Here is a 57,671-nt window from a genome sequence, read left to right as displayed (position 1 = left end):
AAAAAAGGTCGTTTTAGCCTATTCAGGTGGTTTAGATACATCCGCTATTATTCCTTGGTTAAAAGAAAATTATGGTGGATGTGAAGTTTATGCGTTAGTGGCTAATGTCGGTCAAGATCCAAAAGAATTGAAAGATGTAGAAAAGAAAGCCAAAGCTTCTGGCGCTGTAGCATGTAAAGTGGTCGATTTACGAGAAGAATTTGTTAAAGATTATGTTTACCCAGTCTTAAAAACCGGTGCTTTATACGAAGGAACTTATTATCTTGGTACATCAATGGCACGTCCAATTATTGCTAAAGCACAAGTCGAATATGCGTTAGAAGTTGGCGCCGATACGCTTTGCCATGGTGCGACAGGTAAAGGTAATGACCAAGTTCGTTTTGAAACAACTTATACCGCGCTTGCTCCCCAATTAAAAGTGATAGCACCTTGGCGTGAGTGGGATTTACGCTCACGTGAAGCCTTAATTGACTATTTAAAAGTAAGAAAAATACCAACAACCGCAACGGTCGAAAAAATTTACAGTCGTGATGAAAATGCTTGGCATATCTCAACCGAAGGTGGCGTTCTTGAAAGCACTTGGAATCAAGCAAACGCAGATTGTTGGGCTTGGACGGTTTCTCCTGAAGATGCACCAAATAAACCTGAACTTGTGACTATTGGTATTGAAAAAGGTGAGGTAGTTTCAGTTAATGGTAAAAAACTTTCGCCTTACAACTGTGTTGCCACATTGAATAAAATTGGTGCTAAACATGGAGTAGGTCGGGTCGATATTATTGAAAATCGTTTAGTAGGAATCAAATCACGTGGTTGTTATGAAACGCCTGGTGGTACCATTATGATGACCGCTTTGCGAGGGCTTGAGCAGTTGATTTTAGATCGTGATAGTTTCAAATGGCGTGAGCAGTTAGGTCTTGAAATGGCTTATGTTGTTTATGATGGTCGTTGGTTTGCCCCTTATCGTCGCTCTATTCAAGCAGCAGCCGATGTATTAGCTGAAGATATGACAGGTGAAGTTGTGGTGAAGCTTTATAAAGGCAGTGCTACCGCAGTGCAGAAAAAATCACCGAATAGCTTATATAGCGAAGAGTTTGCTACATTCGGAGAAGATGAGGTTTATGATCACAGCCATGCTGGTGGTTTTATTCGATTATTTTCTTTATCTTCACGCATTCGAGCATTGAATGAAGAGAAGAAAAAACAGCCAGCTAAAAAAGCTAAAGCTGCTACAAAAACATCTGATTCACCAAAAAAGGTAAAAACGGAGAGTAAAGCTAAAGCAGCAACCAAAGAAGTAACTAAATCTAAAACAACAAAAAAATCGGAAAAGTAATTTTTTGATATTGATCTAGATAAGTGAGATAAAAGATATATATAGGCTATGTCCTGTATATATCTCTTTTATAGTCTGTTAGCTATTTTATACAAAATAAGAACAATAAATTCAGATTGTTTAGCAATTAAAATTGATTAATAAATATTTGAGGTAGGTATGGCATTATGGGGTGGGCGTTTTAGCCAAGCAGCAGATCAACGTTTTAAACATTTTAATGATTCTTTGCGCTTTGATTATCGTCTTGCTGAGCAAGATATTATTGGATCTATAGCTTGGTCTAAAGCATTGGTCACGGTTAGTGTCTTATCCTATGATGAGCAAAAAAAACTCGAAAAAGCCTTAAATGAATTATTAGTCAGTGTTCAACACAATCCTCATCAAATTTTAGAAAGTGATGCTGAAGATATTCACAGTTGGGTCGAACAAAAATTAATTGAAAAAGTGGGTGATCTTGGTAAAAAATTACACACAGGACGAAGTCGTAATGACCAATCCACTACTGATTTAAAATTATGGTGCAAATCTGAAATTCAACAGTTGATTTCAGCCATTAATCACTTAAGACAATCTTTAGTTAATACGGCTGACAAGCATCAAGATACTGTGATGCCAGGTTACACCCATTTACAACGAGCACAACCCATTACATTTGCGCATTGGTGCCTTGCTTATTATGAGATGTTAACGCGTGATGTAAGCCGTTTACAAGATACGTTAACACGTTTGGATGTGAGTCCATTAGGTAGTGGGGCACTAGCCGGTACCGCTTATCCAATGGATCGGGAGGAGCTTGCAAGCTGGTTAGGGTTTGCTCAAGCAACAAATAACAGTTTAGACGCTGTTTCTGACCGTGACCATATTCTGGAATTATTAAATAACGCTTCAATTGGTATGGTACATCTATCACGTTTTGCAGAAGATTTGATTATTTTTAATAGCGGTGAAGCTAATTTTGTTGAATTGTCTGATCGTGTTACATCGGGTTCTTCATTGATGCCTCAAAAGAAAAATCCGGATGCTTTAGAGTTAATTCGAGGAAAAGTCGGGCGAGTTGTGGGGGCTTTAACTGGTGCAATGGTCACTTTTAAAGGATTACCGCTTGCTTATAATAAAGATCTACAAGAAGATAAAGAACATCTGTTTGATGCTCTAGATACATGGCTTGAATGCTTAGATATGGCCGCTTTAGTATTGGAAGATATCAAAATTAATAACGATAGATGTCGAGAAGCCGCCAAACAAGGCTATTCAAATGCGACTGAACTGGCAGATTATTTAGTTGCTAAAGGTATACCATTTCGTGAAGCCCATCATATTGTGGGTGAGGCCGTGGTCGGTGCTATCGCTAAACAAAAAGCTTTAGAAGAACTCTCATTAGAAGAACTAAAAGCGTTTAGTTCGGTAATCGACAATGATGTTTACCCAATTTTGTCTTTAGCATCTTGTCTTGCCAAACGTTGTGCAAAAGGGGGCGTATCACCAGACCAAGTAAAAATGGCGATTGAAAATGCTAAACGACAATTAGCAATTTAATTGGTCATCCCACCTGTTGAGCCAGTATTTTGCTGGCTTTTTATATTATCACTGTTTTTATTACTCAATAATCTTATCAAATATACAAAACAAATTTGACGGCGATTATTCAAAAGATCTTGATAAAAATCTGATTGTATATCTTGCCAGACAGTGTAAAAATGTATGTCTATTTTTTGAAGGATTAAAGTGAATTGCAATGAATAAGAGTTATAACTTTAGTGCAGGTCCGGCTAAAATACCTGCTGATGTTTTACAACAAGCACAGGCTGAATTATTAAATTGGCAAAATACGGGCGCTTCGGTGATGGAATTAAGTCATCGAGGCAAAGAGTTTGATCAATGTGCGATTGAAGCAACTAATGATTTGCGTGATATTTTAAAAGTACCCAATAATTATAAAATATTATTTTGTCAGGGTGGGGCTCGCGCACAATTTGCAGCTGTTCCTTTAAACATTTTAGGGAATAAAACCAGTGCTGATTACATCAATAGTGGATATTGGAGTGAATGTGCAGCTAAAGAAGCAAAAAAATATTGCAATGTTATCGAACAAAATATTGTTATTAAACAGGCAGGAATTACATCTGTTAAACCTATGTCTGATTGGCATTTAAATAGTGATTCGGCATATGTCCATTATTGCCCAAATGAAACCATTGATGGTGTCGAAATATTTGAAGAACCTAATTTTGACGATAAAATTGTAGTGGCTGATTTTTCTTCTTGTATTCTATCTCAACCTATTGATGTTAGCCGTTATGGTATCATTTATGCAGGTGCCCAAAAAAATATAGGTCCTTCAGGTATTACCATTGTTATTGTCCGAGAAGATCTTCTTGGTCATGCTAAATCTATTCTGCCTTCCGTTTTAGACTATAAAGTGTTGAACGATTACGATTCTATGTTTAATACTCCGCCAACCTTTGCTTGGTATATGTCAGGTCTAGTTTTTAAATGGATTAAAAAACTTGGCGGATTAGAAGCGATGGCAAAACGCAATCATGCTAAAGCGCAACAACTTTATCAATTTATTGATCAGTCAGACTTTTATCGAAACACTGTGGCAAAAAATAATCGATCCATCATGAATGTAACGTTTTTATCACCCAATGAAGAGTTAGATAAAAAGTTTGTTAGTGAAGCAACGCAAGCCAATATTATTGGTATAAAAGGGCATCGTATTGCCGGTGGAATGCGAGCATCAATTTATAATGCGATGGATATTGAAGGTGTGAATTACTTAATTGAGTTTATGAAACAATTTGAAGCTCAAAATGGATAATTAAAATTTATTTTGTGAATAAAAAAGGGGAGTACTTCCCCTTTTAATCAATCTTAATTACAACGATAAACATCACCAACCATAACCGCATCAGTTGGTGCAACATCTGAGATATATTGTAATGATGCATCTTGAGCATCATATATCACATTTCCCCCCATAGCGGCAGCTTTGTTCATCAAATCAGATGCAGCATCACGTATCAGTTCGCTATGTGTTTTTGTACCAGAAAAAAATGTTCCACGACGTCCTTCAGCTTTACCTAACAGTTGGCAATTAGCCGTTGGTTTAGTATCAACAAACTGAACTTGTCGTCCAGCTTGGGTAAGCTCATATTGAGAATTACTACATGCATTTAAAAATAACGCTGTAGACACTGTTAAACTAACTAATAATAATTTTTTGCAAGACATAATATTTCCTCAGCCATTAGAACAACAGAACATTAATTATAACCTAAAACATTGTAACAGGTTAATGGGTTTAAAAATATCAGTTATTAAAATCCAAAGTATCCAATAGATTAAAGATTAAGAAATAAGCAAACCGACTTAATTTATGCATTTAACTATAGCAAAATCGATTTAACTCTATTATAATCGCAACCCTACTAACTTAGTAGCACATCACTAAAGGCCCCTTAGCTCAGTTGGTCAGAGCAGTCGACTCATAATCGATTGGTCACTGGTTCAAGTCCAGTAGGGGCCACCATCATAAGAATCAAGCAAATTTATAAACGTTCAAAAAACCATTATTTATTAAGTCATCCATATCTAACTGTAAAAGCATTCATCTTTTTTATCAATTCTGATTCGAAAGTTAGAACTTTAAGTTGAATCATTTAAAATTAGTAATGTGAGCTTTATCGGCAATTTATTTTTAGCATAAACGAAAATTGAACTTATGTTTAAAAAATTATTTTATTAATTTAATATATTTATAATCATATAGTTATCTATTTTATTTTAATAAGGTATATGTATTTTTAATTAAATAAAACCGATAATTTAGCCTGATTAATTGACACCGTACATTTTTGGTGTATAATTAACCTAAACTAAGATAATTTTATTTAAAGCCCCGCTATAAATAGTGGGGCTTTTTTATTTCTCGAAAACATTAATGGGTTACTAAAATAATAATTTCCCGTTTTTTAGTTGATAGAAATGAAATTGATAGTTTATAAAATATTTCAGATTTATTTTTTATATGATCAATGCCAAATTATTTAAAAAGGAGGTTTTCAAAAAACGTAAACAAATAATTAATTTTATCTTACTAACAGTGTCATCAGTATAAAAAAGATGTTATATCTTTTCTTACAACTTTTTAAGTTAACATAAGTAACGTTTTCAATTTTTAGATTTAAACCTTAAACATCATCTCCATCGTGAGTTTATTCAAACTCTCAACAACTTTCTAATAATACAATCTCAAAAAATTAAATCAGAAATCTCATCAGTATATTAGATGAATTGATAGCCTCAATTCTAACGATTTATTTAGAAATTCTGATAATCAACCACCGCAAAATAGCAATATTTTCAATTGTTATTTTGCAAATACAACTAAAACATTTAATTAATTAGGAAATAATATGAATACAACAAAAACAATTGACAGTAATGTTACAAGTTTATACATCGCAGAAGAAGATGATTTAAAAATACTTCCTAGCAATCCTGTTTGGCATGGTATCGAAGTAAATAGCTATAGTGATTTCGGCGGTTCTACAACCTTACTACAGCGAGAAACGATCAATCCTTCACGACAAAATCAAAAGGGTAAAATTGTTGATATTGATGCTTCAGCAGGTTTTAGCCTTGATATGACTAAAAATATTTTTCCATGGCTAATGCGAGGCTTCATGTTTGCAGAAGCAAGAGAAAAATTTACAACTCAATCACTTAGCGGTAAAACATTACCTATTAAGAGTGTATCAAAAGGTTATAATTTTCCAGATAGTCATAAATTACCGCAAAAATTACTGACAGGCACGATTATTCATGCTTCAGGGTTTAGCAATTTTGCAAACAATGGTTTAAAAATTGTATCTTCTTGCTCTGATAACAATATTTCAACTAACTCAAGTACACCACAAATAGAAGAATTGAATCCGCCAGCTAGCGCAAAAATTTCTGCTGTAGGTTTTAAATTTAGCTCAGGTAGTTGTTCAATGGAAGTTAAAAAAGGAACATTACCTAAATTGGTTTCCACTTCGACTGATTTAACTAAACTCGGATTAATTGAAGGTGAATGGATTTGGGTTGGTGGTGATGCATCGGACTCTTATTTTCCAAAAAATAGAGGTTGGGCAAGAATAACCGAAATTACTGCGAAAACAATAACTTTTGATGATACCGACTTTGTGCCTGAAAATGATACCGGTGCTAATATTAAATTAGAAATCTATTTTGGAACGGTAATTAAAAATGAAAAAGAACAAAATAAAATTGTTAAAAAAACCTATTGTTTTGAACGAACACTCGGTTCAGTTAATAACGAAATTCAAGCCCAATACGTTAATGGGGCAGTTGCAAATGAATTAACCATTAATATGGGGTCAGCGCAATATGTTACTGCAGATTTGAATTATGTTGGATGTAATTCTTTCACGAAAAAAGGGAAGGATCGAATTATAGGTGAACGTTTAGAATGTGATAAATCATCACCTTTTAACGCAACTTCTAATATTTATCGACAAAAATTAAGTATCAATGATACGAAAAGTTCAACACCAAGTGCTTTATTTGCTTATGTTACTGATTCCAGTTTAGCTATTTCTAATGGTGTTACAGGAGTTAAAGGACTTGGAATTTTAGGGAGTTTTGACGTATCTGTTGGTAATTTTAGTGTAACTGGATCAATTACCGCATACTTTTCTTCGGTTGATGCGATAGAAGCGATTCGAAACAACGCAGATGTTGGCTTTTCGACAATTTTAGCTGCGGAAAATTCAGGGGTCATTTTTGACATTCCTTTATTAGCGTTAAGTGGTGGTATGCCTAATATAGAAAAAGATCAGAAAATTACGATACCACTTGAGAAAACAGGGGCGGAAAACAAACATGGTTACACAATGATGTATCAAACATTTGAATACCTTCCTGATTCTGCAATGCCATATGTTAACGCTTAATCATATTAATCATAATTGTGCTTTTTAGGAGAAAAAAATGAGTTTATTTGAACAATTTGAAACAGATAGAAATAAAGAAAAAGATGGGGTTCCAGTGACTTATGGAGCCAATAAAGATGGAACAATTCCAACGTTCTATTTAGCCCGAATGGGAGGCGTAAATTCTAAATACTCGATGTTAATCAAAAAACTAACTAAACAATACAAAAGACAAATACAGTTAGATTCTTTGCCAGAAGATAAAGTCATTGAAATTTCGATGCAAGCTTTTGTTGGTGGTGTACTAAGAGGCTGGGAAAACATACAAGGACGTGACAATAAAATTATACCTTTCACTTCTGAAAATGCCATCAAACTTTTAACTCAATTGCCTGATTTATTTAATGATTTAATTGCACAAGCAAGTGATATTGATTTATTTAAAACGGTTGAGCTGGAAAAAGATATAAAAAACTAATTGAAGTCCTTGAATATCAACTTGATATGAATGGAAAGGACGAAGATATCATCAGAATGTCTCAACAAATGGGACAAGCACTTCCAGATAAAATCAAAAATAAACCCGAACTTGACGAACATCTTGAATTTTACTATCAAGCTTTTCTCGATTTAGATACGACACGTTCACATTCAATGGGCCCAACACCTATTTCATGGTTAGCAATCATTGAATACGCTCGGTTTTATCAATTAGATAATGAAGATACGAATGATTTTGTTTATCTAATACGTGAAATGGATAAGGTAAATTTAAAACATGTTAATCGGGCTTTTAAATCAAAAAACTAAGTAACATTTTTTAAAAGTAGATGATTATTCATCTTTATTAAGCTTAGTTCATTAAATTTTTTATTGAAAATAGAGTGGTTATATAAGGCTAAAATGAACTTGTATAACTACTACTATTTTGTAAAAAAGTTTACCTATAAATAATTTAAATCAGCGCTTTAAAAATATATCAACATGAGAGACAGACTTCTTAGTTAATAAAGATTGTACCTCAATTTGATTATATTCAGGCAAAAAAGGGGTTTATATGCCAATTGAAACATTACAGTTTTCAGAGAATATTCCTTCCTCAATCAAAACAAAGCTAAAAGGTATCGATAGTGCTTCAGTTTCAGCAAGAATAAATTTAAACAAATTAAAAACATTGTTAAAAAATAGTTGGAATACAGATCCGTTTAAGAAAGCTGAAGATAGTATTAAAAACTTAAGTAACGAAATATTAAAAAGCTTTGAGGTTGTAATAAATCGTACAAAAATATTGAAGAATCCAAATGAAAATTTCAATACATTGACGACAAAAACAAAAAATACAGGGATAGCACAACATCAATCAACAGCTAAAAATACAGATAACACATTAATAACTCCAGATGAACAACTTTTACTAAGTTCGTTAAATCCAATAAATGATAAACTAACAGAATTCAACAAAAAACAATCAGAATTGGCAGGCATCTATCAAAAAGCAGCAATTAGTCAAAATGAGTACAATGACTATATGACATTATTGAATCAGCAATATGATGAATCAATAGATCCACTTGGTAATTATAATAAAGAGTTAGAGCGAACATGGGAACTGATGAAACTCTCTTCTCAAGAAAGAGCTATAGAAAATGAATTTAATCGTATCACTCTAGATCTGATGAATAAAGGTTTAATATTAAATCAACAGCAAAATGCTGAATTAAGAAAAACAATCGAATTGAATCAGGAATATTTGAGAATACTTGCGATTAAAGACGGCTTAGAGAACAATTCAAAAAAACAAAAGCAACAAGATTTTAGTGATTTGGTTAATGCTTTAAGTCTGTCCGAATTAGATGATAATGAAATAATCAACGTGTTGAACACAGATAGTCGAAGTCCATTTACAGGAATGTTCGAAAACTCTTGGAGCTTATTAAGTTTGCAGATTGAACAATATCAATCGATGTATGATCAAATAAATGTTCTTACAGAAAAATTCAATCTTGATCAGTCGGTTGCCGCATCATTAAGAGCACAAGTTTGGGCCAAACAAAATGATGTTATTTTAAGTCAGGCAGATAAATTTTTTGGCAATGTGGCAAAATTACAAAGTTCAAATAATGCTACGATGGCTAAAGTTGGTAAAGCAGCAGCGATTGCACAGGCCATTGTAAATACTTATCAATCTGCTAATGCTGCCTATGCATCTATGGCAGGTATTCCTTATATAGGCCCGGCTCTGGGTGCAGCAGCTGCGGCGGCGGCTATTACTTCCGGTATGGCGAATGTCGCAGCCATTCGATCTCAATCAACAGGCTTTATGAAAGGTGGTTATACGGGGAACCTGGCACGAACTCAGGTAGCAGGACTAGTGCATGGACAAGAATTTGTGATGAATGCGTCAGCAACGCAACGAATAGGGGTTAATAACCTTGAAGCCTTACAACGTGGAGATATGAGTAGCATACAAGTTCCTCAAATTACAAATCAAAGTTCAACATCTGAAAAAGCTGAAAGTAGCTTACAAACTATTGCCCCAATCATTAATATTGCATTAGTCAATGACAATGACAGTGCACAGCAATGGTTATCTACTCAAGAAGGTGTCAAGCGAATAATGCAAATAAATCGAGAAAATGGTGATGAACTAGCAACAATAGTGAAAGCTTGTTAATTAAAATGTCTAAGTAAGACCAAATTGCATCAAAATTGAAAATCCCAAATGATATAGTTATAAGATCAAAGTGGATTTAAAACTTGAGTAACTAATAAAATTAAGCGCCTCAATTGGCGCTTTTTCTTTATAAACATTCAAGAACAAATTAACAAAAGCGCATTTAGCTAGCCTTTCACCATTGTCAACATATCAAAAATTGCTTAATTCTTATTTTAAAGAAGGCCAACATGTCAAATATCATTACAGAACAACCCATAAAAGGGGCTAAAGAAACATTTTCCTGGCTAACTGATATCATCGAAACAAAAAACGGTAGAGAGCACAGAATAGGTTTACGTGCTTTACCACGAGTTTCTTATGAATACTCATTTTTAACTCATATTCATAATCGTAACTATTATTTAAATTCACTCAGAAATAATTTTACTGAGATATGGTTGATACCAGATTGGTTGTCAGGAATATATCTTGGGGAACTAGAATTAGGTCAGAAAACTATACCTAATATCTTAAATCAAAAAGTGGGTGATAAGTTTTTGATTTACCAGAATGCTGAACATAGTGAAGTAAATGAATGGCTACAATTACCAAAACAAAATCCATTAGAATTTGTTTTCATAGAACCCAAAAAAACCAAATTAGTGTTTGAACTAAAAAAAAGAGTTCCTGTTGAAAAGCAGGTCAATATAAAACCGATAAATTATCATTATAAAGCAGCGTATATTCTTCCATTAATGCCATGTTATCTTACTAATACTAAATACACGACTTCAGGGTATGAAAGTCAAATAGATATTAGTGTTGAGCTAAGTCATGAATTGAATTTTAGCAGCGGCGCTAATTATGGTATCAAGTATCTTGGATTAGAAGTATTGCATAATTGTTATGGAGTGAATGAATCAACAATTCAAAAAGATATTGAAATTGTTGATTATGATCTAGGTAAAATTACCCGAATTGAGAATTGGCAATATTCAAAGCTGTCTCGATCTTTGACTTTTTACCTTGATGGACTGAAAGAAATCCAGGCTTTTAAAAAATTTATTTATCGAATCGAAGGAAAACTTAACGCATTTTGGTTATGTGATAACGATGAAAATCTTGTTAAAACACATATATTAGGCGATAAGATTTATATAGAAAATCAATCATTTAACCCATCATTTAAATATTTAGCATTATTTCATCCAGATAGTGTTTCGTATGTAAAAATTATCAATATTAAAAATACGGGTAAAAGTATTCAATTAACGATTGATCAAGTTATCACTAAGCCTATAACAAAAATTAGTCACTTAATGTTATGTCGTTTTGACACCGATGATATACAAATTGAATACGATACCTATTTACAAGCTCAATCTAACATTCCAATAATCGAGGTTTTCGATGATCAATATTTTTAAACAAGCTGAATTATATGTTTTTAATGATGGAATCAATACATATCGTTATACCAATGGTATGCGTGAACTAAATATTGATAATCAGACATATAAAAAAGAGTCCATCAATCGCACAGCGATAAAACGGGATGCCGCTATTTCCAAAAATAAAATTGATATAACCATGCCAATTACTAATGAAGTCGTGAAATCATGGATAAACCCGGATATCACGAAGCATTTACTTGTTGATATCTATATTCTCGATAAAAAAAATATGACTACGATGTCATGGAGTGGGCGTTTAACTCAGACATCAACATCAGAAAAAGAGATGGTGATGACATTTGAATTATTGATTACACGCTCAGGGCAAACTGGTGTAAATGAAAAAATTCAGCGTAATTGTCGTTATTCTCTTTATGGCGAACATTGTGGTCTAAATAGAGAGGATTTTAAGGTAGAAGGCACTGTGTTAGCTTATGAAAATGATATCGTCACGGTTGAATTTGAACGTGAAATTGAAAATGGTTATTTCACGGCAGGTATTTTAAGGACACCTGAAGGCGAACAGACGTTTATTAAAGAACATAATCAATCATCAATAGTCCTAATCAGAAAAAATCAGCAATTGTTGGACAATTTAAATAAAGGGATATTACAAATTACGCTGTACAAAGGTTGTTTAAGAACCCTAAATTCTTGTCATTCATTTAATAATACCATCAATTATGGTGGATTTCCTTATTTACCTTTAGAACCGTTAAATAACGGTAATTCAATTGTTTAGGAGCGAAATATGTTTTTTTTAATTTCTGCATTAGTTGCTGTTGTTGTTGGAATGGTCGTTGGGATGGTGTCTTCAAAGGGCAAAGCAAATCAACAAAAAATAGAAGTTGATGAATTTAAAACGGGAACTTCAACAGAAGGAACGGGAATACCCATTGTATTTGGTACCGTTAAGATAACCAATCCAATTTATACCTGGATTGGAGATAAAAAAACGTCAGCTATTAGAAAAAAAGGTGGCAAAAAATAATGAAAATAATTGTAACCAGAGACGATATGATTGCAGTAAAACAATGTAGTCGTGGTGGACGGGAGTTTTTTAAACGTCATGGACTCGATTGGAACCAATTTTTGAAAGAAGGAATAGATGCTGAAATTTTAAAATCAACCAATGATGCAATGGCAAATCAAGTTATAGAACATGCGGAGCGTAGAACATGGGCGGAAGTAAGAAAAAGCAAACTGTAGGTTATAAATATTACGCTGGAGTCAGTATGGTTTTATGTCAAGGCACTATCGATAAATTGACTAATATTAGCGTAGCAGACAGGACAGCATGGCGAGGTGCTGTGCAAGATGGACAAATAGCCATAAATAAACAAGGATTATTCGGTGGTGACAAAAGGGAAGGTGGTGTATCAGGTACAGTTGATGTGTATTCAGGTCATCATCAACATAATCGAAATAGTTATTTGGCAAGTAAATTATCAGCTATTGTACCGGCTTATCGTCATGTCGCGGGTCTTGTATTCCGACAATTTTATTGGGGAAATAACCCTTATATGAAAGATATTTCGGCAGTTGTTCAGCGTATACATTATCAAGACTCCAAAAAAACACGACAATGGTATGACAGTAAAGCAGAAATAAGAACTGAAAATGGAAGTGCAAATACAGCTATCCATTTTATATTGGATACTTCAATGAGTATGAGTGGAGGGCGAATCCAAGCACTTAAATCAGCGATGAAACGTGCTATACAAAATCTTTCAACTTCAATCGATTTGATGACATTAAGATTAGATATTCTGATAACCACTTATCAAGGCGGAAATCCACAAACAAAACTAGTTAGAAAAGTTTCTCAAAACGATATTGTAGGTCTTTTATCTTTTATTGATAATTTAAAAATTGTTGGCGGAGAAAATCTTGAAAATGTGTTATCTCATTCTATAAATTTCTTTAAAGACACATTCAATCAAACAATGAATCGATGTTGTATTTTTGTTAGTGATGGTGAACTAGAAAACGCTGACCATATCAAAAATGAAGAAATTCATAATATGATTGATAAAAAAGGTCAATTTAATGAACAAGATGAACATGATGTCAATATATTTTGTATCAATGTTGATAATACCAATAAATCATTAAGTTCAAAAATTGATAATACGCCAGAAGATGGGATACCAGTAATAAAGGGAACCGATTCGAACATTATTTATGATACCATCATGAATGCAATCAATAATCTCAATGCAGATATGAATCCCGCTCACATACTAAGAGAATTAGTACTTAATCAGCAAAATGGTTTTAATTCGAGCCTAATCAAGAACAGCATTAACGAAGATTCATTTAGACAAGCTGCTGATCTCTTTTATCGAGAAAAACTTGGTCTTTCTTATATATGGAATGATCAAAGTAAGTTTGAAGATTTGAAGAAAAATATTGAAAATACTGCAAACTGTGTTTTATATCAAAATGCTAAAACAAATCAATTTGAAATAAAAGTAATTCGAAATGACTACCATATTGAAAAATTACCTCTTTTTGATAAAACGAATATAGTCAAAATTTCCGATATTAAAAAAAATATCATCACTGAGATGATTAACTCGGTTACCGTCAATTTTATAGACAGAACAAATGACTATAAACAAGGTTCAGTGACTGTTCGGGATGATGCTTTAATTTTGATGGCTGGACGTGAAAATAATACGACTGTTACTTATGATATGGTTTACAATCGTTCATTAGCTTCTAGACTAGCACTTCGTGATTTAGCCGCATTATCTTCAGATTTAGCTTCTGTTTCATTAACCCTTAATTTAGACGGAAGAATGCTTAATCGTGGTGATGTTTTTGTATTGGATATGCCACAGCTAGGGCTAAATAAAGCCGTAATGCGTGTAACTTCACTTGATTACGGTACTCAGAAAAGTAATCAAGTTACCGTTGAATGCATGAGAGATGTGTTTTCATTGCCATCATCGACAGTGGTAAGTAATCAACCCGTCATTATACCTACAACCGATATAAATTTAGCTAAACCAGCTGAACATTACGCTATTATGGAATGTCCCTATTATGAACTGGTTTATAATTACGGGCAAAGAGAAGTTGATTTTATGATTCAAGATGATAAGTCGATCGGTCAAATAGCTGCAACAATTGCATCGCCACCAGAGGGGACTTTTCATAGTGAGTTGGTTACATCTCTTTCGAATACTTTTGAGAGTCCAGAAAATATCATAGATTGTGAAATGAGATTAATAGAGCATGAACTTGATCAAGTTACATCAATTATTACACTCAACTTTAATCCACCAGAACAAGACTATAACTGGATCTTGATTGGAAACGAAATTTTATATGTTCAATCTTTTTCTAACAATCAGCTGACCGTCAAAAGAGGGTGTCTTGACACATTACCAGAAAAACATGAAAAAGGGAGTAAAGTCTATTTTTGTGGGGGACAATTATCATTAAAAAGTGATGAATATTATCAAGGTGATAAAGTTGATTGCCGAATTATTACAAACACTTCTACTGATTCATTAGATCCTTCATTAGCGACAGGTGCAATGATTAATATTCAAGGTCGAGCTGCAAAACCTTATCCTCCTGCAAATGTTACGATAAATAATTTTTATTTTCCCGATAAACTCAGTACCGACCTACTCTACATCAAATGGTCATCGAGAAATCGACTTCAACAAACATCAGGAGAACTTATTGGATGGTATGAAAGCGATATTACACCAGAAAGTGGTGTTAAATATCATCTGACCATCAAACTCAATAAAAGAATAATTGTAGATCAAATTATTGATGTTACTACATTTGAATTGGATGTTTCTGAATATCTTCAGGGAACGCTAGATATTCAAATATCAAGTATTGTCGATAATATTTATTGTTTTACACCATTTTCTCATTCGATTGAACTTTATAATGACTTAATTTTTAAAATTCATGAAGAACAATCAGCAATTGATAAAAATAATCTACTAGTCAAAATTAAATAGGAAAAATTATGGCAAAAATAGCAATTATATCTACTAGCACCTATCGAAAAGACATCAAGAATGTATTTGATGGGTTAGGTCACCAAGTTGATTATCTGATAGATAACAGTATCATTTATAATCAATTGATGACCTACGATTTAATCGTATCAACAACCCAATATTCGCGTAAAGAGGTAATTAAACAATGCGTGGATAATGGTATTCCTGCAATTGTAGCGCAAGGGACGTCATCGACAGTTTCTTTAGCTAAAGATTTAGGTATGTTTGATCAAAATGAACATCAAGTTAATGATTGGAATTACTTAAGACCATTGAAAATATCTTTAATAACACAAAAGATCCCTAAATTGGGTTTTGCCCCTTATTTGAAACCAACATGGTGTTCGTCCTTTCCTATTTCTTCAATGGCACCTGGGGGTGAAGCACTGTGTGCCATGTATCATGACCGTGATGATTTTATCATTTGTGCACAATTTAAAAAAGGAACGGTCGATACATATGGGGGAACTTTTGGCGCAAATTGTGTTTTTATGTCATTCTTAGATCGTGAATTTTTAACAAGAAATGCGATAAAAATGCTCGATAATGCTATTAATTTTTGTTTTCAAAATTATACAACCCTATCGGGGAAAGTGGTGGATGAAACAGATCAACCAATTTCAAGAGAGGTAAAAATATATGATCAGAAAACAGGAGAATTAGTTTCGGAAATAACAAGTAATGAAGACGGTTTATTTTCTGCTGAAGTATTTTCTGGACAAAGCTACTATGTCATTGCATTTGATAAAGATAATGGTAAGAAAAATGCAGTAATTATAGATAATATCAAAGTTTGATTAATCATAATAATAACATATCAATATAAGTCCCATAAAATTAACCTATTAGATAATTTTAAATAATACTTAAAACCAAAATTCTAACCTAACCAATTATAACATCTCAATTCGACCATTCATTTTATTACGATATTAAAACGACGTTTAGAATCAAAAATCACTTGTACATGCTAATAAACATATATTTTCAATGAATGGTTAATTGTTTTTATCAATCTTTTAAATTTTATAATTACGTTTTTCAGGAGGTCAAAATGGCCAAAATTGTTATATGCAGTGAAGAACTTATAAGAGTGCAATCAATGATAGACGCACTAAATCCCTATCATGACATTACTTTTTGTATAGCAAGCTCGACAGATTACAATGAACAGTATTTATCGACATTCGATTTAATTATGGATTATCGAAATGGAACAGAATATACCACATCATTTTGCATTAAAAACTGCTCTAAAAAGGGTATTCCAGTTATAGCGGGTGGAACCAGAAATAGTACGGGCAGTATTATGTCACTGGGAATGGCAAAAAACCCTATGTATTTTTCAAGTGGAAATTTAAATAGGATAATCAATGTTAGTGACGTATTAACAAGTGATCGAAAACACGAAACAATCGCACATAGCTCAAGCGGTGAAATATTTATGATAATAGAAGATTTAAAAAAAGAGTTTGGAATTGAAATTTTATCAGTCAATCAAATGTATAATGGTACTTATTATATTAATACCGCCATATTCCGCCAAGGCAGTTTAAATGTCAATGGTGAAGTTTTTGGTAGCGATTGTGCTTTTATCGGTTTTCCTTTTAGCCGACCATTAACAGAAGAAGCAATACAGATTGTCAATGATATTATTAGTTGGCTAGTTAATCGTAAAGATGTTGTCGCACAGGTAAAAGATGAAGAGGGTAACCTTTTATCTCATTGCGAAATTCAGCTTTGTTTAAGAAAAACGGGAGAAGTCATGATGACTTATACCACAGATGAAAATGGTCAAGTGAGTTTAAGAATAAGACCTAATCATGAATATTATGCCGTAGCCTTTGATCAAGCAACCGGTAATAAAAATGCCGCTATTATAGATAATATTAAGGTTTGAGCCAAAGAATATAGAGTATTTTTTATAAATCAAATTAATCAATTAAATAATAAATTAGCCTCAACACGAGGCTGTTTTTATCATTAAGCATACATAAAAATTATGATTTAATTATCAAAACTATAAAATAAATTTAAAATACAGCAATAAACTTAACCAAAATTTCAGCCTAACTATAACGTTGTAAAACTGATATTATCGTTTATAAAAATACTAATAATCTGTAAACTTAAAAAAATGATTAAATTCACAGGGAGATAGGTAAGAATGAAACATTGTCTATTATTTTTGACGATATTAAGCTGTTTTGGTACTTTCAATTTTGCAAACGCTAATGATAACGAACGTTGCCAAACATTAGTAAACCTTAAATTTGATGATGCTAAAATTATCAAAACAGAACTTATTGCCGATCGTTTTACGCCGCCGTCTAATTTAGCGGATTCATTGCGCAATGCGGATACAAAAGAGATATCTCAACTTCCTCAGCTTTGTCGGATTGAATTGGTGATTCAACCTAAGATCAACGTTGAAGTTTGGTTGCCAACTCAATGGAATCATCGTTTACAAGCCATTGGGGGAGGGGGATATGCTGGTTTTATTCCTTTTGACGAATTAGCTGTTGCAGTTCAAGGAGGGTACGCAGCAATGGGAACAGATACCGGACATAGTGGGAATCTGTTTGAAGGTTATTTTGTATTCAAAAACAATCAGTTACAAGCCGATACGATAGCAGATTTTGCTTATCGTAGTGTTCACGAAATGACAATTAAAACTAAACAAATTATTCAAGCGTATTATGGTAAACCAGCTGACTATTCTTATTGGAATGGTTGTTCAACGGGAGGGCGACAAGGATTAATGGAGGCGCAAAGATTTCCCGCTGATTATGACGGTATCTATATTGTGGCACCAGCTATTCAATGGGACAAATTTATCCCTTCTGAATTGTGGCCTCAAGTTGTTATGCAAAAGGAGTTAGGGCATCCGATTGACACTCATAAACTTATAATGTTACGAAAGGCAATAATTCAATTAGCTGATGAACAAGATGGAATTAAAGACGGTATAATCAATGATCCAACAGCATTAGAAATTTCTGATAACTTTTTAAAAGAACATAATTTTAATGATGCTGAAATTATAGCATTACGAAAAATTTGGCAAGGTCCGACGAATCAACTTGGAGAATCCTTATGGTTTGGTGTGGAAAAAACCGCACCGCAAGAGGCTCTTGCTGGTAATGAACCTTTTCCAATCCCTGTTGATTATTTTAAATATTGGATAGCTCAGAATCCAAATCTTGATTGGAAAAATATGGACTACCAAAGCTTTGTCGATTATTTCAATGAATCAGTCGATTTATTCAGACCTGTTATGGGAACGGATAACCCAGATTTGAGTCAGTTTAAAAAATCCGGTGGAAAAATGATTATTTGGCATGGTTGGGATGATCGTTTAATCCCACCCAAAGGGACGATTCATTATTACAATCACGTTGTAAAATTAATGGGGGGACAGAAACACACGGATGAATTTGTTAAGCTTTATATGGCACCGGGCGTTGATCATTGTAATGGTGGTGATGGTGCAGACCAGATCAATGGTTTTGAATCACTGGTAAATTGGGTCGAAAAACAACAACCGCCAAAAACCCTAACAGCCAAAAAAATAGAGAATGGTAATCTTACTTTGCAACGACCATTATGTGCATATCCACAAAAAACAGTTTACAAAGGTGAGGGTAATACCAATAATCCTGCTAATTTTGAATGTCAGTAACAGTCCATATAAAAACGATATCTTTTTGTTTTCTTAAAAGACATTATTATTTAAGGCTGTTTACCAAAATGAATTGAGTAAGAATTATTGGATTCATCCATTTGATTGGTGATAGGAGACTTGCATGTAATTTTTTAGTTCATGTTATTGTACAATACAAACCACTCATTACTAGACCTTGACTTACCATTTTATGGTACGAGACTATTCATTGATGATAAGTTATTTAATAGAATAACTTATCATCAATGAATTGACCGATTTTTTATAAGATTTAATTATTTTTTCTGCTCGTTCAACCAGTTCGTGACGTATATGTTCAGGCTCTAAACAAATACATTGATGACCTAAGCTCAGCAAAATGCCATAACTGTAGTCATCATCAATAAAGTCAAAATTTACAAGATACTGTTGTTCGTTTAATTTCTTAATATCTTTTTCGTCACAAAAATCTAAAATACGTTCCAAAAGCGATTCATCTATTAATAATTTTATTTTAAAAATCTTTTTTTTCATTTCGGTTTGGAATAAAGAAAATGCTTCAGGCGTTGTTTGCCTAATAAATTTAGTGTTAGTTTCTCTAAGGTTTGACATTTTTGACAATTTAAATACACGAAAGTCATTTTTAGTTAGACAAAAAGCTTGTAAATACCATTCTTTTTCCTTAAAAATAAGTTTATATGGCTCAATTAAACGTGTCGCTTGTTTATTCCTAATACTTAAATAATCAAACGATAAAAGCAGTTGTTCTTTCAGTGCCAGTCTGATAATAGATATTTTGTTATCAATATTTTGTTTGGAAAACCAAGGCGATAAATCAACAATAAGTTGATTTAAGTTATTTGTCACTTTATCAAGTTCTTGTTTTGATAAAAAACTCTTTATTTTCTCGAATGTTCTTAAATTTTCACTTTCTTTTAAAACCGGTGAGGATAATAAGTTAAGGCCTTTTAATAAAACAATGACATCTTCTTTAGTAAATAGACCTTCACTAATTTTATAATTTTTTAAAATACTTATTCCACCGGCACTTCCTTGATAGGTAATAATGGGTATACCCGCTCCCTCGATAACTTGTATATCTCGGTAAATAGTCCGCAATGATACATTTAATTTTTCTGCTAATTCTTTACCAGTTATTTTTTCTCTTTGTAGCAATACCATGATAGTAGTAATTATACGATTAATTTTCATGCTTTATGTTTGCAAAATAATTTAGATTGAATTTTAAATATGACATACAGTTGTCAGCAATGCTACATCAAAATAGAGATAACTAAAATTAATTGAACTAATTTTTATCACTAAAAGGAAAGAAAAAATGTTTAAACCTAATAGCGTTATTGTTTATGTCAAAGATGTCGATGCTAGCACAGAGTTTTACACAAAAATACTAGGGCGTCCACCTGTTGAAACTTATCCTGGCTTTGCTGTGTTTTTATTGAATGATGGTTTTATTTTGGGGCTTCAAGAGGCCGATAAAATAACGCCAAAGGCACCCAATCATTATGGGGGTTTTGAGTTGTCATTTAGTGATGTAACAAGAAATGATGTAGATGAGATTTATTCGACATGGAAGGAACTAAACGTCAAAATTGAACTTGAACCTCAAATGCTCGATTTTGGATACACATTTGTAGGAAATGATCCCGATGGTCATCGACTTCGTGTTTGCGCTACCGATACTTCAAAGTTTGAGTAGAATAATGTCTTAAGAAATTAAAACTATGGGGACTGAATTATGCACTCATTGTTTATGAGGAATTCATTTCATGAAAAAAGTGTGGTTGAGTATGCAAGCATATTGTGGATTTTATTTTGCTTGGGAAAATCTAATTGGGTTTGAGGAGATAATTTAATTTGCAATAAACGTTAATAATATAGTTGTATTTAAACAAATATATTTTTTAAATTTCATTTCAGTACAAGTAAGGTATTAAACAAAATTGAAACCTTTCTGACTTCAATAGGTTGTATTGAATGTGATATTGGAGCGGGAAACGAGGTTCGAACTCGCGACCTCAACCTTGGCAAGGTTGCGCTCTACCAACTGAGCTATTCCCGCATAAGAGAAGTGTAGTAAATGGTGCCCGGGGCGAGACTTGAACTCGCACGGCCAAAAAGGCCGAGGGATTTTAAATCCCTTGTGTCTACCGATTTCACCACCCGGGCTCAAAACTTAGTTACCTAAAGGTAATTGCGTTTCGGATGCTGTGCATTTTACCTGTCTTATCATTTCAGTCAATAGAAATTTTAGATAAATTGTTTGATTGATTAATGTTTAACTTTATTCTGAATGTAAATTGCACCATTGTATTAATAATCAGCAAAATAGGTCGTTTTAAAATGGCAAATTGCTTTAATCATTTATGTCTTAAAACGATCATTTGGAAACCTATTGATTATCGAAAAAATCATTTTGTGCAATCCATAAATATTGCACCATTGATATTAACGTTAAAACTGTTGCAATAAATAGTGCGACAAGGCCTGCATATATTACAATATCGCAAGGGCGCCAAAGGAGCCATGTTAGGGCTGTCATTTGGGCGATAGTTTTATACTTGCCTATAGATGAAACCGCAACATTACTCCGTTTTCCAACCTCAGCCATCCATTCTCGCAAAGCAGAGATGATGATTTCACGTGAAATGATAATTATAGCCGCAATGGAAATCCACCATGCTTGATAATATTGAGTGATCAGAATTAAGGCTATTGTGACAATAATTTTATCTGCAACTGGATCTAAAAACGCGCCAAACTTGGTTGTTTGTCCTAAACGTCTAGCTAAATAACCATCAAACACATCGGTTATTGCAGCAATAAGAAAAATTAATGCTGAAAAAAAACCAGACCATTCAGTTGGAAATAAATAAAAAGCCAGCACAAAAAAAGGAATTAAAATAACTCGAAATAACGTTAATATAGTAGGAAGATTAATTTTCATGTGACATAAGCTCTTTTTTGTTTAATTAATCAATAGATTAACAAAAATTAAAAAACGGGGTTTCTTAATGCTTATGTTGCCTGAAATATTATAATTTTTCAATGTGTTATTGTTGTAAATTTAAATAAATTTTTTCGGCTAGCGATTTAGAGATTCCTTGCACTTGTGCTATTTCATCGATACTGGCATTCTTTAATTCTCTTAAACCACCAAAGTGTTTAAGTAATGCTTGCCGTCTTTTTGAACCGATTCCTTCAATATGTTCTAAAGCACTATCTGTAAGCTGTTTTACCCCTTTTTTTCGTTGCCCCACAATGGCATGATCGTGTGATGCATTACGAATTTGTTGAATAAGCAATAAAGCAGGCGAATGGTCATCAAGATAATGTCCGGTTCCATGCGCTTCAAAAAATAATGTTTCAAGCCCTTCTTTTCGCTCAGCACCTTTTGCCACCCCCACAAGAATAGGGTGATGTTTATCCCAATTAACATTGAGTCCTTCAAATACTTGTAAGGCTTGGTTTAACTGTCCTTTACCACCATCAATAAAAATAACATCAGGTATTTTTTCATCGGGTAGATCTTTTTTATTGTAACGTCTTGTTAATACCTGTTCCATTGCTGCATAATCATCACCCGGTGTAATACCCGTAATATTGTAGCGGCGAAATTCAGATTTTACCGGACCTTTATCATCAAAGACAACGCAAGAGGCTATTGTGTTTTTCCCCATGAAATGACTGATATCAAAACATTCCATACGATTGATTTTATCAATGCCCAAAAAGGTTTTAAGTGCATCGTAACGTTGTTTATTTGACGAATTGGTTAATAATTTGTTCTTCACTTCAGTTTGCGCATTAACGGTTGCAATATTGAGTAACTTTAAATTATCGCCTTTGGGCTCATCAACCAATTTGACTTGATGCTCAGCAATAAGTGACAGTGTCTCTTCCATGGGTTGTTTATCCGACAACGAAAAATTGAGTAGGATCTTTTTCGGAATATTACGATTTTGGTTGCCTTGTAAATAAAATTGCCCTAAAAAGGTTTCTATTACTTCTTCCAATTCAGTATTTGATGGTACTTTAGGAAAATAAGAACGATGCCCAAAGGTTTGTCCATTTCGGATAAATAAGACATAAATACAGGCTATACCAAACTCGTAGTGGAAGCCAATAACATCTAAATTATCATTATTGTTGTAAATGGCTTGTTTTTCGTTGATATGTTTAATGGCTTGTAATTGATCACGTAATGCTGCTGCTTTTTCAAAATTGAGTTCATTACTTGCTTTTAGCATATCTTCAGTGATTTTTTGTAAGATCTGATCGGATTGTCCTGATAAAAATAATCTCACATAATTAACTTGTTCGTTATAATCTTCATCACTCACTAATCCCGGCACACAAGGTCCTAAACAGCGTTTAATCTGATATTGCAGGCAAGGGCGAGTTCTGTTCCGATAGGTGGTGTTCAAGCACTGTCTAATCGGAAACGTTTTTTGTAATAGCGCTAAAATCTGTTTAACTGCATATCCACTAGGATAAGGACCAAAAAACTCATCTTTTTTGCGATTAATCGCCCCACGATAAAGTGATAATTGTGGATGTCTTTCTTTACTTAATTTAATAAAAGGATAGCTTTTATCATCTTTTAAAAGAACATTATAACGTGGTTGATGTTTTTTAATGTAAGTCTGTTCTAATAGTAGGGCTTCGGTTTCGGTATTTGTAATCGTAAATTCAATACGATGGATATGGCTAACTAACATATCCGTTTTCAGTGTTTTTTTACTACTATTAAAATAGCTTTTTAGTCGGTTATTCAGATCTTTAGCTTTACCCACATAAATAATCGTCTCTTTATCATTAAACATCTGATAAATGCCCGGTTTATGTGGGACTGTTTTTAAAAAAGATGTTGAATCAAATTGGCTCATATTAGTTTTCAAATGTGAGGGCTTTTTTCTCTATTATCCTCATAATGGTGCTTAATAATCCATTTATCAAGAGGTAAACGAATCCTGCAACAATAAATATTGAAAAATCGTAATAATCACCATTAAGTTGATTGCTATACCCCATAATATCCATTACCGGAATCATCGAGGCTAGGGCTGTGCCTTTAACAACAAAAACGACTTCATTGGAATAGGTGGACAAGGCTCGTTTTAAAGCATAAGGCATGACAATTTTTAAGGTTTGTCGTTTATTCATACCAAGAGCCTCACAAGCTTGCCATTGTCCATGTGGAACAGATTTTAAAGCACCATAAAAAATTTGTGTGGTATACGCCGCACTATTAAGCGTTAAAGCTAAATAAGCACAAAACCAAGGCGAAGATATGAGATCATAAAATGTCGGAAATTGACTTAAAAAGTCAGCAAACTGTGAAGGTCCATAATAAATTAAAAATAACTGAACTAATAGGGGAGACCCCGTAAAGATAATAATATAGGTACGTATTACCTTTGTTAATACAATATGATTAAGTGATAATAAGCATGAAAAAACGATAGCCAAAAGCCCCGCAGTTAAGATACCTAAAATTCCCAGACTTAACGTGTCAGGAAGACCTTGTAGGATGATTTTAAGATAATAAACAAAATTATCAGACATAATTTAACCTTACAAACTTTTGGCAGAAGAGGGTTGTTCAAAATAAGTTGCACGTTTTTCGATTCGTTCAATCACTTTTTGACTTAAGATTGAAATAATCAAATAGATTACCATTGCGATCGCATACCATAGAAATGGTTGATTAGTTCGTGCAATAATCGTTTTGGTTTGCATCATTAGATCATTGATTGCAATGGCTGAGACTAGTGCGGTATCTTTTAATAATATCAACCATTGATTACTTAATCCTGGTATAGCATGGCGCCACATTTGTGGCATGATAATACGAAAGAAAGTTCTAAATTTACTTAAACCAAGCACTTGAGCAGCCTGTTTTTGTCCACTTGGTATAGCTTTAAATGCACCTCTGAGCGTTTGGGATGCATAAACTGCATAAAGTAGCGATAATGCAATGACACCACATAAAAACGGATCGGGCTGAGTATTGGCTATATGCATTTGGATATGAACTGAGGTAAATATCAATGACATATCAAATCCATCATCTAGTGCCATTAAAAGAAATGGTAAACCATTATAGATTGCCACGACAATTAATAATTCAGGTAGTGCTCGAATCGTAAGGCTAATTAAAGACATTAGCCATGCAACAGGTTTAAATGGAACGGATTCTAGAATTGTGAAAATAAAAGCAAAAACTATACCAACAATCATTGATACAAAAGCTAATGACAATGTGATGGATGTTGCTTTTGTTAAAGGCACGATAAAACCGTCCATTGAGGACATTATCCAGTTCATTGCATATGCTAAAAAGTCTGACATAAAAAAACCGTATTTAAATTAAAAAATAAATTCGCCGCATTTTAAGCGGCGAGATCACAATAATATCAAATTTGATAGTTTATTAGCTATTTGTTAAACCATTTTTTATAGATGGCGTCAAGTTCACCATTTGATTTTAATTTATCAAGTGCTTGATTAAACTGTTCTCTTAACTGATCATTGCCTTTACGTAAGGCAATACCTAAGCCTTCTCCAAAAAAATCATGATCGGTAATTTTGTCACCTAAAGCAATAATATCCGTTTCTTTGCTTAACCAATCACCCGCGACAAAAGAGCTGGCTACAATCGCATCGATTCGTTTAGCTTTTAAATCTAAAAACGCATACTGATAGCTATCATAACTAACAGGTTTAACGTCAGGATATTTTTCATTTAAATATTTCAAATAGGTTGTCCCTTTTTGAATACCAATTCGTTTACCTTTTAGTTGTTCCAAATCTGTTAAAGTGTCTTTCAATGTAATAAATTGAATTGAGCTATCATCGTAATAAATCTTTGTAAAATCAACTTGTTTTTGACGTTCAGGCGTGATGTCTATCCCAGCAATTGCTGCATCAATTCGACGCGTTTTTAAACTAGGAATTAATCCATCAAAAGATTGATTAACAATTTTACAAGAAGCGTTAATCTCTTCACAAATTTTGTTGATCACATCAATATCAAATCCGACAATTTCGTTTTTGTCATTGGTGAATTCGAATGGTGCATAAGTGGCTTCTGTACCGATAGTTAAATTTTCAGATGCTTGAGACGTCAATGCAACGCTGGCAAGCAAAATAGCAAATAAAGTTTTTTTCATATCTTCACCCAAATTTATAATCATTAATGTGATAAATAAGCTTTAAATTCTTCGGTTTTAGGATGAGCAAAACATTCTAGTTGTCCTCGCTCAATAATTTCACCGTGTTCCATATAAATCACTTGTGAAGCGACTTTACGAGCAAAATCAACTTCGTGAGTTACAATGATCTGCGTTATTCCTGTTTGCGAAAGTTCGTTAATAATTTTAGCTACTTGCGATGTAATAGCCGGATCTAATGCTGCTGTAGGTTCATCAAACAACAAAATTTGTGGCTCCATCATCAATGCTCTGGCAATTGCTACTCGTTGCTGTTGACCACCCGAAAGGTGCAGAGGATAACGATTTGCCATTTCGTCAATTTGCAAACGTTGTAATATCAATATTGCTTTATCAGTCGCTTCTTTTTTAGATAAATTTAGTACTTGGCAAGGTGCTTCAATCAAGTTTTCAAGCACCGTTAAATGGGGCCATAAATTATAGTTTTGGAAAACCATACCCACATTTTTACGTAATTGTCTAATAGTGGTATCACTGATTTTTTTGGAAAAATCAAAATGGGAATTAGCTATTGTCATTTCACCTGATGTTGGTATTTCAAGTAAATTAAATACTTTTAGTAAAGAGCTTTTTCCTGCTCCACTTTGACCTAATAATACAATGGTTTCACCTAGAGGATAACTAAGTGAAACATCTTTCAATGCATGATGAGTACCATAAAAACAGTTAATATGGCTTAATTCAATATTCATTATAAATGTTGGCTAAATTAAAAAAATTGACTAAATATTACTTTTTTTTGCATAAAAATGCAATCTAAAATATGAGACAAATAGTATTCTAAATGAATCTAGTATTTATCTTTATGATAAAATTTGAAAATTTAATGATATTCAAATTTAAAAATTAATTATTTTTCAGATATGATAGGGATTACAGGACCCAAATATTTAGGTTCTTTATTCAAAATATAGAGATCGATGAAAGCACTAACACGAGCTAATGTTTCACGAATTCTGACTAATTTCATACTATCTGGAGCAGGAACAGCAAAACATTGTGCTTGAATGTTCTGGGCTAATGCAATAAATATTGCTCGTTCACAATGAAATTCTTGCGTAATAATTGTAAAACTTTTAGCGTCAAAAACTTTGTTGGCTCTGACAACTGAATCCAATGTTCTAAATCCGGCATAATCTAATACGATTGCATCGCTAGGGATTCCCGCTTTAATTAAATCTTTTTTCATCGTGACGGGTTCATTGTAGCTTTGAAAAGAATCTTCTCCATCACCACTCAGTAATAGATAATCAACTTTATGCTGATTATAAAGGGAGATGGCGCCATTAATTCGATTTTGATAAAAAACATTTTTACCACCTCCTCGAACATATTTGGAGGTACCAAGTACTACACCTACGTTTTGATAGGGCAGTTTATTTACATCGTGGTATATATAAGGTGCGGTTTCATAGCTTATCCAATAATCCAAGCCAGCAATTACACATATGAGTAAGAAGCAAAGACTAAATAAACTTTTAATTATTTTTTTTAATTTCATGTTAGAACCAGTTAAAAATAAAGACTAAAATTGGAAATAAAAATGGAGCGATTAAAGACGTCATTATACCACATAATACTAATGATAAAGAACTATATGCGCCTTCATTATAATCAACTTCTATACATCGAGCAGTACCAACTGCGTGTGAGACTGCACCTATTGATAATCCTCTAGCAGAAGCGGATTTTATTTTTGCTATATTTAATATTTGATGACCAAAAATTCCCCCTAATGTGCCAACCAATATAACACAAAGGGCTGCGATTGACGGAACACCGCCTTCGTTGTTGGCAATCGTCACAGCAATAGCCGTAGTGACTGACTTTGGTAAAACCGACGCAGCTATTTCGGTATTTCCTCCTAACCAAAATACAATACTGACGCCAGTTATCATTGAAGCAATTGACGCGCTAAAGGTGATAATGATAATTGACTTCCAACGGGCTTTAATTTGTGGAATGAGTTCGTAGAGCGGAAAGGCTAAAGCGACAACAGAATAAGGTAATAATTTATTTATAATATCGACATTACTAACATATTCTGAATAACTGGTTTGACTTATTATCATAATTGGAATAAGCACTATCACCGAAATCACTAACGGATTAAATAATGGTGTTTTAATTTTAAAAGCAATTTTTCGAATAATCAGAAATACACAAACAGTTAATGGTAACATCCAGATCATAGTGGTTTTTCCTTATTATTATCTGATAAATCGAAATTTTTGGCTGTTTTTTTATGAAGTTTTTCTGTCAACCAAGCTGTTAATACTAATACCAACAGTGAACTACCAATACTTCCAAAAATGATGGGTAACCAATTATTTAATAGCAATGTGTAATTATCCATTATCCCCATTGCAGCAGGAATAAATAGTAATGTCATATAACGCATAAATAAATTGCAGCTATTTTTTATCCAACGAGTAGGGATAATTTGAAAAGCTAATAAAAAGAATAGGGTTAAAAGACCGATAATACTACCAGGAATCATGATGGGTAAGAGCTGAGAGATGAAATTACCCACCCAAAGACTTAACGTTAAAATTAATAAACCGCGACCATAACTAAACAACGAATAGTATAAAGAATATAATCGATGTTTGATTGTGGCGTGTTTAGCTAAAAAATGTTTCATAGTCTAAAATTTAATAACTTGTTTGATTGTTGATAACAGACTGCTTTATTTGGCGTCTATAATACGCCCCTCAATTTTAATTATCCAACTAAATAATGGCAGTAATGATAAAGCTGTTTTATCAAAGCTAATTTTTCGGGTTGTTGAACATAAGTTTCAGCAAGTAATTCTAAAGTTAAAATATAATCTTGAATCTTAGGCGTATTTAGTTTATCACGACAATAATCTTGCCAAATCATCTGTTCGTGATGAGTTAGGGTTTGAGGAAAGTTTCGAGCTTTGTATCGAAAAAAAAGTGTACTTAAGCGAGGGTCTTCAAATTTAAGAGATAAACTATCTAATAACTGTACTGGTGTTGTTTGTACTGTTTCACAATAAAGTCTATCCTGATTACTCAAAAATCCATTATATATTTGTGCATCTACATCCGTATTAGCCGGATAATCATGACTTAAGCTAAATAATTCTCGCATTTTATCTTGCAACAAAATTTGATTTTGTAATAGCTTTTGTTGTTTGTTTAAGCATTCTTCAATATTAATTGAAAATCGTTTAGCATTTTCAGGCAGTAAAGTTTTTATCGGTGCAAGGATAGGGCATTTGTTAATATGGACGAGTTTTAATGGAATGCGAGACTCATCAAGTTCAAGATCTTCCGTTTTTGTATAAAGTTTTTCGCGTATTATATTCACTGGTAAATCAATAATTGAATCAATATCGCCAGTGAGATCACAAACAATGACGGCATTATTTTGTTGTGGATGCCAAGCGATAGGGCATACTAATGACATATTTCCTCGATAACTACCCAGCATACCCGAAACATGTACCAAAGGGGTCATATTGATTATATCAATAAGTTCAGCAACTTTATTTTTATTGCGCAATGTAAAAAAATAGTTAAATAATTTAGGTTGTTTTTCTTTAATTAATTTTGCAATGGCGATAGTGGCATACACATCTGACATTGCGTCATGAGCATGTTCATGCGTAATATTATTTGCTTTGGTTAAATGTTCTAACCGAAAACTGGGATAACCCGAATCGTTAGTTGGCCAATGAATACCTTCAGGTCGTAAGGCATAACACGCTCTTACTACATCAAGTAGATCCCATCTTGAATTACCATTTTGCCAACAGTAGGCGTATGGGTCGTAAAAATTACGGTAAAGGATATTGCGGGTCACTTCATCATCGAAACGAATGTTATTATAGCCTAAAACGCAAGTATTGGGTTCACTAAATGCTTGATGAATTAATTTGGTAAATTGAGCTTCATTCACTCCTTTTTGATTTGCTTGTTGTGGAGTAATACCCGTAATGAGAACCGCTTCAGGATTAGGTAGATAGTCTGGTGCTAGCTTACAATATATAACTAAAGGCTCTTCAATAATATTAAGCTCAACATCAGTTCGAACACCCGCAAATTGAGCGGGTCTATCAAGAGCTGGATTAATACCAAATGTTTCATAATCGTGAAAGTAAAAAGTAGGTTGTTTGGCGTTATTTTTCATTTTATCGTTTTACTCTTGATGATTTTTGATTTGTCACTTACCTAAATTATACAATATTTTACTTAATTTAAATTATTTAAACCTATTTATTTTGCCATTATAAGTAAGTAATTCTTGTTAAAACAAATGACTTTATTTGTTTAATATCTTCGGATAAAAATTAGAAAGATTATAAGTTTAAAAAATGGTTATATTATTTATAATATTAGGTTAGTTAATTGTGAGTTTTTTAATAAGAAAGAAGTGAATAGTTAAGCGTATTTATTCACTTCATAAGTAAATAATATCAACTATTAATTTAAATTATTCTCTTCTAGAAAAAGAATCAATTGGGCTTTCCATAAGTCCGCTATCATTGTTGTGCCATGTCCGGTAGTTTTTTCAGAAGCTGGAATCAAGTAGTACTTTGCATTGGGAATCTTCTGTATGGCTTTTTCCATTAAATCGGTCGAAGCTGGATTTCTTTCATCATCCTCAGAGTTGATAGCTAAAATTCGTGCTTTGATTTTATTTAAATCTTTGGTTGGATCATAATTTCTTGCCGCATCCCATTGATATAAAAAATCGTTAGTATCCATCGTAACACGTTCGTTTAATTTATCTTTTAATATTTTTTCTGTTTCTTCCGTATTATATGCTTGCTTTTGCCATGCAATGTCACCGCCATTAGTTGCGATATTGTAGTAATTATGGACTAATTGAAACTGTTCGGGTTGTTTGGTATAAAAACCTTTGTTCCAGTCGGGATCATCTTTGATAGCATTGATAACCATTTTACGCATAATCCAGTTACGGCTGGACATTGGCGCAGGGGTAGCAGCCATAGGAATAGCGGCTGTCATATAATCAGGATACATCGTTACCCATTTCCATGTATTCATTCCTCCCATTGAGTTACCGATGATTAATGCTATATGCTCAATATTTAGCTTATTTTTTAATAGTTGATATTGAGCATTAACCATATCGGTATAATCATAATGAGGAAAATCGCCTTTTAAACCGTCAGATGGTTTAGACGATTTACCCGTGCCTATTGCGTCGGGGAGGATAATAAAATATTTTTCAGCATCTAATGGCATTCCTTTATCAAACAATGCATGACCAAAGCTATTATTTAACATTGCGCTACCACTTCCAGTTGTACCATGCAATATTAAAATTGGTTTGTTGTCAGGATTGCCAAGAGTAGTGTAATGTATTTTTATACTTTCAGTTTTTCCATTATTAAATTTGAAATGTTCAATCACATAATCCGACTCTTTTTTGTTATGAAAACCTAAACAATGCCCAAAAAAAGGTATTGTCAAAAAAACAAACATGAAGAATTTAGTCTTTCTTTTGAGCATAATTTTTCTCCATTTTCTATACGCACCATAAAGATAAGGAATATTCATTAAGCCACAATGAACCAGATAGGAAAATCAAGTTTTTGCCACATTGTGATTTTAATCACAATGTGATGATAATATTTTTTTAAGTAACAGATAAATAGGCTATTTAAACAATCTTTTCTAGAGAATTCATACCTGTTTTTTTAATAGTATAGGTAAGAAAAAGTAAGATAGGGGGATGATATAATCAATAAAAAAGGGGGAAATATAATCCCCCATAGCTGTTATCAGTTTAAAATGTATTTTTCGGCGCAGATTCTATAATGTTGGCCATTTTTTCAAGGGTCAGCCTTAAAAGTTTAGGCATTGAATCAAGTTCAATGGAATCCATTAGATTTTTTACATACAGTCCTAATTCTGTATCACCTTCAACGATTAGTCGCCGTTGGAAGAATAGGGTGTCTGGATCTTGACGCCGAGTTGCTATCATAATCAGATCGTTTGCATTACCAATAAAACTTACATCAGCAATTTCCTCTCGACTCACTACGAGTTTATTATCAATTAAGCTAACAAACCAAGTAAGTTGAAGATCGGTAACTTCAATTTTTAACCAACGATTTTCTAAAAAATCGAGATCACCATCTTCTAAAGAATGTTTAAATTGTAGTTGTAATAGTTGTTCAATTGCCTGTTTTTTCAAATTAAACGGAATACAACGTAAAGTTAGCCCCAAAACATGAGGGGCTTTGTCAACAAACTGTGAATGAATATGGCCTAAAAACTGATGTTTGTTTGCTATCATTTATGAATCTCCAGATATCATTTTTTCATAAATATCGAGGTCAGTATTTAAATGTTCAAATGTTTCTTCACTCACTTCATTACGAACTTTCATTTGTAGTAAAGCTGTGCGTTCTGCACCAATTGCCACAAGACGCATACGTCTTTCAAGATTTTCAGCTTCCATTGCTTTTTGTTCTAAATCTTTTAATCCTGTTCGACGTCTTAAAGAACCGATAACACGTGAACCAACTTCATGTATTATTTCTTGATCTAAGCCCGCTTCAGACGTTTCTTGAAGTAAATTGTTTTGCATTTTTTCAAGACTTACAATAGCTTCTTCCGCCATTTGCCCCTTAACTGTCAAAATTTCATTATCTTGTTGAGAGTTATCCAAGATAACACTACCTCGTAATAAAATAGGTAAGACGATGACCGCGGTAATTAATGAAATTAAAATAATGCCAGCTGCGATAAAAACAAGTTGATAACGACCACCAATTGTCATTGGAATAGATAAAACACCCGCTAGGGTAATAGCTCCGCGAACACCCGCAAAAGTGGAAATCCAAAGATCGCGTGTAGTATAAGAACGGAATGCAAGTGGACGTTTTGTTCCAAATGGTAAAGTAGGCATATGTTTCATAGCCCATAACCAAGCAAATCGTGTTCCCATTAATACGATAAATACAAACACGACAATAAAGCATAATTGCCATACTTCAATAGAGGAGTCTGTTTGATTTTCAGCAAAAGTATTATTTAAAATACTTGGTAATTGAATACCTAATAAAATAAAGACAAATCCATTGAATACGAATGTTAACATCGACCATGTACTATCTGATTGTAAACGAGCGGTCAAAGGGGCGTTGCGCATCATACCAGAATGGTTAACGGTCATACCAGCACTCACAGCGGCTAAAATCCCTGAACAGTGACATTCTTCAGCAAGGATATAGGCAGCAAAAGGAAGTAAGAATAGTAAAACAATTTGGATGGCGGGATCATTGTGGGTTAATTTATTAATTAAACGTAAAATACGTGCATATAACCAAGTAAATAAAACACCAACAGCTAAGCCACCAAGAGCGACAACAAAGAAAGAAAGACTAATTTGTAATAAATTAAATTCAAGCAAGCCCGTTGCAATTGCAATAGCAAATTTTAATGATACCAGACCAGATGCATCATTCATTAAAGCTTCGCCTTCAATAATCTCCATTTTTTCTTTTTCTATACGCCCTTTACCGACTATTCCACCTAGTGCAACGGCATCGGTAGGTGATAGTACTGCAGCTAACGCGAGTGCGGCAGCTAATTCAACTTTTGGTAACATCCAATTTAGAAGGTAACCTAATGCAATTATAGAAATAACGACAAGAACGAGTGCTAATCCAACAATTTCTCTGGCATTATGTACAAAGTCTTTGACTGATGTTTTTCGTCCATCTGCAAAAAGCAATGGAGGTATAAACAATACCAGAAATAGTTCAGGGTCAAATTTTACATAAATACCAAAAGCTGCTAAAACACAACCCAGTAGTATTTGCATAAGTGGTAACGGAATTTGGAATGGTAGTAATTTTATTACCACACCTGAAAGTGATACAATTAGCACTATAAGTAATATTGTTGAAAAAAGTTCCATGGTTTTCTATTAGTTATCCTATAATCATCTCATTAGTTAGCTATTGATTATATCGGAAATTTAGTTTAATTTCAGTTGAAAATTTAAAAAAATTATTCATTTTTTAATCAAGCACTCTTTTTAATCAAAATTATAGTTATATGATAAAAGGCATTTTAAATGGAAAATTGGCAAAGGGCATTTGTCTTACATACTCGTACTTATAGTGAAACAAGTCTATTAGTCGATTTATTTGTTGAAAATGCAGGGAAAATAACGGTGTTAGCCAAAGGGGCTAGACGTAAAAAATCTTCATTGAAGGGCATTTTACAACCTTTTACCCCCATTATTGTTCAATATTCTGGTATGGGTGAAATAAAAACTTTACGACAAGTTGAAGGTATAGCGCTAACGTTGCCGCTTTTTTCTGTATCGTTATATAGTGCTTTTTATTTGAATGAGTTATTGCATCGAGTTTTAGTCCCCGAAGTTGGCGTACCTACACTTTTTGAACACTATCTTAAAAGCTTGCAACAATTAGCGCAGCTAGTTCCGGCTGAAAATGTGTTACGTTCATTTGAATTAGCATTATTAGAAAGTTTAGGCTATCACATTGATTTTTTTCATTGTAGTGCAACGGGGGATGAAATTATCGAATCGATGTATTATCAATATCAGTCAGAAAAGGGCTTTATCAGTAGTTTACTTGAAAATAGTACCAGCTTTACGGGTAAAGAAGTATTGGCATTAGGTTATCGTCAATTTTGTGATGAGGATACATTAAAAGCGGCTAAACGGTTTACTCGAATGGCATTAAAGCCTTATGTTGGTTCAAAACCATTCAAAAGTAGAGAGCTGTTTCTGAAAATTTAAGAATTATTCACAATAAAAAATGATTACCCTTCTTTTGATAATTCACAAACTAATTTATCAAGTTGATTGGCAAATTTTTCTCTATCCTTGTTTGAAAATGCAGAAGGTCCTTTAGATTGTATACCACTAGCCCGCATTGTTTCCATAAAGTCTCGCATCACAAGTCGCTCTTTTATGGTTTCTAATGTGAAAGGTTCACCTCGTGGTGTTAGCACAAAAGCCCCTTTATGAAGCACATCAGAGGCTAATGGAATATCAGACGTGATTACTAAATCATTTTTTTCAACTAATTCAACTATTTTATTATCAGCTTCATCAAAGCCATTTACTACCTGTAATCTTTTTATAAACGGAGACGTGGGAATAGTTAACCATTGGTTTGCAACTAAAGTTATAATTATTGATTTACGATTCGCTACCCGATATAGGATTTCTTTAATAGGGTTAGGGCAGGCATCAGCATCAATCCATATTTTCATCATTTTTCATAATCAAATTTTTCATTTATAGGCAGAAAATTATAAACTTTAATCACTCTACAAAGTAACTTATTTTTAATTGAGTTAATCAATTTTATTGTTCTCATAATGAGTTGATAAAACAGTGACAAGATAAAACATATGTTTATTTGAAAAATAGCACATAAATGGTATTATACACGGTCAATTTTTTATGTACGCATGTGCGCTTTCGTGTGGCGCACCACTGTTATAAGGATTTTATATGCCAATTATTACTCTTCCTGACGGAAGTCAACGTCAATTTGATAAGCCTGTTAGTGTTTTAGAAGTTGCTCAAAGTATCGGAGCAGGCCTTGCCAAAGCGTGTATTGCTGGGCGAGTTAATGGTGAACGTAAAGACGCTTGTGATTTGATCGAGCATGATTCTACTCTAGCGATTATCACATCAAAAGATGAAGATGGACTTGAAATAATTCGTCACTCATGTGCTCACTTGTTAGGTCATGCAATAAAACAACTTTGGCCAAATACGCAAATGGCAATCGGCCCCACAATTGATAATGGCTTCTATTATGACGTCGATCTAGATCACTCTTTAACTCAGGAAGATCTTGATGCATTAGAAAAACGTATGCATGAATTGGCCAAAAAAGATTATGAAGTAAAAAAAGAAGTAGTGAGTTGGGAACGAGCAAGAGAGGTTTTTTGGGAACGACGTGAACCTTATAAAATTGCAATCTTAGATGAAAATATTCCTAAAGATTCTACTCCAGCACTTTATCATCATGAAGAGTATATTGACATGTGCCGCGGTCCTCATGTTCCTAATATGCGTTTTTGCCACCATTTTAAATTACAAAAAGTTGCTGGCGCTTATTGGCGTGGTAACAGTGATAATAAAATGTTACAACGCATTTATGGCACAGCTTGGGCAGATAAAAAACAATTAGATAGTTATCTGCAATTTTTAGAAGAAGCAGCTAAACGGGATCATCGTAAAATCGGTAAACAGCTTGATCTTTACCATATGCAAGAAGAAGCGCCAGGAATGGTGTTTTGGCATAATGACGGTTGGATTATTTTCCGTGAGCTTGAAGTATTTGTTCGTACCAAATTAAAAGAATACGATTATCAAGAAGTGAAAGGCCCTTTTATGATGGATCGTGTTTTATGGGAAAAGACAGGACATTGGGGTAACTATAAAGAATTAATGTTTGTTACCTCTTCTGAAAATCGAGAATACTGTATTAAACCAATGAACTGTCCGGGACATGTTCAAATTTTTAATCAAGGTTTAAAATCTTATCGTGATTTACCATTACGTATGGCTGAATTTGGTAGTTGTCATCGTAATGAACCTTCTGGATCTTTACATGGTTTAATGCGTGTTCGTGGTTTTACCCAAGATGATGCCCATATCTTCTGTACAGAAAGTCAAATTCGTAGTGAAGTAAATAGCTGTATCAAAATGGTTTATGATACTTATAGTACTTTTGGCTTTACAGACATAACTGTAAAATTATCAACTCGTCCGGAAAAACGAATTGGTAAAGATGAAACATGGGATTTAGCAGAAAAAGACTTAGCTGAGTGTTTAACTGAAAATGGCATAGAATTTGAATATTTACCGGGTGAAGGTGCTTTCTACGGACCAAAAATCGAATTTACTTTACACGATTGTTTAGGTCGTGCATGGCAATGCGGAACAGTTCAGCTTGACTTTATGTTACCAGAGCGTTTAGATGCAACTTACGTGGGTGAAGATAATGAGCGTCATGTTCCTGTCATGATTCACCGCGCAATTTTAGGATCAATGGAACGTTTTATGGGAATTTTGACAGAAAACTGTGCGGGATTCTTCCCTACTTGGTTAGCACCATTGCAAGTTGCAGTTATCAATATTACCGATAATCAAGCTGAATATGCTAAACAATTGACCGAGAAACTGCAAAAAGTTGGAATTAGAGCAAAAGCAGACTTGAGAAATGAGAAAATTGGGTTTAAAATCCGCGAGCATACTCTAAAACGTGTTCCTTATATGTTTGTCTGTGGTGACAAAGAGATGGAATCAGGTAAAATATCAGTTCGAACGCGTCAAGGTAAAGATCTTGGTAGCTTTGAAGTGAAACATGTTATAGAATTGTTGCTTAACGAAATTCATAGTCGTTCATTAGAACAGATGAATTAAAGATAAATTAATTTGGAGGAATGAGATATTAAAGTCAGTAAACGAATTCAGTCAACACGTGCGCATAAAATCAATGATGAAATTACTGCTCGCGAGGTGAGATTAACCGGCGTCGATAGTGAACAGCTCGGTATTGTTAGCTTGGATGAAGCTTTAAAACAAGCTGAAGAAGCTGCTTTAGATTTAGTTGAAATAAGCCCTAATGCAGAACCACCTGTTTGTCGAATTATGGATTATGGCAAGTTCCTCTATGAAAAAAGTAAAGCAACAAAAGAACAGAAGAAGAAGCAAAAGGTTGTTCAGGTTAAGGAAATTAAATTCCGACCTGGTACAGACGAAGGCGACTATCAGGTAAAACTCCGCAGCCTGATACGCTTTCTTGAAGATGGCGATAAAGCTAAAGTCACGCTACGTTTCCGTGGACGTGAAATGGCTCACCAGCAGTTAGGGACTGAAATGCTTGATCGCATTAAAGAAGACTTAGCTGATTTGGCAACCATTGAATCTTATCCAACTAAGATTGAAGGTCGTCAAATGATCATGGTGCTTGCGCCGAAGAAGAAATAATGGTTCATCAAGCTAATTCTTAATTTTATTGAGAATTACACCATTTTTTCATTGTCATTAACAATGCGAAGTAGGAATTAGTAAAATGCCTAAAATTAAAACAGTAAAAGGCGCAGCAAAGCGCTTTAAAAAAACAGCTTCTGGTGGCTTTAAGCATAAGCAAGCTAACAAGAGTCATATCCTAACTAAAAAATCAACCAAACGTAAACGTCATTTACGTGGTTTGACAACTGTGTCAAAAGGTGATTTAGGTTTAGTTGTAGCGTGTGTTCCATACGCTTAATTTATTGGTTAATTATTTAGAGGATATTATTTATGGCTCGTGTTAAACGTGGTGTTATTGCTCGTGCACGTCACAAGAAAATTTTAAAACAAGCAAAAGGGTATTACGGAGCTCGTTCACGTGTATATCGTGTTGCTTTCCAAGCGGTAATCAAAGCTGGACAATATGCTTATCGTGACCGTCGTCAACGTAAACGTCAATTCCGTCAATTATGGATTGTACGTATCAATGCCGCAGCTCGTCAATGTGGTCTTTCTTATAGCCGTTTCATCAATGGATTAAAGAAAGCATCAATTGAAATCGATCGTAAGATTCTTGCTGATATTGCTGTATTCGACAAAAATGCATTTGCTGCATTAGTCGAAAAAGCAAAAGCTGCACTATAATTGCTTTATAAGAGCCGAGTTATCTCGGCTTTTATCGTTATGGATAGCAATAGTTATTTTAACAAAGTGAATTAATGATGATATTAATTATTTTTCGTTTCTTTTTTAGCTTTAATGACGATATGCATTCGTGAGGCAAATGAAAAACGAAAGATAATTATAAAAGCCTCAGAAAGAGGCTTTTTTTATGTAATGAACAATAAGCAGGAGAATTTTATGTCTCAATTAGTTGAACTGGTAAGCAATGCCAAATCCGCTATTGAAAGTGCTGATGACATTAATATGATCGAACAGATCCGAGTGGAATATTTTGGTAAAAAAGGCTATTTTACGTTACAAATGGCTTCATTACGTGATGTTCCTGCGGAAGAGCGACCAGCTGTAGGTCAAAAAATTAATGATGCTAAACAAGAAGTTGTCGAATTATTAAATCAAAAACGAAGTTTCTTAGAGCGTCAAGCTCTTGATACGAAGCTTGCCAATGAAACAATTGATATCACTTTACCAGGTAAGACACTTGAACTCGGTGGCCTACATCCTGTCACCAAAACGATTCATCGTTTAGTTGAGTTTTTTGGCGAACTCGGGTTTGTTGTTGAAACAGGTCCAGAAATTGAAGATGATTATCATAATTTTGATGCATTAAATATCCCTGCTCACCATCCTGCTAGAGCAGATCATGATACTTTTTGGTTTGATGCTAAACGTTTATTACGTACTCAAACTTCTACCGTACAGATTCGTACCATGGAAAATCAAAAACCACCAATTCGAATTATTGCACCGGGCAGAACTTATCGTAATGATTACGATCAAACTCATACACCAATGTTCCACCAAATGGAAGGGCTATTAGTTGATAAAAATATTAGTTTTACCCATTTGAAAGGGCTATTACATGATTTTCTTCACTGCTTTTTTGAAGATGATATGGAAATTCGTTTTAGACCCGCTTATTTTCCGTTTACCGAACCTTCTGCCGAAGTTGATATTAAAGCTAAAAATGGTAAATGGTTAGAAGTATTAGGGTGCGGAATGGTACATCCTAATGTCTTACGAAATGTAGGTATCGATCCAGACGTATATAGTGGTTTTGCCTTTGGTATGGGAATCGAAAGATTAACCATGTTACGTTACGGTGTCACTGATTTACGTTCTTTCTTTGAGAATGACTTACGTTTTTTAAAGCAATTTAATTAATTCTGGAGATCAAAACATGAAATTTAGTGAAAGTTGGCTACGTGAATGGATCAATCCAGAAATAAGTAGCGATACCTTAGCCGATCAATTAACCATGGCAGGCTTAGAAGTTGATGATGTTGAGGAAGTGGCCGGTAACTTTTCGGGAGTTGTAGTCGGGAAAGTTGTTGAATGTAAGCAACATCCAAATGCAGATAAGCTAAGAGTTACCAAAGTAGATATTGGAAAACCAGAATTACTCGATATTGTTTGTGGTGCTCCAAATTGTCGTCAAGGATTAACTGTTGCTTGTGCAACTGTTGGTGCAATTTTACCCGGTGATTTTAAAATTAAAGCCGCAAAATTGCGAGGTGAACCATCAGAAGGGATGCTCTGCTCTTATTCAGAACTTGGTATAACGGACGATCATAATGGCATAATTGAATTACCTGATGATGCTCCTTTAGGGCAAGATATTCGTGAATACCTGAATCTTAACGATGTTTCAATTGACATCAGTGTAACGCCAAATAGAGCTGATTGTTTTGGAATCATTGGTGTCGCTCGTGATATTTCAGCAGTGAATAATATTCCAATGAAATCACTCCAAGTTGAAAGCGTGCCTGCAACAATTTCAGATACATTATCAATTCAAATTGATGAGCCTAAAGCTGCGCCTCGTTATTTAGGGCGTGTTATCAAAAATATCAATGTAAACGCAATAACACCACTTTGGATGAAAGAAAAATTACGTCGTGGTGGAATACGGTCTATTGATGCGGTTGTCGATATAACAAATTTTGTTTTGTTAGAGCTTGGTCATCCAATGCATGCATTTGATCTTGCCGAAATAGAAAAGGGCATTATTGTGAGATATGCTCGAAAAAGTGAAAAAGTTGTTTTACTTAATGGCAATGAAACTGAATTGAATGATCAAACTTTAGTTATTGCGGATCATGATAAAATACTTGCCTTAGCCGGTATTATGGGCGGAGAAAAATCTGGTGTGACTCAATCGACGAAAGATATTTTTCTTGAATCGGCCTTCTTTGCACCATTAGCAATTACCGGGAAAGCTCGTGAATATGGTCTGCATACTGAAGCGTCTCATCGGTATGAAAGAGGAGTTGATCCAGCTTTACAAAGCATTGCGATGGAAAGAGCAACACAACTTATCCTCGATATTTGTGGCGGTGAGGTCGGACCGATTGTTGACAAAACCAGTTCAACTGAATTGCCAAAATCAGCTAACATACAACTACGCCGTAATAAAATTGATAGCATAATTGGTTATACAATTGATACACAAAAAATCACTGATATTTTAGAAAGACTTGGATGTAAAGTTAATTATAAAAATGAAATTTGGTCAGTTGAAGCACCAAGTTGGCGTTTTGATATACAGATAGAAGAAGATCTCGTTGAAGAAGTGGCGCGTATTTATGGATATAACAATATTCCAAACGCCAACTTAAACATTGAGTCTGTCATGCAGCCAAAACCAGAAGGTCAAATTTCATTAGCTAGAATAAAAGATTTATTAGTTGATAAAGGTTATCAAGAAGCTGTAACTTACAGTTTTGTTGATCCAAAAGTACAACAAATTTTGCATCCCAATTTAAACCAAATTCACTTACCTAATCCTATTTCAAGTGAAATGTCAGTTATGCGTTTATCATTATGGACTGGATTATTAGGCGCAGTGTTATATAATCAAAACCGACAACAATCAAGAATTAGATTGTTTGAAACTGGCTTACGCTTTATTCCAGACGATAAAAGTGAATTTGGTGTTCGTCAGGAACAAATGTTATCGGGTGTAATTACGGGTAATTTATATGAAGAACATTGGACATTACCTAAAAAAGCTGTTGATTTTTATGATCTAAAAGGGGATATTGAGTCAATATTTTCGATTCTAGGATGTGCTCAAGACGTACGCTATGAAAAATCTAATTTGTCTGCTTTACATCCTGGACAAAGTGCCGCTATTTTTGTAAATGATGAAATTATTGGTTATTTAGGTGTTTTGCATCCAGAAATTGAAAAAAAATTATCTTTAAATGGTAAAACGCTTGTTTTTGAAATAAATTTAGCTAAAATTAATAACAAAAAGGTACCGTCGGCTCAGGACGTATCAAAATATCCGTCAAATAAACGAGATATTGCTATTGTCGTTTCAAATACAATTCCAGCAGCAGATATTATTTCTGAGTGTAAAAAGGCTGGTGGTGAGCAACTTATCAAAGTTAATCTGTTTGATGTTTATCAAGGCGATAACATTAAGGATGATGAAAAAAGCCTTGCTATCAGTTTGATTTTACAAGACAAATCACGTACACTTGAAGAAGAAGATATAACAAACATTGTAAGCAGGTGTGTTACTGCTTTACAAATTCGTTTCAAAGCCCTATTAAGAGAATAATAATTATGACATTAACTAAAGCTGATATTGCAGATCGTCTTGCCGATAAATTTAATATTGATCGTCAAGAAGCTAAAGTCCTTGTTGAACTTTTTTTTGAAGAGATACGAGTGGCTTTAGAAAAAGGGGAACCTGTTAAATTATCTGGGTTTGGTAATTTCACTATTCGTGATAAAAATTCACGACCGGGTCGAAATCCAAAAACGGGTGAAAGTGTAGATATCTCTGCTCGTCGGGTTGTTACCTTTAGACCAGGAATTAAATTTAGAGATCGCGTAGAAAAAAACCTAACGCTTTAAAAGTTAGGTAAGTATTCGTGTGATAATTAAACGACCTTTTTTTGATTGATTAAAGAAAGGTCGTTCAATTTTTTTTATTAAAAAAATGTTTGTATTAATTAATTGATTCAAGCATAATACGACCTCCTCAATGGAGGCTCTATGGGTCCTCTTGCAACATTTCTTTGCTCATCAGGTCAGGTCCGGAAGGAAGCAGCCAAAGTAAAAAATATGTGTGTGGGATGTGGCTGATAGGGTCTCCTCCAAACTATCTGCAATGCTTTAATCTTTTCAAAAACAAAACTAACTAACTGATCATTCTATATAACAACATATAGCCATCCTATCTAATAGAAAGAAGTATTTTTGTTGAATTAATATAATAGGCGATTTTCTAGGCTTTTTTATTAAAAGCTAAAAACAATATGGAGTAGATTTATGATGCGAGTAGGGCTATTTATACTGACTAACTTAGCAGTAATGTTTGTCTTTGGTATTATCCTAAGTATATTGGGGGTAGATGCTCACAGTACTTTAGGATTATTGATTTTTGCAGGTATATTTGGCTTTGGTGGTTCATATATATCTCTTTTATTCTCTAAAACAATAGCATTAAAATCGGTTAAAGGAAAACTGATTAAACGTGCGGCCAATGCTCAAGAACAATGGTTATTAAATATTGTTAATCATCAGGCAGAACAGCTTGGTTTAAAAATGCCAGATGTGGCAATTTATGAAGCTAATGATATGAATGCATTTGCTACAGGAGCAAGTAAAAATAGTTCATTGGTTGCCGTTAGCTCAGGTTTATTAAGTACGATGTCACAGGATGAAGCAGAAGCTGTCATTGCACATGAAATGAGTCACATCGCTAATGGAGATATGGTTACAATGACTTTATTACAGGGTGTAATTAATACATTTGTTATTTTTATATCCAGACTATTAGCTTCATTGGCAACTCAAACCATGGATGAACGTAATCGAGGATCATCCCAAATGATTTATTATCTAATTGTTATGGTCTTTGAAACCATTTTTGGTATTTTGGCAAGTATTATTACTATGTGGTTTTCACGTCACCGTGAATTTCATGCTGATGCTGGTTCGGCAAAATTGGTAGGTGCAAATAAAATGATTGCAGCGTTAGAAAAGTTAAAAACAAGTTACGAACCTAAAGAAGATTCATCGATAATGGCATTTTGTATAAATGGTGCGAAAAAAATCAAAATTTCAGAACTATTTATGTCTCATCCGCCATTAGACAAACGTATAGCGGCTTTAAAAGCACGACATTATCTTAAATAGAAATCACAAATTAACATTTTATTAAATAAAAGTATTACCCTGTTATTATTGACAAGTCTTAGTGAATTCACTATAACGCTTGTCAATAAATTAAAACACTAAAATTTGAAGTATTTTTGAGAATAAACGATGTCACAGATGGATCAATATCAGAATAAAAACCAATTAGAATTACTAAGTCCTGCAAAAAATATTGAAATTGCGATGCAGGCAATTTTACATGGTGCAGATGCGGTATATATAGGCGGACCTAGTTTTGGCGCTCGTCATAATGCAGGAAATTCGGTTAGTGATATTGCAAAATTAGTTGAATTTGCACATCGTTATTACGCTAAAGTTTTTGTTACGTTAAATACGATTCTTCATGATAATGAATTAGAATCTGCAAGACAATTAATTTGGCAATTCTATCATGCTGGCGTTGATGCGTTAATCGTGCAAGATATGGGTATTTTAAATTTAGATATTCCACCCATCGATTTACATGCCAGTACTCAGATGGATATTCGAACACCAGAAAAGGCAAAGTTTTTATCCGATGTTGGTTTTTCGCAAATTGTCTTAGCACGTGAATTAAACTTAAATGAAATTACAACTATTTTTAATCAAATAGATGCAAAAATAGAGTTTTTTATTCATGGTGCGTTATGTGTCGCTTTTTCCGGGCAATGCTATATTTCACATGCGCAAACTGGACGTAGTGCTAATCGTGGAGATTGCTCACAAGCTTGCCGATTGCCTTTTACTTTAAAAGATGATCAAGGACGTGTTGTTGCTTACGAAAAGCATTTGTTATCGATGAAAGACAATTATCAATCAGATAATTTAGAATCGCTAATCCAAGCTGGTGTAAGATCGTTTAAGATAGAAGGGCGTTATAAAGATTTAACTTATGTAAAAAATATTACTGCACATTATCGACAAAAATTGGATAACATCCTTTCAAATTCATCGAATTTAACGGCTGCTTCTAGTGGCAAAACAGAATACTTTTTTACACCAGATCCAACACGAACATTTAACCGTGGTAATACAGACTATTTTGTTACTGGTCGAAAACCTGACATTGGTGCTTTTGAGTCGCCAAAATTTATTGGATTACAAATTGGTGAAATAACTAATGTAACCGCTCAGTATATTGATATTAAATCTGAAAAAATGTTAACTAATGGTGATGGTCTAAATGTCCTCATTAAACGAGAAGTGTTTGGATTTCGAGCAGATAAAGTCGATAAATTAGGTGCTAATCAATATCGGGTTTATCCTAATGAAATTCCTAAATCGCTTAATACCATCAAATTGCCTTTTATTGTTAATCGTAATTTAGATCATTTATGGCAACAAAACTTACTCAAAGATTCAAGCGATCGTCGTATTGGTGTTTCGTTTGTGTTGTCTAATATCGATAATGGAATTCAGTTGAAAGCCAAAAGTGAGGAGGGTATTTGTGTCGAATTAGATCTGATTGGTCAATTTGATCTGGCGAATCAAACAGATAAAGCGTTAAAGAATATTCAAGATAATCTATCTAAACTTGGGCAAACTATTTATTATTTGTCTGAGCTTATTATCGATTTATCGATAATTTATTTTATTCCCAGCAGTCAACTTAATCAATTAAGACGAGACATTATTGAAAAATTAACTTCAGCAAGGTTAGCAAGCTACCAAACCAATAAGCGTAAGCCTGAAACTAATCCAAAACCAATTTATCCCGATAATCAATTAACTTATTTAGCTAATGTCTATAATCATAAAGCCCGTGAGTTTTATAAACAACATGGTGTTCAATTAATAGAAAGCGCATATGAAGCACATGAAATTAAAGATGATGTTCCTTTGATGATAACAAAACACTGTTTGCGATTTGCGTTCAATTTATGTCCGAAACAAGCTAAAGGTATTCAAGGTGTCAAAACAAAAGTCACACCAATGAAATTAATACAAAATAATAATGAAGAGCTCATTTTGAAATTTAACTGTAAAGCATGTGAAATGCAAGTTTGGGGTAAAATTAAAAATCATGTTTTAAAAATGCCATTGTCAGGAAGCGAAATTATTTTCATATCTAAATAAAATGCTTTGGTTTTGGTTCATTCAAATTTCAATACATTTATTTCAAATAATTTTTGGTTACAAATAAACATTCAACTTTAGAAATTTTGGCAAAAAATATTAAATGCTAAAGTATGAATGTTGATGTTAATTAGGAATAGGTTATAACTCAGTAAGGCAATAAATAGTATTATCATCAGATAAAATAACAGAATTTATGGATTCCTAAACAATAAATATTATTTAACATAATATACATTATCCGCACCACGATAAACGTACGTGAATTTTCATCATTCAGCTAACCAATTTATGACGCTAATTTAAATATCTGTGGCATTTTGTACCAATCAGGAATTGGACAATCAGATACCGTCACCTGTCGAATTTCTCGAACTGAAATCGGGCTGAATTTTGCCAGATTGCAACGCTGTGCTATATCAATGCCGATTTTTCTCAAACGTGCTCTGTGTATTTGAACCTGTGATTTGTTAAAATCAAATGTTTGTCCATGCGCCCATTGAATCGCATACATTGCAGTAGTATTTGCTGAACGTGTGGTTTCTACTACGCCACACCTTATTAATTGTTCGCTGATAGTTTCAAAATCCATCGCATTAACCGCCAGTTTTAAAAATTCATCATGTAATTCATTTAATCGTTTATAGTTTGATAATCCCCAATAATGTGAAAACATATCTGTATAAATTTTGTTATGCGTTCTAGATAATAAATGTTACATTATTATTTAGGATTAGGATTAGGATTTTGATTAAATCGTTTTGAGGTTTGGTAATTTTGACAGTGATTTTACGATAACCGTTTCAATTATTTTTAAGAAAAAGGATTCCGGGTAATTGCATTTATAGTTAGATATAGATAATGAGTTAAACAAAAATATGACAATTAATAATGATATGGTTTTAGCTGTTCCAATAGCTATTTTATTGGTTATTTTGATATTATGTATGAGTTATGTTGATAGAACTTATCTAAATAACAAGATTGAAAAACTTTTTAAAAAAAGAAAATTTAGAATTATTTTGGCTGTTATCATGATATTTATTGTACTTGTCTTTTTTGATGGTAAACATAAAGGCTTATTTTTTATGATTTAACGGATTGTATTTAGCCAGTTGGGTATTCTATAATAAATTAATAATTATTATTAATAAGTGAATTTTAAAAAAATTAACTTAAATTCGTAATTATAAATCATTGAACTAGATTTAATTTTCTACTTATAAATCTTATATAACGCCCTATTCTTCATGAACATTAAGTAGCCATATGAATGAAAAAAAATTTAGGTTTTATTGTTTTTAATCAATTGGATAAGATTTGGATAATGTATATTATGTTAAATACAATCATTATTACGAACTTAAAATGATTTTAAGTTATATCTCCTTTTTGCTAAACCCTACTTTCAATTCAAAATTGATTAAAAGTTCTTTAACTATCAGATCAAACCGTAATTTAACCTTTTAGAGTGATAGTCAATATCATAATATAAAATCGATTATCTTTAGTATATAATTGCCAACACCTATTAATACTTTTCATTATTATGCTTATTTTAATGCTTGCCTTCTGTTAATTTAAACTAAATGAACGTTTTGTTGATTAATAATTTAAACTATATGAATTGGCCAATTGTTGTTTTATCATAAAAATATGTTACTCTTGGCTAGAACTGAACTTGGATTAATGATTAATTTATTATGCAAACTACCAATAAGAATATACGATCAAAAAGTTATTCAGTTCCTTGCGAATTATGCAGTATAGGCTCTTTATGTCTACCAATGTTATTAAATAATACTTTAAATAATGTTTTGGAACGTAAAAAGACTTATGCTAAAGATGAACTCATAGTATCCAAGAGCACTGATTTTACTCGGTTTTTTATTATTCATTCTGGTGCTGTAAAAACCTATGTTACAACATCAGACAATAAAGAACAGATTAATGGCTTTTATCTACCTGGTGATATTGTTGGACTGGATTCTATATCAACTAAAATATATAATAACAACATTAAAGCGCTTACTAATACTTTAGCTTGTGAATTGCGTTATGAAGAACTAATGTCTTTAGTTGAATCAAATGCTTGTGTCAGAAGCATGATATTTAGGTTATTAAGTAATGACATTTATAACTATCAAAAATTAATTTTATGTTATTCTCAGAAAAAGGCTGATGAACGCCTAGCCTATTTTATATATTCTCTTTATAGAAGATATGAAAATCGTGGTCACACATCACTAAACATAAAGTTATCTATGAGCCGTAGTGATATAGCAAATTATTTAGGTTTAACGATTGAAACCGTAAGCCGAATTTTGTCGAAACTACAAGAACAAGATATTTTACACGTTAAAGGCAGATATATTTTCATTAAAAATTTAAATGCGCTAATAAGTTTAGGTAACTGATTTTTTTATGTTAAAATAACAAATATTTAATATACGATTTAAAAATTGTAAGGTTTATAGAATATGACGAGTTTAAAGAAAACACTTATTGCTGCTATGGTTACATTTGTTCCTATGTATTCTTATGCGGCTCAGCAGTTAACTGAAGAACAAGCAAGCAACTTGCAGTCTTTCAAACAAATTTCTGTTCGAGGTGCATTTTATACTGATAGCGATTATGTGTTGGCTATGTCTAAAGCAGCAGACAAAGAAGGTGCTGCGTCTTTCTATATTACAACGACAAATATCAGCCCTTCTAATGATACTTTGCGTATTGTTTATGCTAAATTGTACAAAGCTAATGCACCTAAAGCCGAAGAGAAAACTGACAACTTTCGCCAATTTGGTGGAGTCTACGAATACCCTAAATCTAAAGCTATTCGCCTAGAACCTTATGATATTGTTCGAATTCGTGGTTATTTCCCAAGTGAATATGATATTAATCAATCAATTGCAAAAGAAGCTTTAAACAAAGGTGCTTATGCTTACTATATTGATAATCGTTCAGAATTAGGAAGTAATTTGCAGGTTGTTGCCTATTTATTTAAGAAAGATGCACCAGAACGTAAACTTCAACCTGAAAATGCAATCCCTTATGATTCCGAAGCAGGACAATTAGCTTTAGCCCAAGGTGGCGAAGCCGCAATGCAGGTTGAAAGGCCGGGGTATTATTCACCATCTGCATTTAATGAAAAGTTTTATGCTGATAAATTTAATAACAAAGTCAAAGTTATCGATACTGCTTCTTCTACTAATTCGACTACAACGACTATTACAACAGCACAAACTAATACTCCTACTTCAGAAAAACCTGAAGTTATGAGCGAACCACAGCGCGTAAATCGTTACACTGTCACTCTTTCGGATGGTCGTAAAATTCAAGAATTAAATGATGGAACAGCAGCTAAAATGGTTCCTTTCAATACAATAAAATTCCGTGGCTATTATGTCACAGATCAGGAAATTTCATATCAAGCAGGTAAAAGAGCGATAGAAGCTGGTGCCAAGTATTATCATATTGCTAGAATTGCACAAGATACAAATGGCCCTAATATTACCGTGTTTGTTGACTTATATCGTTAATCTTTAATTTGGGCGCATTAGCGCCCTTCTCTAATAGGCTAATTTATTATAATTCTGATTTTATCAACTCAATCTGTTGTTTAATTCTTTTAGCTGATATTGGATAAGGAGTGCCCATCTGCTGTGCAAATAAGTTAACTCTTAACTCTTCTATCATCCAGCGTATTTCAAGAACACGATTATCTAATTTCTGATTTTTTGAAAGGCTACTTAAAAAGTGATGATAATAATTCTGAATTTCCTCAATAATATTCATTGATTGTCTATCTTTTGCCGTATTAAGCATTAATTTTTCAATTCGTTTTTCAATTGCGGATAAATATCGATAGATATCATTTAATCTGTGGTAACCTGATTGTGCAACAAACCCCTTATAAACTAAATGATTAAGCTGATTTTTAATATCAGATAAGGCAAAAGCTAAAGATAAATCGACACGCCCTTTCAACCTTTTATTAATATTAAAATGAAGTGTTAAGATGGCTTCTACTTGTTTGGCTATATCAACCACAACTTGGTTAATATTCGCTTTTGTATATTCAAGTAATTGTTGATACTGCTCAGCAGTTTGAATAAGTTTATTATTCTTTCCAATCAAATAGTCAATGCCACAGGCTATACAATCATCAATAAGATCGAGTACAGTACCAAATGAGTTAAAATAGAGACCTAATTTAGATTTATTCGGTAACTTTTCATGTAAATATTTGATTGGTGAAGGAATATTTATCATGAGAAGACGTCTTAAACCAAGTTTAGTTAATCGCTGTTGCTCGATTTGATTATCGACTAACTTAATACTGACTGATTTATGATCATCTACAATGGCTGGATATGCTTTGACTGTGTAATTTTTTTGTTTTTCTTCATAAATAGCCGGTAGGGTACCAAATGTCCAATCGGTTAGGTTATTTAACTCAATTGGATTTGCTGATTTTTTAGTAGTCAATGAGGATAATGCTGATTGTATTTTAGCTTTTAATTGCTCTTTTAAAAGATTAAGATCTTTGCCATGAGCAATTTCATTACCTTGATTATCTATAATGCTAAAGGTAATTCTTAAATAATTTGGAACTTGATCCCACTGCCAATCCTCATGAGTAATTTGAACCCCCGTCATTTTTCGAAATTCATGCTCTAATGTTTCAAGTAACGGATGTTTGATCGATGTTACTCTACTTAAGAATGCTTCAGCATAATTAGGTGCAGGAACCAAACTGCGCCGTAAAGACTTAGGTAATGATTTAATAAGGGATACTATCAATTCTTTTCTAAAACCAGGTACTTGCCAGTCAAATCCATCATTTTTGATTTGATTCAATATATCAATAGGAATTCTAACAGTGACACCGTCACGGTTATTACCTAAATCAAACTCATAATTAAGAGGCAGTTTGAATTGTTCTTGATACCAATAATCAGGGAACTGAGTTAAATCAATCAATTGTGCTGATTGGTTAATTAACATCTGTTTTTCAAAATTGAGAAAATCAGGTGAAGTTTTTTGCTTTTGCTTCCACCAATTGTCAAAATGTTTAGCTGAAACAATTGATTTATCAATACGCTGATCATAGAAATCAAATAACTGATCATCATCGATTAAAATGTCTTGACGACGGGATTTGTGTTCAAGATCTTCGACTTCATTAATCAACTTTTGGTTTAGTTTATAAAATTTATGATTAGTAATCCAATCCCCTTCTACCAAAGCATGTCTTATAAAAAAGTGACGGGATAACACAGGATCTATCTGGCTGTAATTTACAATTCGATTTTGGACTATAGGCAATCCAAATAATGTCACTTTTTCATTTGCAATTGTAGTACCCTGTTTTTTTGACCACCTAGGTTCACTGTAGCTGTATTTCACTAAATGTTTAGCTATGGGTTCAATCCATTCTGCATCAATTTTAGCTACTGTTCTCCCCCATAGTCGGCTGGTTTCAACAAGCTCACTGGCAACGCACCATTTAGGTTGAGTTTTAAATAACACTGAATTTGGAAAAATGGCAAACTTGATATTTCGAGCACCAAGGTATTCGTTTCTTTCTATCTCTTTTAAACCAATATGTGAAAGTAGACCACTTAATAAAGCCATATGTAATGATCGATAATCTGCGGGTTGACTATTGATTGGAAAAGATAATTGTTTAATGGTCTGACGAATTTGAGTATAGACGTCTTGCCATTCACGAATGCGGAGATAATTCAAATACTCTTTCGGGCATAACTTTCTAAACTGATTACCCGATAACAGGGTTTGTTGCTCTTGAATATAATTCCATAAATTAATAAGAGAAATAAAATCTGAATCTTTATCTGCAAAACGCTTGTGCTTCTCATCTGAAGCCTGTTGTTTATCAAAAGGGCGTTCTCTTGGGTCTTGAATTGACAACGCTGCGGTTACTATCATAACTTCTTTGGTGCAACCTAATCGTCTTGCTTCAACTAACATTCTGGCTAATCTAGGATCAATCGGTAATTGTGCCAAAATTTTGCCTATTTGAGTTAAATGATATTGATGATGCTTAGTGAATATGGCACCAAGTTCTTCTAATAAACGAATTCCATCACGAATATATTTTGAATCGGGAGCCTCGACAAAAGGAAAAGCAGCTATATCACCCAAACCTAACGATGTCATTTGTAATATGACAGAAGCAAGATTTGTACGTAAGATTTCAGGGTCGGTAAATTTAGGGCGAGATAAAAAATCTTGTTCATCATAAAGACGAATACAAATACCATCTGAAGTACGTCCACATCGACCTTTTCGTTGATTAGCTGAAGCCTGCGATATGGGTTCAATCGGTAAACGTTGAACTTTAGTTCGATAACTGTAGCGACTTATTCTTGCCAGTCCAGGATCGATGACATATTTAATTCCGGGTACGGTTAATGAAGTTTCCGCTACATTGGTAGCAAGCACAATGCGTCGTTTAGAATGTGGTTGAAAAATACGGTTTTGCTCGGAAGCAGATAACCTAGCGTATAACGGTAATATATCGGTATGACGTAATTCAAGCTTGTTTAGTGTATCGGCTAAATCACGTATTTCTCGCTCACCAGTTAAAAATATTAAAATATCATCTGAACTCTCTTTTGATAACTCATCAATTGCATCAATGATAGGTTGAAAATCACTATTTTTGTTAATCTCTTTATCATCTTCGTTATCATATATTGGCGGACGATATCGTACCTCGACAGGATAGGTTCTTCCAGATACTTCTATAATAGGCGCATGATTAAAATGGTTAGAAAATCGCTCAACATCAATGGTTGCAGACGTTATGATTACTTTCAAATCAGGGCGTTTAGGTAACAATTGTTTCAGATATCCCAAAATAAAATCAATATTAAGACTACGTTCATGAGCTTCATCGATAATGATAGTATCGTATTGCAATAAAAGTTTATCTTTTTGAATTTCAGCCAGCAAAATGCCATCAGTCATTAATTTTATCAATGTGGTATCACTAACCTGATCAGAAAATCTGACTTTATAACCGACTAACTGCCCTATTTCGGTATTTAACTCTTCCGCTATGCGATTAGCGACAGAACGGGCTGCAAGCCGCCTTGGTTGGGTATGTCCAATATATCCTTTTACACCTAAACCTAATTCTAAACAGATTTTAGGAATTTGTGTTGTTTTACCGGAACCAGTTTCACCTGCAATAATTACCACTTGGTGCTGCTGAATCGCATGGTAAATTTCTGATTTTTTTTCAGCCACAGGTAAATTAGACGGATATTCAATCTGTGCAGGTAAAGACGTCAATCTTGCTTGATAATGTGAAACAGCTTGAGTTACCGCTAAATTGATTTTTGCTAGATCTTGATTATTCTTAGCAAGCTTCAATATTTTATGCTTGTCTAAGAAAGTCATTGATTCTAGAAATTTAATTTGCTGTTGAGATAACATAAAGAGTAAAATATTTGTAAGTAATTTTAATTAAATCTATTATAACAAATTTAAACTATCATTAGGAGTTAAGATGAAAAAGACATTACTATTAACATCATTATTTGTAGGAGCTTTAGTAGTAACTGGATGTGGAGAATCAAATAAAATTAAAGCTGAAGATTTGTTACATCACCATTTTGTATTGGTAAAAGCGAATGGACAAGATGTTTCTTCAGATAAAGCTGCAGAACTTGAGTTTGGCGAAAATATGAATATTACTGGAAAAATGTGTAACCGATTTGTCGCAAAAGTCACCTTAGAAAATGAAACAATCAAAGGTGCAGGCGTTGGTATGACAAAGATGCTTTGTAATGATGAACAATTAGATAAGTTAGATGGCATTATTACCCAAATGATTACAGAAGGTGCAAAAGTCAGCTTGAACAAAGATCAATTGACATTGAAAAATGAAAGTAATGAACTCATTTATCAACTTAAAGATCTGATGTAATAGCAATGAATGTCGTTAAGAACATCTTGCCATTTGTATTCGTTAATTAGGATGATTCTTCTTTTGTTTTCGTCAAATATAATCTAGTTTTTTTGATAAAAAACTTTATTTAAAGTGTGGTTAAGACTATAATAAACACAGATTTTTAAGGATATATATTTTTTGATGAAAATATTTAATTTTTCAAAGATTGCAGTTAATACAAGTAACTTTTTGGGTTACTGCTAACTTATTACATACCAATGCATGGGCATTGGTTTTTTTTTGCGTGAACATAATTAAAAACAGTTTATTTAAAATTAAACTTCAACCTTAACAACTAGTAGATAATATTATGAAAAAGACAAAAATCGTTTGTACTATTGGACCAAAATCAGAATCAAAAGAAATGCTAGCTAAGTTATTAAATGCAGGCATGAACGTAATGCGTTTGAACTTTTCCCATGGTGATTATGAAGAACATGGAAATCGTATCAAAAACCTACGTGAAGTCATGCAAGAAACAGGTTTAAAAGCAGCAATTATGCTTGATACTAAAGGTCCTGAAATTCGTACAATTAAATTGGAAGGTGGGAATGACGTTTCACTAGTTGCAGGTCAAACATTCACATTCACAACTGACGAAACAGTCATTGGGAACGCTGAGCGCGTAGCTGTAACATATAAAGGTTTTGCTCAAGATCTCAAAGTGGGTAATCGCGTTCTTGTTGATGATGGCTTAATTGCGATGGAAGTCAAAGAAATAAAAGGCAACGAAGTCATCTGTACTGTATTGAATAATGGTGATTTAGGTGAAAACAAAGGTATTAATTTACCTGGTGTTTCAATAAAATTACCGGCACTTGCAGAAAAAGATAAAAATGACCTTATTTTTGGTTGTGAACAAGGTGTTGATTTTATCGCTGCGTCATTTATTCGTAAACGCTCAGATGTTGAAGATATTCGCGCACATTTGAAATCTCATGGCGGTGAAGAGATTAAAATTATCTCTAAAATTGAAAACCAAGAAGGATTAGATAATTTTGATGAAATTTTGGAAGCGTCTGACGGTATCATGGTTGCTCGTGGTGATTTAGGTGTGGAAATTGCGGTTGAAGAAGTTATTTTTGCTCAAAAAATGATGATTCAAAAATGTAATAAAGCTTCTAAACCTGTTATTACTGCAACTCAAATGCTTGACTCTATGATTAAAAACCCACGCCCTACTCGTGCTGAAGCGGGTGACGTGGCAAATGCCATTATTGACGGAACTGATGCAGTCATGCTTTCAGGCGAAAGTGCTAAAGGTAAATACCCATTAGAAACCGTTAATGTTATGGCGACTATCTGTAAACGTACAGACATTACCATTCCTGCTTCTTTAGAGCTTACTGCCAAAGAAGAAAAATTACGTATTACTGCGGCTGTTTGTTGTGGTGCGGTAGAAATAGCTGAACGTCTAAGTGCGCCTTTAATTGTTGTTGCAACTCGTAGTGGTAAATCTGCTCGTGAAGTCCGTCATTATTTCCCTAGAGCGCGTATTTTAGCATTATCATCAAGTCAAAAAACGGTTAATCAATTAGCCCTAACAAAAGGTGTTGAGCCAATTTTAATTGATGCTATTAATTCAACAGATGATTTTTACCGTTTAGGTAAAGAGTTAGCTGTAAAAATTTGTGGTTTACAACAAGGTGATACTATTGTCATGGTATCTGGTGCTTTAGTACCAAGTGGCACAACGAATACCACTTCAGTTCACCGTATTTAGGTAAAGTTGCTTTAAAGCAAAAATTGTTTAATATATTTAAATTAAAAGCTAGCGATATGCTAGCTTTTTTTTTAAGTTAAGTTATCCTGTATTAAATTTCATTATTGTATTTTAAGAGATAAAGAATGCTACAAGAAAAAGTGTATTTTCCCAAAGAACTTAGTTGGCTTGCTTTTAATCAACGTGTTTTACAAGAAGCAGCAGACAAAAGTAATCCACTTATTGAGCGTGTTCGATTTTTAGGCATTTATTCCAGCAATCTCGATGAATTTTATAAAGTACAATACGCCAATTTGAAAAAATATGTATTAATTGAACAGGAACAAGGACAGTCCGCTACTTCTAACGCAAAGTTATTATTAAGGCAAGTTAATCAGAAAGTCATACAACTTGAACTCCAGTTTGATCAACTGTATAACGAATTATTACTTGAAATGGCAAGAAATCAAATTTTCTTAATTAATGAGAGACAACTTTCATCTTATCAGGAAGATTGGATAAAAAACTATTATAAACAGAATTTAAGACAATACATTACCCCAATATTACTGGATAGTCACACAGAACTGATCCAATTTTTAAAAGATGATCATGCTTATTTGGCCGTTGAAATTATCTGTGATGAAAAGATAAGTTATGCCCTGCTTGAGTTACCAACCGACAACGCACCTCGATTTGTACTTTTGCCGTCAGAAGTATCAACCAAAAATAAATCAATTATCTTTTTGGATAACATCCTTCGTTATTGTTTATCTGATATCTTCAAAGTCTTTTTTGATGCCACAGAACTGAATGCATATTCAATCAATATCAATCGAGATGCAGAATATGAATTAAATACAGAATTAGACAGTTTGTTAGAATTAATGTCTCAAGGATTGAAGCAGCGATTGACGGCACAACCTGTTCGTTTTACTTATCAAAAAGATATGCCTAAAGCATTATTTGAATTATTAATCAGCAAATTAAGATTAACTGAACAAGATGCCATGCCAGGTGGACGTTACCCTAATTTTAAAGATCTGGCTAACTTTCCTGATCTTGGTGGAAAAAACCTTTTAAATAAACGATTACCGAGTTTGGCTTATAATCGCTTTAAAAAGTTTAGAAATGCGTTTGCGACGATTAAAGATCGTGATGTACTTCTTTATTACCCTTACTATTCATTTGGGCATGTATTAGAAATTATGCGACAAGCTTCATTTGATCCGGCTGTAACCCATATCCGTATGAATATCTATCGGGTAGCAAAAGACTCCCGATTTATCCATGCAGCAATTAATGCTGCTAATAACGGTAAAAAAGTCACCGTAGTGGTTGAACTTCAGGCTCGATTTGATGAGGAAGCAAATATTAAATGGGCAAAAAGACTACTTAGTAGTGGAATCAAAGTTATCTATTCACAACCCAAACTCAAAATTCATGCCAAACTATTTTTAATTGATCGTCGTGAAGAAAACAAGATTGTTCGATATGCACATATTGGATCGGGGAATTTCAACGAAAAAACTGCTCGTGTGTATACAGATTTTTCATTATTAACCGCCGATCCAGCCATTACAGACGAAGTAATAAAAGTGTTTAATTTTATTGAAAATCCATTCAAGCCAGTTTCGTTCAATCATTTGCTTGTTTCCCCTCAAAATACGCGTTTGCGTTTTCATGAATTTATTGAAAGAGAAATTCAAAATGCCAAAGC

The 57,671-nt window shown here is 33.4% G+C and carries 47 protein-coding genes, 3 tRNA genes, 1 other RNA gene and 2 pseudogenes (2 of these 53 cut by a window edge); 33 read left to right on the top strand and 20 right to left on the bottom strand.

Annotated features, from left to right (window positions below):
• The 3 genes and pseudogenes from ACGH47_RS06045 to serC all read left to right on the top strand — a co-directional run.
• A pseudogene (locus tag ACGH47_RS06045) lies at positions 1 to 1,201 on the top strand (argininosuccinate synthase) (its annotated part extends 17 nt beyond the left edge of the window); the annotation flags it as partial.
• Between the two features lie 291 nt (positions 1,202 to 1,492).
• Complete coding sequence (argH, locus tag ACGH47_RS06040; RefSeq protein ID WP_267359833.1) at positions 1,493 to 2,869, top strand: argininosuccinate lyase; 1,377 nt, start codon at positions 1,493 to 1,495, stop codon at positions 2,867 to 2,869.
• Positions 2,870 to 3,068: 199 nt separating this feature from the next.
• Entirely contained in the window at positions 3,069 to 4,154 is a 1,086-nt protein-coding gene (serC, locus tag ACGH47_RS06035) for a 3-phosphoserine/phosphohydroxythreonine transaminase (RefSeq protein ID WP_267359831.1), read from the top strand.
• 53 nt (positions 4,155 to 4,207) lie between these two features.
• On the opposite strand, the gene ACGH47_RS06030 is transcribed toward serC, so the two are convergent.
• Positions 4,208 to 4,567: a DUF4156 domain-containing protein gene (locus ACGH47_RS06030; protein ID WP_065557704.1), complete on the bottom strand. Its 360-nt coding sequence runs from the start codon at positions 4,565 to 4,567 to the stop codon at positions 4,208 to 4,210.
• A 221-nt stretch (positions 4,568 to 4,788) separates the two neighbouring features.
• Between ACGH47_RS06030 and ACGH47_RS06025 the strand changes: the two genes are divergently transcribed.
• The 13 genes from ACGH47_RS06025 (at position 4,789) to ACGH47_RS05965 (ending at position 19,098) form a co-directional block, all read left to right on the top strand.
• Positions 4,789 to 4,865 (top strand) — tRNA-Ile (locus ACGH47_RS06025).
• Positions 4,866 to 5,751: 886 nt separating this feature from the next.
• Complete coding sequence (locus ACGH47_RS06020) at positions 5,752 to 7,293, top strand: phage tail tube protein (RefSeq protein ID WP_411622966.1); 1,542 nt, start codon at positions 5,752 to 5,754, stop codon at positions 7,291 to 7,293.
• Between the two features lie 37 nt (positions 7,294 to 7,330).
• Positions 7,331 to 7,750, top strand: coding sequence for a hypothetical protein (locus ACGH47_RS06015; protein ID WP_065557711.1), 420 nt, complete (start codon positions 7,331 to 7,333; stop codon positions 7,748 to 7,750).
• A 26-nt stretch (positions 7,751 to 7,776) separates the two neighbouring features.
• Entirely contained in the window at positions 7,777 to 8,082 is a 306-nt protein-coding gene (locus tag ACGH47_RS06010) for a hypothetical protein (RefSeq protein ID WP_267359819.1), read from the top strand.
• A 247-nt stretch (positions 8,083 to 8,329) separates the two neighbouring features.
• Positions 8,330 to 9,946 carry a hypothetical protein gene (locus tag ACGH47_RS06005; protein WP_411622965.1) on the top strand — a complete coding sequence of 539 codons (1,617 nt, stop codon included), beginning with the start codon at positions 8,330 to 8,332 and terminating at the stop codon, positions 9,944 to 9,946.
• A 230-nt stretch (positions 9,947 to 10,176) separates the two neighbouring features.
• A complete protein-coding gene (locus ACGH47_RS06000) occupies positions 10,177 to 11,355 on the top strand; it encodes a hypothetical protein (RefSeq protein ID WP_411596671.1) in 1,179 nt (392 codons plus the stop codon).
• Entirely contained in the window at positions 11,339 to 12,124 is a 786-nt protein-coding gene (locus ACGH47_RS05995; RefSeq protein ID WP_411596670.1) for a phage BR0599 family protein, read from the top strand. Before ACGH47_RS06000 ends, ACGH47_RS05995 begins: the two co-directional genes overlap by 17 nt.
• A 9-nt stretch (positions 12,125 to 12,133) precedes the next feature.
• Positions 12,134 to 12,373, top strand: a complete 240-nt coding sequence (locus ACGH47_RS05990) for a hypothetical protein (RefSeq protein ID WP_411596669.1) — start codon at positions 12,134 to 12,136, stop codon at positions 12,371 to 12,373.
• Entirely contained in the window at positions 12,373 to 12,591 is a 219-nt protein-coding gene (locus tag ACGH47_RS05985; protein ID WP_220217144.1) for a hypothetical protein, read from the top strand. The genes ACGH47_RS05990 and ACGH47_RS05985 overlap by 1 nt, the downstream gene beginning before the upstream one ends.
• Positions 12,561 to 15,374 carry a phage tail protein gene (locus ACGH47_RS05980; protein WP_411622964.1) on the top strand — a complete coding sequence of 938 codons (2,814 nt, stop codon included), beginning with the start codon at positions 12,561 to 12,563 and terminating at the stop codon, positions 15,372 to 15,374. Before ACGH47_RS05985 ends, ACGH47_RS05980 begins: the two co-directional genes overlap by 31 nt.
• Positions 15,375 to 15,382: 8 nt before the next feature.
• Positions 15,383 to 16,213 (top strand): carboxypeptidase-like regulatory domain-containing protein, encoded by an 831-nt coding sequence (locus tag ACGH47_RS05975; protein ID WP_411622962.1) that lies wholly within the window; start codon positions 15,383 to 15,385, stop codon positions 16,211 to 16,213.
• Between the two features lie 257 nt (positions 16,214 to 16,470).
• The gene (locus ACGH47_RS05970) at positions 16,471 to 17,316 is read left to right on the top strand and encodes a hypothetical protein (RefSeq protein WP_411622961.1); all 846 of its coding nucleotides are present in this window, start codon (positions 16,471 to 16,473) and stop codon (positions 17,314 to 17,316) included.
• Between the two features lie 267 nt (positions 17,317 to 17,583).
• Complete coding sequence (locus tag ACGH47_RS05965) at positions 17,584 to 19,098, top strand: tannase/feruloyl esterase family alpha/beta hydrolase (protein ID WP_411596665.1); 1,515 nt, start codon at positions 17,584 to 17,586, stop codon at positions 19,096 to 19,098.
• A gap of 222 nt (positions 19,099 to 19,320) precedes the next feature.
• On the opposite strand, the gene ACGH47_RS05960 is transcribed toward ACGH47_RS05965, so the two are convergent.
• Entirely contained in the window at positions 19,321 to 20,292 is a 972-nt protein-coding gene (locus ACGH47_RS05960) for a helix-turn-helix transcriptional regulator (RefSeq protein ID WP_411622960.1), read from the bottom strand.
• A 127-nt stretch (positions 20,293 to 20,419) separates the two neighbouring features.
• On the opposite strand from ACGH47_RS05960, the gene ACGH47_RS05955 reads away from it, so the two are divergent.
• Positions 20,420 to 20,800 (top strand): VOC family protein, encoded by a 381-nt coding sequence (locus ACGH47_RS05955; RefSeq protein ID WP_411622959.1) that lies wholly within the window; start codon positions 20,420 to 20,422, stop codon positions 20,798 to 20,800.
• A gap of 287 nt (positions 20,801 to 21,087) precedes the next feature.
• Here ACGH47_RS05955 and ACGH47_RS05950 read toward each other — a convergent pair.
• From ACGH47_RS05950 to ACGH47_RS05880, 15 genes and pseudogenes are all read right to left on the bottom strand, one after another.
• Positions 21,088 to 21,163: transfer RNA gene (locus tag ACGH47_RS05950), tRNA-Gly, on the bottom strand.
• 19 nt (positions 21,164 to 21,182) lie between these two features.
• Positions 21,183 to 21,270, bottom strand: a tRNA-Leu gene (locus ACGH47_RS05945).
• Positions 21,271 to 21,493: 223 nt separating this feature from the next.
• Positions 21,494 to 22,048 carry a CDP-diacylglycerol--glycerol-3-phosphate 3-phosphatidyltransferase gene (pgsA, locus tag ACGH47_RS05940; protein WP_267350991.1) on the bottom strand — a complete coding sequence of 185 codons (555 nt, stop codon included), beginning with the start codon at positions 22,046 to 22,048 and terminating at the stop codon, positions 21,494 to 21,496.
• A gap of 106 nt (positions 22,049 to 22,154) precedes the next feature.
• The gene (gene uvrC / locus ACGH47_RS05935) at positions 22,155 to 23,990 is read right to left on the bottom strand and encodes an excinuclease ABC subunit UvrC (protein ID WP_267350989.1); all 1,836 of its coding nucleotides are present in this window, start codon (positions 23,988 to 23,990) and stop codon (positions 22,155 to 22,157) included.
• A gap of 1 nt (position 23,991) precedes the next feature.
• Positions 23,992 to 24,669, bottom strand: a complete 678-nt coding sequence (artM, locus tag ACGH47_RS05930; protein WP_411622958.1) for an arginine ABC transporter permease ArtM — start codon at positions 24,667 to 24,669, stop codon at positions 23,992 to 23,994.
• Positions 24,670 to 24,678: 9 nt separating this feature from the next.
• The gene (gene artQ / locus ACGH47_RS05925; RefSeq protein WP_411589893.1) at positions 24,679 to 25,410 is read right to left on the bottom strand and encodes an arginine ABC transporter permease ArtQ; all 732 of its coding nucleotides are present in this window, start codon (positions 25,408 to 25,410) and stop codon (positions 24,679 to 24,681) included.
• 131 nt (positions 25,411 to 25,541) lie between these two features.
• On the bottom strand, positions 25,542 to 26,276 hold the full coding sequence (locus ACGH47_RS05920; protein WP_411622957.1) for a transporter substrate-binding domain-containing protein: 735 nt from the start codon (positions 26,274 to 26,276) through the stop codon (positions 25,542 to 25,544).
• Between the two features lie 23 nt (positions 26,277 to 26,299).
• Positions 26,300 to 27,028, bottom strand: coding sequence for an arginine ABC transporter ATP-binding protein ArtP (gene artP / locus ACGH47_RS05915; protein WP_411622956.1), 729 nt, complete (start codon positions 27,026 to 27,028; stop codon positions 26,300 to 26,302).
• Positions 27,029 to 27,201: 173 nt separating this feature from the next.
• Positions 27,202 to 27,837, bottom strand: a pseudogene (locus ACGH47_RS05910) (vancomycin high temperature exclusion protein); the annotation flags it as partial.
• 1 nt (position 27,838) lies between these two features.
• Positions 27,839 to 28,528, bottom strand: coding sequence for a CidB/LrgB family autolysis modulator (locus tag ACGH47_RS05905; RefSeq protein WP_267350978.1), 690 nt, complete (start codon positions 28,526 to 28,528; stop codon positions 27,839 to 27,841).
• Positions 28,525 to 28,980 carry a CidA/LrgA family protein gene (locus ACGH47_RS05900; RefSeq protein WP_411622955.1) on the bottom strand — a complete coding sequence of 152 codons (456 nt, stop codon included), beginning with the start codon at positions 28,978 to 28,980 and terminating at the stop codon, positions 28,525 to 28,527. The genes ACGH47_RS05905 and ACGH47_RS05900 overlap by 4 nt, the downstream gene beginning before the upstream one ends.
• 80 nt (positions 28,981 to 29,060) lie before the next feature.
• Positions 29,061 to 30,494, bottom strand: a complete 1,434-nt coding sequence (gene sbcB, locus ACGH47_RS05895; protein ID WP_267350976.1) for an exodeoxyribonuclease I — start codon at positions 30,492 to 30,494, stop codon at positions 29,061 to 29,063.
• 293 nt (positions 30,495 to 30,787) lie between these two features.
• Positions 30,788 to 31,843, bottom strand: a complete 1,056-nt coding sequence (locus ACGH47_RS05890) for an alpha/beta fold hydrolase (RefSeq protein ID WP_411622954.1) — start codon at positions 31,841 to 31,843, stop codon at positions 30,788 to 30,790.
• 277 nt (positions 31,844 to 32,120) lie between these two features.
• The gene (locus ACGH47_RS05885; RefSeq protein ID WP_267350973.1) at positions 32,121 to 32,633 is read right to left on the bottom strand and encodes an SCP2 domain-containing protein; all 513 of its coding nucleotides are present in this window, start codon (positions 32,631 to 32,633) and stop codon (positions 32,121 to 32,123) included.
• Positions 32,634 to 34,262, bottom strand: a complete 1,629-nt coding sequence (locus tag ACGH47_RS05880) for a Na+/H+ antiporter (RefSeq protein WP_065557733.1) — start codon at positions 34,260 to 34,262, stop codon at positions 32,634 to 32,636.
• A gap of 159 nt (positions 34,263 to 34,421) precedes the next feature.
• Here ACGH47_RS05880 and recO point away from each other — a divergent pair, with 159 nt between their 5' ends.
• Complete coding sequence (gene recO / locus ACGH47_RS05875) at positions 34,422 to 35,114, top strand: DNA repair protein RecO (protein ID WP_267359779.1); 693 nt, start codon at positions 34,422 to 34,424, stop codon at positions 35,112 to 35,114.
• A gap of 23 nt (positions 35,115 to 35,137) precedes the next feature.
• On the opposite strand, the gene ACGH47_RS05870 is transcribed toward recO, so the two are convergent.
• Positions 35,138 to 35,593: a YaiI/YqxD family protein gene (locus tag ACGH47_RS05870; protein ID WP_267359777.1), complete on the bottom strand. Its 456-nt coding sequence runs from the start codon at positions 35,591 to 35,593 to the stop codon at positions 35,138 to 35,140.
• A gap of 244 nt (positions 35,594 to 35,837) precedes the next feature.
• On the opposite strand from ACGH47_RS05870, the gene thrS reads away from it, so the two are divergent.
• The 10 genes from thrS (at position 35,838) to ACGH47_RS05820 (ending at position 46,265) form a co-directional block, all read left to right on the top strand.
• On the top strand, positions 35,838 to 37,763 hold the full coding sequence (gene thrS / locus ACGH47_RS05865) for a threonine--tRNA ligase (RefSeq protein ID WP_267350967.1): 1,926 nt from the start codon (positions 35,838 to 35,840) through the stop codon (positions 37,761 to 37,763).
• A 27-nt stretch (positions 37,764 to 37,790) separates the two neighbouring features.
• Complete coding sequence (gene infC / locus ACGH47_RS05860) at positions 37,791 to 38,330, top strand: translation initiation factor IF-3 (RefSeq protein WP_065557737.1); 540 nt, start codon at positions 37,791 to 37,793, stop codon at positions 38,328 to 38,330.
• A gap of 85 nt (positions 38,331 to 38,415) precedes the next feature.
• Positions 38,416 to 38,613, top strand: coding sequence for a 50S ribosomal protein L35 (gene rpmI, locus ACGH47_RS05855; RefSeq protein ID WP_065557738.1), 198 nt, complete (start codon positions 38,416 to 38,418; stop codon positions 38,611 to 38,613).
• A 32-nt stretch (positions 38,614 to 38,645) separates the two neighbouring features.
• Entirely contained in the window at positions 38,646 to 38,999 is a 354-nt protein-coding gene (gene rplT / locus ACGH47_RS05850) for a 50S ribosomal protein L20 (protein WP_024496189.1), read from the top strand.
• A gap of 216 nt (positions 39,000 to 39,215) precedes the next feature.
• A complete protein-coding gene (pheS, locus tag ACGH47_RS05845) occupies positions 39,216 to 40,199 on the top strand; it encodes a phenylalanine--tRNA ligase subunit alpha (protein ID WP_411622953.1) in 984 nt (327 codons plus the stop codon).
• Between the two features lie 16 nt (positions 40,200 to 40,215).
• Positions 40,216 to 42,603, top strand: coding sequence for a phenylalanine--tRNA ligase subunit beta (pheT, locus tag ACGH47_RS05840; protein ID WP_267378733.1), 2,388 nt, complete (start codon positions 40,216 to 40,218; stop codon positions 42,601 to 42,603).
• 5 nt (positions 42,604 to 42,608) lie between these two features.
• Positions 42,609 to 42,902, top strand: coding sequence for an integration host factor subunit alpha (locus tag ACGH47_RS05835; RefSeq protein ID WP_065557741.1), 294 nt, complete (start codon positions 42,609 to 42,611; stop codon positions 42,900 to 42,902).
• Positions 42,903 to 43,042: 140 nt separating this feature from the next.
• Positions 43,043 to 43,138, top strand: an RNA gene (gene ffs / locus ACGH47_RS05830) — signal recognition particle sRNA small type.
• A gap of 181 nt (positions 43,139 to 43,319) precedes the next feature.
• A complete protein-coding gene (htpX, locus tag ACGH47_RS05825; protein ID WP_411622952.1) occupies positions 43,320 to 44,189 on the top strand; it encodes a protease HtpX in 870 nt (289 codons plus the stop codon).
• Positions 44,190 to 44,327: 138 nt separating this feature from the next.
• Positions 44,328 to 46,265, top strand: a complete 1,938-nt coding sequence (locus tag ACGH47_RS05820; protein ID WP_411623037.1) for a peptidase U32 family protein — start codon at positions 44,328 to 44,330, stop codon at positions 46,263 to 46,265.
• A 289-nt stretch (positions 46,266 to 46,554) separates the two neighbouring features.
• On the opposite strand, the gene ACGH47_RS05815 is transcribed toward ACGH47_RS05820, so the two are convergent.
• On the bottom strand, positions 46,555 to 46,941 hold the full coding sequence (locus ACGH47_RS05815) for a phage/plasmid replication protein (protein WP_411622951.1): 387 nt from the start codon (positions 46,939 to 46,941) through the stop codon (positions 46,555 to 46,557).
• Between the two features lie 1,111 nt (positions 46,942 to 48,052).
• Here ACGH47_RS05815 and ACGH47_RS05810 point away from each other — a divergent pair.
• Both ACGH47_RS05810 and ACGH47_RS05805 read left to right on the top strand, forming a co-directional pair.
• Entirely contained in the window at positions 48,053 to 48,682 is a 630-nt protein-coding gene (locus ACGH47_RS05810) for a helix-turn-helix domain-containing protein (RefSeq protein WP_218837296.1), read from the top strand.
• Positions 48,683 to 48,745: 63 nt separating this feature from the next.
• Positions 48,746 to 49,804, top strand: a complete 1,059-nt coding sequence (locus ACGH47_RS05805) for a YdgH/BhsA/McbA-like domain containing protein (RefSeq protein WP_411589832.1) — start codon at positions 48,746 to 48,748, stop codon at positions 49,802 to 49,804.
• Positions 49,805 to 49,850: 46 nt separating this feature from the next.
• On the opposite strand, the gene hrpA is transcribed toward ACGH47_RS05805, so the two are convergent.
• Positions 49,851 to 53,732, bottom strand: a complete 3,882-nt coding sequence (gene hrpA / locus ACGH47_RS05800; RefSeq protein ID WP_411622950.1) for an ATP-dependent RNA helicase HrpA — start codon at positions 53,730 to 53,732, stop codon at positions 49,851 to 49,853.
• A gap of 73 nt (positions 53,733 to 53,805) precedes the next feature.
• Between hrpA and ACGH47_RS05795 the strand changes: the two genes are divergently transcribed.
• The 3 genes from ACGH47_RS05795 to ppk1 form a co-directional block, all read left to right on the top strand.
• Positions 53,806 to 54,225, top strand: coding sequence for an META domain-containing protein (locus tag ACGH47_RS05795; RefSeq protein ID WP_267359761.1), 420 nt, complete (start codon positions 53,806 to 53,808; stop codon positions 54,223 to 54,225).
• Between the two features lie 334 nt (positions 54,226 to 54,559).
• Positions 54,560 to 55,972, top strand: a complete 1,413-nt coding sequence (gene pykF, locus ACGH47_RS05790; protein WP_267350949.1) for a pyruvate kinase PykF — start codon at positions 54,560 to 54,562, stop codon at positions 55,970 to 55,972.
• Between the two features lie 125 nt (positions 55,973 to 56,097).
• Positions 56,098 to 57,671, top strand: the 5' portion of a protein-coding gene (ppk1, locus tag ACGH47_RS05785) for a polyphosphate kinase 1 (RefSeq protein ID WP_267350947.1). The gene runs 487 nt beyond the window's last position; only the first 1,574 of its 2,061 coding nucleotides appear in the window; it begins with the start codon at positions 56,098 to 56,100; its stop codon lies off the right edge, out of view.

It is taken from the genome of Gilliamella sp. CG16, assembly GCF_046635785.1.
Taxonomy (GTDB): Bacteria; Pseudomonadota; Gammaproteobacteria; order Enterobacterales; family Orbaceae; genus Gilliamella; species Gilliamella apicola_I.
The sequence above is the reverse complement of the archived record's forward strand: the minus strand, read 5'-3'. Positions and strand labels throughout refer to the sequence as shown.

Excerpts from the sequence above, each read along its gene's own strand:
- argH (WP_267359833.1), top strand. The coding sequence starts at position 1,493 with ATGGCATTATGGGGTGGGCGTTTTAGCCAAGCAGCAGATCAACGTTTT.
- serC (WP_267359831.1), top strand. The coding sequence starts at position 3,069 with ATGAATAAGAGTTATAACTTTAGTGCAGGTCCGGCTAAAATACCTGCT.
- ACGH47_RS06030 (WP_065557704.1), bottom strand. The coding sequence starts at position 4,567 with ATGTCTTGCAAAAAATTATTATTAGTTAGTTTAACAGTGTCTACAGCG.
- ACGH47_RS06020 (WP_411622966.1), top strand. The coding sequence starts at position 5,752 with ATGAATACAACAAAAACAATTGACAGTAATGTTACAAGTTTATACATC.
- ACGH47_RS06015 (WP_065557711.1), top strand. The coding sequence starts at position 7,331 with ATGAGTTTATTTGAACAATTTGAAACAGATAGAAATAAAGAAAAAGAT.
- ACGH47_RS06010 (WP_267359819.1), top strand. The coding sequence starts at position 7,777 with ATGAATGGAAAGGACGAAGATATCATCAGAATGTCTCAACAAATGGGA.
- ACGH47_RS06005 (WP_411622965.1), top strand. The coding sequence starts at position 8,330 with ATGCCAATTGAAACATTACAGTTTTCAGAGAATATTCCTTCCTCAATC.
- ACGH47_RS06000 (WP_411596671.1), top strand. The coding sequence starts at position 10,177 with ATGTCAAATATCATTACAGAACAACCCATAAAAGGGGCTAAAGAAACA.
- ACGH47_RS05995 (WP_411596670.1), top strand. The coding sequence starts at position 11,339 with ATGATCAATATTTTTAAACAAGCTGAATTATATGTTTTTAATGATGGA.
- ACGH47_RS05990 (WP_411596669.1), top strand. The coding sequence starts at position 12,134 with ATGTTTTTTTTAATTTCTGCATTAGTTGCTGTTGTTGTTGGAATGGTC.
- ACGH47_RS05985 (WP_220217144.1), top strand. The coding sequence starts at position 12,373 with ATGAAAATAATTGTAACCAGAGACGATATGATTGCAGTAAAACAATGT.
- ACGH47_RS05980 (WP_411622964.1), top strand. The coding sequence starts at position 12,561 with ATGGGCGGAAGTAAGAAAAAGCAAACTGTAGGTTATAAATATTACGCT.
- ACGH47_RS05975 (WP_411622962.1), top strand. The coding sequence starts at position 15,383 with ATGGCAAAAATAGCAATTATATCTACTAGCACCTATCGAAAAGACATC.
- ACGH47_RS05970 (WP_411622961.1), top strand. The coding sequence starts at position 16,471 with ATGGCCAAAATTGTTATATGCAGTGAAGAACTTATAAGAGTGCAATCA.
- ACGH47_RS05965 (WP_411596665.1), top strand. The coding sequence starts at position 17,584 with ATGAAACATTGTCTATTATTTTTGACGATATTAAGCTGTTTTGGTACT.
- ACGH47_RS05960 (WP_411622960.1), bottom strand. The coding sequence starts at position 20,292 with ATGAAAATTAATCGTATAATTACTACTATCATGGTATTGCTACAAAGA.
- ACGH47_RS05955 (WP_411622959.1), top strand. The coding sequence starts at position 20,420 with ATGTTTAAACCTAATAGCGTTATTGTTTATGTCAAAGATGTCGATGCT.
- pgsA (WP_267350991.1), bottom strand. The coding sequence starts at position 22,048 with ATGAAAATTAATCTTCCTACTATATTAACGTTATTTCGAGTTATTTTA.
- uvrC (WP_267350989.1), bottom strand. The coding sequence starts at position 23,990 with ATGAGCCAATTTGATTCAACATCTTTTTTAAAAACAGTCCCACATAAA.
- artM (WP_411622958.1), bottom strand. The coding sequence starts at position 24,669 with ATGTCTGATAATTTTGTTTATTATCTTAAAATCATCCTACAAGGTCTT.
- artQ (WP_411589893.1), bottom strand. The coding sequence starts at position 25,410 with ATGGACGGTTTTATCGTGCCTTTAACAAAAGCAACATCCATCACATTG.
- ACGH47_RS05920 (WP_411622957.1), bottom strand. The coding sequence starts at position 26,276 with ATGAAAAAAACTTTATTTGCTATTTTGCTTGCCAGCGTTGCATTGACG.
- artP (WP_411622956.1), bottom strand. The coding sequence starts at position 27,028 with ATGAATATTGAATTAAGCCATATTAACTGTTTTTATGGTACTCATCAT.
- ACGH47_RS05905 (WP_267350978.1), bottom strand. The coding sequence starts at position 28,528 with ATGATCTGGATGTTACCATTAACTGTTTGTGTATTTCTGATTATTCGA.
- ACGH47_RS05900 (WP_411622955.1), bottom strand. The coding sequence starts at position 28,980 with ATGAAACATTTTTTAGCTAAACACGCCACAATCAAACATCGATTATAT.
- sbcB (WP_267350976.1), bottom strand. The coding sequence starts at position 30,494 with ATGAAAAATAACGCCAAACAACCTACTTTTTACTTTCACGATTATGAA.
- ACGH47_RS05890 (WP_411622954.1), bottom strand. The coding sequence starts at position 31,843 with ATGCTCAAAAGAAAGACTAAATTCTTCATGTTTGTTTTTTTGACAATA.
- ACGH47_RS05885 (WP_267350973.1), bottom strand. The coding sequence starts at position 32,633 with ATGATAGCAAACAAACATCAGTTTTTAGGCCATATTCATTCACAGTTT.
- ACGH47_RS05880 (WP_065557733.1), bottom strand. The coding sequence starts at position 34,262 with ATGGAACTTTTTTCAACAATATTACTTATAGTGCTAATTGTATCACTT.
- recO (WP_267359779.1), top strand. The coding sequence starts at position 34,422 with ATGGAAAATTGGCAAAGGGCATTTGTCTTACATACTCGTACTTATAGT.
- ACGH47_RS05870 (WP_267359777.1), bottom strand. The coding sequence starts at position 35,593 with ATGAAAATATGGATTGATGCTGATGCCTGCCCTAACCCTATTAAAGAA.
- thrS (WP_267350967.1), top strand. The coding sequence starts at position 35,838 with ATGCCAATTATTACTCTTCCTGACGGAAGTCAACGTCAATTTGATAAG.
- rpmI (WP_065557738.1), top strand. The coding sequence starts at position 38,416 with ATGCCTAAAATTAAAACAGTAAAAGGCGCAGCAAAGCGCTTTAAAAAA.
- rplT (WP_024496189.1), top strand. The coding sequence starts at position 38,646 with ATGGCTCGTGTTAAACGTGGTGTTATTGCTCGTGCACGTCACAAGAAA.
- pheS (WP_411622953.1), top strand. The coding sequence starts at position 39,216 with ATGTCTCAATTAGTTGAACTGGTAAGCAATGCCAAATCCGCTATTGAA.
- pheT (WP_267378733.1), top strand. The coding sequence starts at position 40,216 with ATGAAATTTAGTGAAAGTTGGCTACGTGAATGGATCAATCCAGAAATA.
- ACGH47_RS05835 (WP_065557741.1), top strand. The coding sequence starts at position 42,609 with ATGACATTAACTAAAGCTGATATTGCAGATCGTCTTGCCGATAAATTT.
- htpX (WP_411622952.1), top strand. The coding sequence starts at position 43,320 with ATGATGCGAGTAGGGCTATTTATACTGACTAACTTAGCAGTAATGTTT.
- ACGH47_RS05820 (WP_411623037.1), top strand. The coding sequence starts at position 44,328 with ATGGATCAATATCAGAATAAAAACCAATTAGAATTACTAAGTCCTGCA.
- ACGH47_RS05815 (WP_411622951.1), bottom strand. The coding sequence starts at position 46,941 with ATGTTTTCACATTATTGGGGATTATCAAACTATAAACGATTAAATGAA.
- ACGH47_RS05810 (WP_218837296.1), top strand. The coding sequence starts at position 48,053 with ATGTTATTAAATAATACTTTAAATAATGTTTTGGAACGTAAAAAGACT.
- ACGH47_RS05805 (WP_411589832.1), top strand. The coding sequence starts at position 48,746 with ATGACGAGTTTAAAGAAAACACTTATTGCTGCTATGGTTACATTTGTT.
- hrpA (WP_411622950.1), bottom strand. The coding sequence starts at position 53,732 with ATGTTATCTCAACAGCAAATTAAATTTCTAGAATCAATGACTTTCTTA.
- ACGH47_RS05795 (WP_267359761.1), top strand. The coding sequence starts at position 53,806 with ATGAAAAAGACATTACTATTAACATCATTATTTGTAGGAGCTTTAGTA.
- pykF (WP_267350949.1), top strand. The coding sequence starts at position 54,560 with ATGAAAAAGACAAAAATCGTTTGTACTATTGGACCAAAATCAGAATCA.